We start from the raw sequence: 53,201 nt of genomic DNA, 5'->3' as shown, positions 1-53,201 counted from the left end.
GATGCGGCTGGAGCGCTCGACGCCGCCCAGCAGGACCAGGGCGGCGATGCGGTCGGAGTCGAGCGGGAAGTCGCCGCCGCGGACCTGCATGCTGCCGGTCTCCTCCTCGATCCACGAGCGGGCGCGCTCGACGCCCTTCCGGGAGATGCGCTCGGGCTGGCCGGCGACGACGAGCAGGCCCGTCTCCGCCTCGACGACGTTGGGGACGCTGGTGCCGGTCAGGAGGGCGTTGCGCGTCGTCGAGGTGATCGCGTTGACGTTCTCGCCGGCGTCCTCGCTGGCGGCGGCGCTGGCGTAGCCGAGCACCGCCATGCCGCCGGGGCGGAGGGTGTTGATGATCTCCGAGGAGTCGACGACGCTCTCGGCGACCTCGTCGACGGCGTCGATCTCGCCGGAGGCGAACAGCAAGCCCAGCCGCTGGGCGATGTTGTCGTTGATCTCGGCGAAGCCCTCTTCGAGGCTCTCGCCGGCGCTGCGCCAGGCGTCGTTGTCGATGAGGAGGAGCGAGTCGGCCTCGCGGGCGACGGTCTTGAGCGAGCGGCCGGCGTTGGCCTGGTAGATGGCGCCCTCGTCGCGCCCGGGGAGGATACCGACGACGTAGACGGGGATGTCGTGGATGCGCTTGAGCTCGCGGGCCAGCGCGGGCGCGCCGCCGGAGCCGGTGCCGCCGCCGAGGCCGGCGACGATGACGACGGCCTCCGCGTCGGTGGAGAGCTTCGCGTCGAGGCCGTCCATCACCTCCGTCGCCTCGTCCTGCATGATCTCCGCGCCGAGCTCGTTGTCGCCGCCGACCCCGTGGCCCTTGACGCGGTCGCGGCCGATAAGCATCGTATCGATGTCGAGATTCCGCAGGTCCGCTTCGGCGGTGTTGACCGCCATGGCGCCCTGGACGGCGCCGAACCCCATATCGTAGTCGTACTCGGCCAGCCGCTGGGTCACCTTGCCCCCGGCCTGACCGACACCAATCAGGACGACTTTCATACCAGCACCCTCGGCACAGTGGCTATTCAACGTTGGGTACGCCCGAGGGTTCAAGTGCGGTGACGGGACCACCCCCGTCCATGTCCGAGCGAGACCTCGACGCGCGAGTCGACGCCGTCGAACGCGCACTGACCGACGGCGACGCCGACCTGACCGACCTCCAGGACCGCAGCGGCGTCGTCGACGACCTCCAGTCCCTCGAGGACCGCCTCGACGCCGTCGAGTCGCGGCTGGACGAGCTCGAAGCCGGTCTCCAGGCCGTCCGCGGCTACGCGGGCAACGTCCGCGCCGTCAACCGCGAGGTCGAACGCCGCGCCAGCGCCGCGCTCGCGAAGGCCGAAACCGTCGAAGCCGCCGTCGACGGCGACGGGCCGGCGAGGGGCAGACCGGCGGACCCACCCCGCGACGGGTCCCCCGAGCGCACCGACGGCCACGACCGAACCGACCGGGTGAACGCCGACCGTGCCCCGACGAACCCCGGACGAACCGACTCCGCCGGTCCCCCGGAACGCGCCGACCGCACCGACCGCGGCGGCTCGCCGAACGGGTCGTCCCCGGGGCGAACGTCCGGACGGTCGCCCGCGGAACCCGTCACGACGGCGAGCGCGGACCGCGACCACCACCGGGAGGACGAGGCGGCTCACCCCGATACCGGGCGACGCCCCCACCGCGGCCGACCCGACGAACGCGACCCCAGTGGAGGCCGTCAGGGGAACAACCGGCAGGGGAGCGACCCCGCCGGTCGCGACGACGACCAGTCCCGGACGAGCGGGTCGGGGACCGCGGGCGGGAAATCGTCGTCGGCCAGCGGGACCGAGCAGTTCATCGAGCGGGTCCGCGACGCGCTGTAGGCCGTGGTCAGAGTCGCGTTCACCGTCGCGCTGCTGGTCGCCGTAGCCGGGGTCGCGGTGCCCGCCGTCGAGTACGCGGGCGTCCAGCGGAGCGACACCGCCGTCCGGGACGCGGTCGACCGGATCGTCGCCGAGGCGCGGGCGCTCGCGGCCGGCAACGACGCGCTCCCGCCCGGCGCCCGCCCCGCGCGACGGGCGGTCACGGTGGCCTTCCCGACAGAGGGGTTCGCGAGCGCCGGGGTCGAACGGTTCGGCGTCGCTCGACCGCCCCGAGCGGGGGACACGGACGCCGCCGTTCGGACGGACGAGCGCGCCGACCCGGCCGCCACCAGGTTCAGCTGGCGGGTCGCCGGCGGGACGGCACACGCGGTAGTCGCCGACGGCGTCCGCGTCCGGACCGTGCCGGCCGAGCGGCTCCGGGTCGACGGGGAGACGCGGCTCGTCCTCGAACTCGTCGCCGTGGACGGCCGTCCCGTGGTCCGGATCCGGTGACGCCCCGGTCAGCCCCGACTGACGCCGGCCCCGTCCCGAACGGCGGGTGACACTGGCCGGTCCCGAACGCCGGCCGGTCCCGTCCCGAACACCGACCGAGACCGAGTCCACTATGCCGCCGGAGGCCCGAGGCCGAGACATGGACAGACGGGCCTTCCTCGGGAGCCTGGGAAGCGTCGCCGTCGCGGTCGGGCTGGCCGGCTGCGGGCAGGGAAGCGCCGACGCCGGGGACTACGACGTGGGGATGACCACCCGGAAGTTCACCCCGGCGCAGGTCGAGGTCCCGCCGGGTACCACCGTCCGCTGGAAGAACACCAGCACACACGCCCACACTGTCACCGCTTACGAGGACAGTATTCCCGACGGCGCCGCGTTCTGGGCGACCGGCGACTTCGACTCGCAGGCCGCCGCCGAGGAGGGGTGGCTCGGCGGCAACGAGGGCGCGATCTACGAGGGCGAGACCTACGAGCACACGTTCGAGACCGTCGGGACGCACAGCTACTTCTGCATCCCCCACGAGGCCAGCGGGATGGTCGGCGCCGTCGTCGTCAGCGAGGACGCGACCGCCCCGGGGTCCGAGACGACCACGCCGACGGACGCGTAGCTCGCGGCGACCGGTCGTCGAAAGAAATCGAGCGGTCGAGCGGGAAACGCCTCAGTCGGCGGATTCGTCGACGGCGACCTCGTCCTCCTCGACGTCGACGGAGGTCTCCTCCTCGGCGGCGACTTCCTCGGGGCGGGCCTCGAGGGTCAGCTTCTGGATCTCCACGCGGCGCAGCGGGTAGATCGTCTTCGCCTCGTTGTAGATAGCCGAGGAGAGCCGTCCCTCGACGATGCTGTCGACGAGCTCGGCGTAGGTGCGCTCCCGGGCGCTCTCCTCGACGAGATCGATCATCTGGCGGCGGATGGCCTTCTCCTGGCTCTCGTCGGCGCTCTTGGTGGTGAGCGCGACGGGCTGGATCTGGACGCGGTAGTCGTCCTCGGTGAGAACGGTGATGTAGGCCTCGATCTTCGAGGAGCCGCGGCGCACGAGCGAGCGCAGGTAGTCCCGCGTCAGCTCGTGTTTGATGAACTCGGTGTACGCCGAGTCCGAGGCGACCTCGTCGACCTTGAAGGTCAGCTTGGTGTTGTTCTCGCTGGCCTCGTTGCGCAGCTCGCCCAGCGTTGTCTCGATGGTGCGTCCGAGCACCTTGTCCGGTTCGTCCGCGACGGTCTCACCCAGCTCCTCCCGGTCGAACTGCTCGGGAGCGATCAGGGTGTACCATCGCTTCTCCTGCTTGCGTCGTGAAACTGATCGTTCGCTCATGTGTTGGTGTCTGTGTCGGTGTCGTCTGTCCGCGCTGTACTGTCCTCGCTCTCGTGTGGCCCGTCCGTCCCGCCGAGCCGGTCCGCGACCCGGCAGTTGACGACGTAGTCGTCGACCGTCGACCGCAGGCCGCGCGTGCCCTCGCGGGCGACCGTCGTCACGACCGCCTCGCCCTCGGCCCGCGTCGCCATCTCGGCGGTGTTGTCGGGGGCGAGCGCGGCGGCGACGCGTTCGGCGGCGTCCGCATCGTCGTGGGTCGTCGTGATCGTCGCGCGTCTCATAGCGCCTCCCTGACCGCGGTGATAACGGCGCCGGTCTCCACGTCGAAGCGGGCGCGACCGGTCGTCCCGGTCGCCGCCGCAGTCCCGTCGACGCCCTCGGCGGCCGTCGACAGGACCGGTTCGAGGTCCCGGTCGTCGGCGACGAGCGCCGCCGCGCCCTCCGTGACGGCGAGCGTCACGGGCTCGGGCGAGCGGTAGTCGTGGACGAGCCGGGCGAGCGTGCCGACGGGCGCGTCGGCCGTCTCCGCGCGCGCGACGAACAGCCCGTCGTAGCGGCCGGTCGTCGCGTCGGCGACGGCGGCGTGTGCGCGACGGGCGTGCGAGCGCCACGCGTCGAGCGCGGCCTCGCCCACGTCGTGGCCGAGCGCGAGCGCGACGCCGGTACCGGGCCGCTCCCGGGCGACGGCGTCGAGCACGTCGGCGTAGCCGCCGACCGTCGCGAACGGCCCCCCGTCGAAAGGGCGCAGCGCCCGCTCGACGGCGTGCCCGCCCCGCGGCGGGCACGCGTCGTCGCCGACCGTCCGCAGCGCGACCAGCGAGGCGACTCGCCGGCGGGCCGACTCGTCGAGGCTCGTCGCGTCGACGACCGGGTCGGACCCGTCGGCCGGTCCGTCGGCGTCGATCCCCGCCCCGTCCAGCGCCGCGGCGACCGCGAGGCGGTCGCCCGAGAACGGCGCGTGGACGAGCGTCGAGTGGGCGAGCCCGTCGACCAGGTCGGTCGTCGGGACGGCCACGCCCGGTCGGCGTTCGAGCCCGCTCGCCTCGGCGGCCTCGGCGACCGATCCGCCGACGGCGCGTCCGTCGGCGACGGTCCCGGCGAGCGCGAGCGCAACGTCAGGATCCGCGTCGAGTTCGCGCGCGACCGCGAAGGCCGTCTCGCTGGCCGGCTCCGCGCCGGCGGCGATCGAGCAGTCGGCGACCGGGTCGGCGCGTCCGACGGCGACGGTCAGGTCGGCGTCGGTCGCCCGCTCGGTGTCGGCGGGCAGGTCGGCGACCGAGACCTGGAACGGTCGGTCGCAGTCGGCCAGCGCCCGCGCGAGGACGCCGCTGGCGGCCAGCGCGTCGCCGGTGGCAGCGCCGACCAGCCGGACGAAGCCGGCCTCGCGGAGCCGTCCGGCGACCTCGCCGGCAGCGGGGGCGTCCTCGGAGCGGGCGGTGGTCGACATCTATTCGAGGAGTTCTGCGACCTCGTCGTAGCTGTAGGTGAACTCCTCGTCGAGCTCGTCACCGCGGTAGTAGTCGACCAGGCGGCGGATCTTCGCCTCCGTGTTCTGGAGCGCGCGCTTGTTCTGGTGGTCGCCGGGGTTGTCGTCCATGTGTTCGTGCAGGCGGACGGCCCGCTCGAACAGGTTGCGCAGGTCCTCCGGCAGGTCCGGCTCGGCGTCGTGCTCCTCCAGGATCTCGGTGATCTTCTTGCCGGTCGCGAGGGAGACGTCCGGGACGGGGGTCCCGTTGACGCCCTCGTCGCGCAGCTTCAGGCCGATCTGGCTCGGGTCGTGGCCCTGCTCGGCGAGTTCGACGACGCGCTCCTCGATGGCGTCCTCGTCCACGTCACTCCACTCCGGGGGTTCGTCTGCCGCCGGCTTGTCCGAGCTGGACGAGCCGCGACGGCGGGTGTGCATTCGTGCCATAGTTGTGGTTGGAACGCGACTGACCGCTGGTCGCCGGTCGCGGCCCTGCGGCGGGTGCCGCGGGCGTCGACCGCGCGATGCGTGTGTGCGCCGCGCGTTTCGCGGGAGCGAAACGGACGGTTCGGCGCGAACACGGCCGCAATCCCGAGCTGTGCAACGGCACAGCGAGTCAGATTTGCGGTCGTGCGTTCCCACCGGTAGGTCCCGCCTGCGACACTAAACAGTTTCCATCGGCCCCGGCGAGCACGCGACCGTCTCGGACCGCTCCGCCGGGGAACGCCGAGTGTCCGCGCCCCTGCCCGCGCGGACGCTTCGGGACGCGGACGGTGATATAGTATCAATTACCGAACCGTATAGTTTTCATATCTGATATCCAGGTCCGCGCGCTTATTGAGGGCGGGGCGGAACGGGGGACAGATGCCGACGAGTCACGACAGACGGGGTGTGAGCAGCGTGCTGGGGATCGCGTTGCTGTTCGCGATCGTCGTCGGGGGGACGGCGGTCGTCGTCACGGTCGGGGCGACGGCGCTGGACGACACGCGCGAGCAGCTGGACACGAGCCGCGCGGAGAAGGCGCTGACGCAGTTCGACTCCCGGAGCGCGATGGTCGCGCTGGGCGGCACGAGCTCCCAGGGGGTCGGGCTGGCCACCGGCGAGGATTCGGGGTACTACGTCGACGGCGACCGGGGCTGGATGAACGTGTCCATCAGAAACCAGTCCGCGGGGACGACCGAGACGGTCGTCAACGTGACCATGGGCGCGGTCGCCTACGAGAACGACCGGACGACGATCGCCTACCAGGGCGGCGGCGTCTGGAAACGGACGGAGGGCGGCGTCTCGATGCTGTCGCCGCCGGAGTTCCACTTCCGCCAGCAGACGCTGACGCTCCCGATCATCCGCGTCGACGGCTCCCCGACGCTCGGGTCGGGGGCCAGAGTGACCAGGGACGGCCCCACGTCGATCAGGTACCCGAACACGACCGGGACCAACGACTTCGTCAACCCGCTGGACCGGGGCCGGGTCAACGTCACCGTCCACAGCGAGTTCTACCAGGCGTGGGGGCGGTACTTCGAACAGCGCACCGACGGGACCGTCTACTACGACCACGCCAACGAGACCGCCCGCACCGAACTGGTGGTCCCGTTTAACGAGGAGTTCAACGACATCCTCGCGACCACCGACCCCGCCGGGATCACTGGCAGCGGGCGGAGCGCACCCGAACCCTACGAGACCGGCGTCCAGTACCCGCTGGCGGACTCGAAGATCGAAGACCGGATCGAGGGCTGCGAGGGCGGGGGCTGTGACACCTCGACCCCGTTCGACAGCATCACCAGCCCGGGCACCTACTACTCCGACACCACGTTCGACGGAGCGCTGGACGTTGACACCTCCGACGGCAACGTGACCGTCGTCGTCGACGGGGCGTTCGAACCGAGCTCCGCGTCCATCACCGGCGACAACGCGACCACAGTCCTCGTCAGGGACGACTTCACCATCGGCTCCGACCTGAACGACGGCGGCGACCCGAGCGCGTTCCGCGTCGCCGTCCACTCCGACGGCGACGTGCACGTCACCGGCAACCGGGCGTTCACGGGATTCATCTACGCGCCGGGCTCGCACTGCCACCTCAGCGGGAAGGGGTACTTCGAGGGCGGCGCGAACTGCAAGAGCATCCACATCAGCGGCAAGCCCAACGACTTCCACTACGACGAGTCGATCGAAGATGTCGACCTCGACCTGACCGGCGACGTGACCAAGCTCACGTACCTCCACGTGACGGTCAACCCCGTCAACGTCACGAGCCCGTAGCCGACTCTCGGGCCCTCGATTCCGGCTCGGTCCCGTAGCCGAATCACTCGCCCCGTATCCCGGCCTCTGTCCTGTATCCGAGTCCCGGTCCTGTCTCCCGGCCTCAGCTCCCTATCCGGGCCACACCTCCCGACGGGCGGACCGCCACTCACTTCTCGAAGTCGACCGCGATCCGGTGTTCGACGACGTACAGGTCCTGCGGATCGACGGTGACCTCGCACTCGACCGTCTCCGGCCCGGCCGTCGAGCAGTCCATCGCGGGGTGGTCGTCGAGCATCCGGTGCCAGAGATCGCGCCGCGGCGACGTGACGTTGATCCAGATGTCGTCGTAGGCGCCCGTCTCGTCCGCGGCGACGACGACGCGCTGGTTGCCGTTGGCCCGCACCAGCACCGTCGAGCTCTCGATCAGCTGCAGGCCGTCGGTCGCCGAGCCCGTGTTGACGACCTGGACCATCATCCGGTCCGAGTCGACGACCGGCGACCACGGCTGGACGACCGTCCCGCCCTGTCGCTCGGCGCGGAAGATCGCACCCATCACGTACACCAGCTGCGTGTCCCCGTCGTCGTAGACGACCGGCCGGACGTTGAACGTCCGGGTCGCCAGGAACGACTCGTCGGGCGGTCCGGTCGGGTCGCGGACCTCGACCTGGATCGGGTCGGCGAGCGTGAGCGACGCGTCCGACAGGCTGATCTCGGTCGCGCGACTGGGCGCGCCCCGCTCGGTGATGTCGGCCACGTTGTCCGAGAGGACCTCCATCGCCAGCTCCGCGTTGTCCGTCTGCTGGGCGTCGCGCGCGTCCTCCAGCGAGCTCAGCCCCGCCAGCGACACGATCGAGACGACCGCCGCGATCAGCGAGAACACCAGCACGAAACCGACCAGGTCGCTGACGCCCCGCTCCGCCGATCCCCGTTCGCCCGGTCCGACCCGGCCCCAGCCGTCGTCGCTCCGCCGTTCGGCGGCCCCGGGCGGTCGACGCGGCGTCATCCGCGCACCTCCAGGCGGTCGGCACTCGCGTCGTAGACCACGGTGACCCGCCCGCCGGGGACGGTGTCCGGGTGGAGGGCCGTCTCCGTCTCCAGCCGGACCGTCACCGTGATGTCCGGATCCTGAGAGGTGAGGTTGAGCCACTGCCCGGTGGCCGTGTCGTCGACCGCGATGGTGTAGCTCGCCCCGGCGACCGTCTCCGGGAGCGACGCCTCGAGCGACAGCGAGTCGGTGTCGCTGGCCCGGACCAGCCGGTCGGCCGCGGCGACCTCGCCGGCCAGCTGCTCGCCGACGACGCCGAGTTCGGTCCGGACGACCCCCTCGCGCTGGTCGGTGACGAACTCGCCCGCCGCGAGGAACAGGCCGGTGATGACCAGCGACGCCACCGCGAGCGAGAGCGTGTACTCCAGCGCGGTCGACTGGCCGCGCAGCCCCGAGATCCCGGCCGCCCGCTCGCGACCGCCGTTCGCAGTCGCCGCCGGGGGACCGCGGGCGCGGCCGCGACGCCGCGGCGGCGGGTCACCCATCGGTCTCACCCGGGGCGACCCGGATCGTCGTCCGGTACTGCAGTTCCGGCGTCCGGTAGGTCAGGTCGACGGTCATCGCGTAGAGCACCTCGTCGTACTCGGCGGTCGTCAGCCCCGTTCCCGGGTCGCCGTCGACTATCACCGTGTAGTCCCCGTCGGCGACCGACCCGTTCCGTATCTTCAGGTCGTAGGACCCGCCCAGGTCGCCGAGGTTCAGCGCAGCGCACTCGTCGCCGCCGACCGTCCCCTCCGAGAAGTCGATCTCCACGTCACTGGCCCCCGTCGTCGTGCAGGCCGTGTAGGTCTCGGACTCGTTGACGCCGACCTCCCACTCGCTGCCGTCGTAGGAGACGTTCAGGTACCAGTCGTTCGCGTCGCCGGCGACGACCCACAGCTCGTCGTCCGGCCCGCCGTTCCAGTCCTCCACGTCGAGCCGGAACGACCGGGTCCCGGTCACGTCACTCGCGACCGTCCAGTCAGGGGCGCCGCCCGGGCTCTCGAACACCGTGTTCGTCTCCGTGATGTTCGCGCCCGCCGGCGTCGACGCGACCGTCACGTCGACGAGCTGTCCGCCCGTGGCCTGCTGGGTCCGGGTCACGTTGTGGTAGGCGTGCATCGCCTGCGTGACGTTCCGCTCGAGCGCCGCGTGGTCGCTGGGGTCGCTGGCGTTGACCTCGTGGGCGTAGCGGAACGCCTTCTCGGCGGCCGTCGTCGTCGCGCGCTCGAACGCGTGGGCGTCGGCGGTCCCCGCCGACTCGCTGCGGGTCGCCAGGTTCTCCGTGTAGATGGCCGCGTTCATCACCAGCGCCAGCGCGACGAAGATGACCGCCAGCGCGAACGCCCCGACGAGGATGAGCTGTGCGCGGTCGCGGCCGGGCCGACCGCCCGCGCCCGCGGGACCACTCCCGCCCCGTGCGCGCCCGGCTGGGCTCAGATCCGCCACACGACCACCTCCACGCGGACGACGTTGTACACCGCGCCGTCGGACGCCGGCGGCGCGAAGAACGTCGACTCCTCGCTGACCGCCGTCCCCGTCGGATCCCCGCTCGCGTCGCGAATCCGGTCGTTCTCGAACAGCGTCAGCGTCCACGTCGCCTGGACGGCGTTGTCGCTCGGCCGACCCTGGTAGGCGTACCGCCGGCTGTCGGGCGTCCCGTCGTCGTCCTGGTACCGCAGGTAGATGTTGTAGGCGACGCCCCGGCGGTTGAACGACCGGTCGAGCATGTCGCCGAAGTCGTTCGGCGGCGCGTCCGACGTGAAGTATCCCAGGTCGCTCGTCTCGTGGAACTGCTCGCTCGTCTCGTTCCACGACAGCACCGCCCGCTCCAGCGCGCCCGTCTCGGCCGCCGAGGCGAGCACGCCCCGTGCCGTCGCCTCCTGCTGGTTCTCGATGTGCTGGCTGGACGTGCTCGCCGACAGCGGCGTCACCGCCGTCATCTCCAGCGCGAACACCACCGCCGACAGCAGTATCAGACTCGCCACGACGCCCTCCAGCGTGTGAGCCTGCCCGCGGTCCCCCCTCCGTTCGGGGGTTCCCGCCCCCTCGCGACGCGGCGGCCGCTGCGGCGTCACCACATCACCACCTCCACGGTCACGTCCTCCCCGTCGAGCAGCGCGACCCGCCGCGCGCTGACGGTCTTCCCGCCGCTCCCGGCGGGGTTCGAACCCCCGGTCAACAGCGTCCCGCATCCCGGGTCGCCCCGCTCGGCCAGTTGCCCGCCCGGGACGCTCGTGTCCCAGCAGAGGATGTTGTCAGTACCCGAGTCGTCGAGGTCCCCCCGGATCGTCACGTTCACCGGCGTCCGCTCGAGGACTCCGACCCTGTCGGACAGCTCCGTCCCGTCGTACCGACACTGGGCCGGGACCCCGGCCGTGAACAGCTCGACGGTACACGTCCCGTCGAGGACGTACGGCGCGCTCGCGTTGCCCAGCGTCCCCTGGGTCAGCTCGTCGGCGACCCGGTTGACCGCCGGCGTCTCCGACTGGGCCCCACCGGCGAACGGCTCCAGCATCCCCGGGACGAACGCCACCACGAAGACGAGCGTCAGCAAAAAGAGACTCATCCCGATGGCGAAGTCCAGCGTCGTCTGCCCGCGCCGGCCGCACCGCTCGCTGCCCCCGATCCGACGTGCGTCCCCGGGCCGCGTCGCGGACCCGGCGCTATTCCCGAATGCTGACATCGTGTGTTTCCGACGGTCGCCGCGGGCGCCGCCGTCGTCCCCCGAACGACGCCCGGACCGAACCGTGCCTGTCGTGGGAGACGCGATTCCCGGTTATATCCGTTGGCCCTTCGTTTCAGAAGTTGATACTGTGACGTTCGGACGGCTGACACCAGTCGCGTGGTAGTCGCTGACGGAGCCTCCGCGCTTCGATGGGTTTATGAAACAGTCCCGGCTACCCTGATTTGCGTGCGGGCTCGTAGATCAGTGGTAGATCATCCCCCTGGCACGGGGAAGGCCCCGGGTTCAAATCCCGGCGAGTCCATGCCGCTTTTTCCGGCGAAACGTTCCCCGTGAGCCGGAGGATCGCTGCGTGAATCCGCCGTCGGATCCTCGCTATCGCGAAAATCCGGGAAAGGTCGACTACCGTCGGCCGCGCCGCTTCGCGCCGGCTCGCCGCCCGGAGCGGCGCGAGTCAGTTCCCGGCCAGCCAGTCCGGCGACTCCTCGTAGGTGTCGCTGGCGTCGGTCGCGGCGCGGTCGTCGGCGGCGTCGACGAGCGCCTCGATCTCGGCGGGCGTAGCCTCGGGTCGCTTGTGCAGGACCCACTCGACGAGCGCTTCGCGCGTCACGTCGTCGAGCAGCGCGTCCGAGACGCGCGTCGACCACAGCACGTAGCGGTCCGGTCCGCGCCTGTACACCCGCAGGTCGAGGTCGTCGGCCATGGCTCGGCGGTCCCAGGGACCGGACCGGCATGAGGGCTCGCATCTCGACGCCGAAGGCGTATTGTGCCCCAGGGCCCAAGCGGGAGTGATGCGACGGGGGGCCGCAGTCGTCGCGACGCTCGTCCTCGTGGCCGGGTGTAGCGCCGTCCCGTTCGGGAGCGGCGACCCCCGGCGCGGGCCGACCGACACCGTGACGCCCGTCCCGGTCACCGACGGTCCGACGCCGACACGGACGCTGCCCGACGACCTCCCGCCGGGCGTGCTGGCCAACGGGACCGTCGACGCCGACGCGCTCACCAGTGCTCACGCCGCCCATCTGGTCAACAGGACCTACACCTGGTCCGTCAGTTACGACACGGACGGGGCCGACGGGGACCGACTCGTCCGGCGACTCGTCGTCGGCCGGGAGACGTTCACCGTCTCGCAGACCCGGGGCGAGACCGGGCGCAACGTCTCGCTGTACGTCAACGCGACGGGCGGCTACCTGCGGGCGGTCGAGGCCGGGGAGACCAGATACGACCTGCTCCCGCTGCCGGGCCGGCCCGAGGACTACGACTTCGCGACCGTGCCGGTCCGGCAGATGTTCGACGACCGGCGGGTCTCGGTGTCGACGGTCGAGCGCGGGGACCGCACGTACTACCGGCTGTACGCGGCCGGCGACCCGCCGCCGGCCGTCGGCCCCGCGGAGGCGACGATCTCCCGGTTCAGCGCGACCGCCTACGTCACGCCGGAGGGGTTCGTCCGGTCGATGGCCGCCGAGTACGACCGGGTCGTCGACGGCGAACGCGCCCGGGTCACCATGCGCTACGACTACAGCCGCCTGGGCGAGTCGAACCCGACCCCGCCCGACTGGCTCGGCGAGGTCCCGCGGCTGTCGACGCCGGCGCCCGCCGACCCCGACGCGACGCCGGAGGGGACCGCGACGCCCGACACTGCAACGCCGAACGGGACCGGTACGGCGACGCCGGACGGTACCGCGACGCCGTCGCCGAACGGCACCGCCGCGCCGACACCGACGGACGAACTCGACGGGTCGCCCGCCGGGACTCCCGCGAGCGGCTGAACGGCGGACCGGCGGGAGGTCGAGCGAGTCGCCGGCGGCGGACCTCACGACCGGATCGTCAGCATCCCGTCGTTGACCGACAGATCGTCCACTTCGCCGGCGATCTCGAACTCGAACTGGCGGTCGCCGGCGACGACGATGGCGGTGTCGCCGAGGACGTCGAGCCGTGCGTCGACGCTCTCGCCGAAGTCGACCACGACGACGGTCCCGCCGTCGCGCTCGCGGCGGGTGATGGCGATGTCCTCGTCGTCGGCCGCCGCGGACCGGAGTTCGCTGGGTGCCTCCATGGGCGCGGTAGCTCGCTCGCGCACCTGAGCGTTGGGCCGGCCGCTGCAGGCGCGGGCGGAATCGAAAGCGGGCGACGCGTCGTCAGGATATCGGCGGGCGGTCGTCAGGACATCAGCGTGACGACGTACCAGACGACCAGCGCGATCGTGGGGAGGATGACCGCGAACTTGACGCCCGAGAGCAGGTTCACGTCGCGGATGTAGCCGGCGATGAACGACGACAGCAGCGCCTGGAGGACGACCGCGTGGAAAAAGAGGACCGAGAGCATCTGCGTGTTGACGCCGCTGAAGCTGCCGCCGCCGACGGCGCTGCTGGAACCGCTGGAGCCCGTCTGGGTCGCGAGGTCCGCCATGACCGTCAGGAACCGGACCTTCAGCAGCGCCATCACGCCCAGCAGCGTGAGGTAGGTCATGATGATGATGACCATCTGCATCCGGGTCCGGGACTTGCGTTCGAGGTCGATGTCGTCCTGGTTCTCGGAGGCCTGGGCGGCCGTCGAGAGCACGTCCTGGATCTGGCTGGAGGCCTCCTGGGCCTCGCTGATGAGCTTGACCGTCCGGGCGAGCCGCGGGATGTGGTAGCTGTTGTTGAACTCCCGGAGCGCGCTCTTGAGGCTGGTCCCGTAGTTGACCTTCGCGTGCATCGTCTCCAGCTCGTCGGCCATCCGCCCGGAGGAGGTGTCGGCGACGACCCGGATCGACTCCAGCAGCGTCATCCCGGTGTCGTTGGCGGAGGCGAGCTTGCGGAGGTTCTCCGAGAGGTTGCCGATGACGCTGCGGCGCGTCCGCAGGTTCCACTCGTAGAAGATCCCCAGCGGCAGGAGATTGAGATAGATCGGGACGTACACCCACATGAACGTCCCCGTGATGACCGGGTAGGTCCACCGTTTCGACGGGTCGTTGAGGCCCTCGGGCACGTCCCCGCCCTGGGGGACCACCAGTTCCGAGATGGTCATCGGCGCCATGTGGAAGATGACCACGACGGCGAAGAAGGCGATCGTGACCGGGATCGTCACGCCGAGGACGTACAGCGGGTTGTCGCGGAAGAAGATGTGGGGCTGCCTGAGGATCTGGGTCGCGCGGTAGGTCCCCTCGCGGCTCTTGATGCGGTCGAAAACGCCGTAGGTGCCGGTGTAGCTCTCGACGAGCCCGAGGTTGAGGAAGCCGGCGTCGGCCTCGGAGTAGGTCCGCTCGTCGCCGCGGTCCGGGCGGAGGTAGCCGTCGCCGATGGAGTCCTGGGTCACCGTCGAGGTGAGCACGAGGAACCCGACCCCGGTCAGCGGGATGAGCCCGTAGACGGTGCCGACCATCATGTCCATCTTCGACCCCGAGGACATCATCGACATGATGACGAGGATGATGATGAGCAGGAGCGGGAACAGCGAGAGGGTCATGTACATCTCGCCGAACAGCTCCAGGGTGTCCAGCATCTTCTTCTGCTCCTGCTTGGCCGTCCGCATGTGCTTGTCCTTCTGGTCCTCCAGGAACGAGGTCATGTCACCGCCGGAGTCGACGATCGACAGCATGTCCGTGAGGAACTGGCTCAGCTCCTCGCTGGGCGTCTCGATGGACTGGTTGCGGATCGCCGTCCGGTAGTCGGTGTCGAAATACTCCGTCTCGAGGACGATCGACTGGAACTCCTTGGCGACCTCGCCGTAGGTGTCGTCCGCCTGGGCCATCGCCTGGAGGATCTCGAGCTGGTTCAGCCCGCCCACCGAGAGGGCGTACATGAACGCCACGGAGTCCGAGAGGAGGACGTTGATCTCGCGTTTGCGCGCGTTCGAGCGGAAGTAGGGGATCGAGAGGAGCGACCCGAAGCCGACGCCGAAGCCGATAGCGCCGAACACGAGCCCCGAGAGGAACACGAGCGCGGGGACTTTCAGCGCCAGCACGATGGGTTCGATGGCGTCGGGGATGCGCAGTCCGAGCAGCGGCCCCTCCGCGAGGCCGAGCATCTGGACGAGCAGGAAGCCGAGCAGCATGCCGAGCAGCCAGAGCGTCAGCCCGGCGACGGTGCCGACCGCGAGCGCCCGCGAGATGTACATCTCGACGTTGTCGCCCATCCGGGCCTCGGCGAGCTTGTCCTCGATGCCGGAGACGAAGTCGCCCTCCTCGTCGAACAGCACCTGGTAGAGGGGGTAGAACGTGTCCCCGACGGTGTTGGAGCCGCCGAGCTGCTGCGATGACCGCCCGAGGCTCATGCCTCGTCAGCCTCCGCGCCGGCCGCCGGGACGAACTCGCTGAAGTCGATGTCCTCGTCGTCCTCGTCCTCGACGGGCGTGATGTCCGTCTCCTCCTCGTCGACGCCCGAGCCGGTCAGGGCGTCGACGATGTCGGAGGTCTCCTTCTCGCGGAACCGCTCGAACAGCGGCCCGGCGTTCTCGAGGATGTCCCCGGCCTCGTCCAGCATCTCCGCCGGCGGGTCCGGCCGCGGGACCATCTTCTCCTTCTCGGGGTCGATGTTGATCTTGACCGACTCCATCTCCCGCAGGTCCTCCAGCGACCGCTCCAGCTTGTCCTCGGCGATCAGCGCCATGATGGTGTCGGGGTCGTTGATAAAGGCCTGGACCGCCGCCGCGACCTCCGTGTAGGTGTTCAGCCCCTGCTCGATGAGGTAGGCGAGCACCACCTTCCGCATGAACAGCTCCTCGTCGAGCCGTTCCTGTTTCCAGCCGCGGTCGAACTTCAGCTCCTCCAGCGTGTTGGAGTTGCCCATCTGGAGGAACTCGTCGGTCTCGGCCTGCCACTCGTAGACGTCGCGGACGTTGATCTCGTCGTGCTCGGCGGAGTACTCGTTGATCTCGGTGAGGTTCTTGTTCCGGCGGACCTTGTTGCCGTCGACCCGCGTCTGGGTCTGGATCGACACCAGGTCCAGCGCCGTGAACAGTGTCTTCGAGACGTTGATCGGCTCGGTCGTGAACCGCTTGATGACCTCGCCGACGGTGTCGGCGTGGAACGTCGAGTAGGCGGTGTGCCCGGTCGACATGACCTGGAACAGGTCCCGACCCTCCTCACCGCGGACCTCGCCCATCACGATGTAGTCGGGGCGCTGTCGCAGTGCGGCCTCCAGCAGGTCGAACTCGTCCACGTCGCCCTTGTCGTCCTCGCCGAACGAGGGGCGGGTGACGGAGGCGACCCAGTTGCGCTGGGGCAGTTCGACCTCGCGCGTGTCCTCGATGGAGACGATCTTCGCGTTGGACGGGATAAACAGGGAGATGGCGTTCAGCGAGGTGGTCTTCCCCGACGCCGTCCCCCCGGCGAAGATCATCGACTTGTTGTTCTCGATACAGAGCCAGAGGAACGCCATCTCGTCGAGCGAGAAGGTGTTCCAGTTGATGAGGTCCACGGGGGTGAAGGGCACGTCCTTGAACTGGCGGATGGTGTAGTTGGTCCCGTGGTCCGACACTTCCTCGCCGAGGGTCAGCTGGGCGCGCGAGCCGTCGGGGAGCGTGGCGTCGACCTGCGGCTGGCGCTTGGAGATGCCCTTCCCGGAGCGCTGGGCGAGCTTGACGACGAAGTCGTCCAGCGACTGCTTGCCGTGCTCGACGTTCGTGATGATGTTCTCGTACTCGGTGTGGTAGACGAACACCCGGGAGTTGTACCCGTCACAGGAGATGTCCTCGACGTTGATGTCGTGTTTGACCGGGTCGATCCGCGCGTAGCCGATAAAGTCGCGTTTCAGGCGGTAGAGTAGCTTCTCGACCTGGTACTCGTTGAGCGTCTTCGGGTCGTCGTCGACGACCGCCGGCTCCGGCCGGGCCTCGATGCCGTCGAGGGCGGCCCCCTGGGTCTCGACCTCGATCTCCATGCCCAGTGCCCCCTTGAGCTGGTCCATCATCCCGAGATCGCCCTGCTGGCCGGGCGTGTAGAGGTCGTAGCGTTCGAGCAACCGCTCGGTCTCGCGCTGGATGACCCCCGCGCGGTCGGCGTCGCTCCCCTCGACGACGACCTCGTCCTCCGAGTACTTGATCGCCGATTTCAGCTTCCCGGAGAGGAACTCGACCAGCTGGGACTCGATGTCGTTCTCGTAGGGCTCGATCGCGTAGTACTTCTTCTCGTTTTCCTTGCGCGAGTGGAAGATGACCACGCAGGCGTACGGCTTGTTCACCCAGTAGCGCTCGACCTCGACGAAGTGGGCCTTCTTCTCCAGGGGCACCGCCTTCTCGAGGTCGTACCGGTTGACGACCGTCGTGTGCCCGTCGACGGTCGAGAAGAAGTCGTCCTCGTCGAGTTCGGGGTTGACGTCGACGGTCCGCTCGTCGACGACGTCGGCGAGCCGTTCGGCTGCCCCCCCGGCCTCGCTCAGTCGGTCCTCCGTCTCGTCGGGGTCGAACCCGAGGTACTCCTCGGGCTCGAACGGGACCTTCTCCCCGTCGCTGTCCCGCGGGATCTCGCCGTCCTCGTCGTAGTAGTACTCCTGTTTGAAGTGCTCCCAGGTGTAGCGGTCCTTGACGACGAACGACCGCTCGGCCTCGATGCGGTCGTCCCACACCTGTTCGAGCGTCTTCGCCGCGCTCGCGCCCGACTCCAGCCGGTCCTCGACGTCGAGCGGGTCGAACCCGAGGTACTGGCTGCGGTCGAAGCGTCCACCCGTGTGCACGTCCCTGCGGAGGTCGTTCCACGTGTATTCGCCGACGGTCGCACCGCCCCCCGAGAGCTGTTCGCCCCCCGACGCGACCTGGTCAGACTCGTTGCCCCCCGTGCCATCGATAGCCATTACAGGCTAACTGCTAGTAAGACGGAAAAAGCTTTACGCCCAAACGAAGGGGACCGATAATCGGCACCGACCGCCGATCACGGCCGGTACCGGGGCTGTAACCTGTATTCTTCGGAACGTGTAACAGCGTAATGCTATGCGATAAACTATTCGGTGCCGTTACGAGATGAACGATTCGATCCGGGCCATCGCCTCCTTGAGCTCGCCGAGGCTGGTGGCGTAGGAGACGCGGAGATGCCCCTCGCCGCCGGCGCCGAAGACGTTGCCCGGGACCACGGCGACGCGTTCCTCCTCGATGAGCGCCTCGGCGAACTCGTCGCTGTCCGCCCAGGGGCACTCGGGGAACGCGTAGAACGCGCCGGCGGCCGGGAAGCAGTCGATGCCCATCTCCTCGAACCGCGAGAGGACGAAGTTCCGGCGGCGGTCGTACTGGGCGCGCATCTCCTGGACCTCGTCGTCGCACGACTCGAGCGCCTCGACGGCCGCGTGCTGGGCTGTCGTCGGCGCCGACAGCATCGTGTACTGGTGGATGCGGTTCATCGCGTCGACGGCGTCGGCCGGCGCCAGCGCGTACCCCAGCCGCAGGCCGGTCATCGCGTAGGCCTTCGAGAAGCCGTTGAACACGACGGTCCGCTCGCGCATGCCCGGCAGCGTCGCGATGGAAGCGTGGTCGTGCTCGTAGGACAGTTCCGAGTAGATCTCGTCGGAGAAGACGAGCAGGTCGTGCTCGCGGGCGAACGCGGCGACCGGCGCCAGCTCCTCGCGGGTCATCGTCGCGCCGGTCGGGTTGTTCGGGTAGCACATGACGAGTGCGTCGGCCTCGGCCGCGCCCGAGGCTTCGAGGGCCTCGCGGGTGAGCTTGAACTCGTCGGCCGCGCGCGTGGGCACGTCGACCACGTCCGCACCGGCGAACTGCACGCCCGGCATGTAGGAGATGTAACACGGCTGGGCGACCGCTACGCTGTCGCCGGGGTCGAGGAAGGCTCTGAACGCCAGGTCGACCGCCTCGCTGGCGCCGGACGTGACGATGATCTCCTCGTCCGGGTCGTAGCGCAGGCCGTACTTCTCGTCGGCGTCGACGGCGATCCGCTCGCGCAGCTCGCGCATGCCGCGGTTGGCCGTGTAGGAGGTCTGGCCCCGCTCCAGCGAGGCGATGGCGGCGTCGCGGGCGGCCCACGGCGGCGCGAAGTCGGGCTCGCCGACGCCCAGCGAGATGATGTCGTCGTACTCCTCGGCGATCTCGAAGAAGCGGCGGATCCCCGACGGGGGCACGCCCGCGACCCGCTCGCTCGGCTCGAACGTCATGGCGAGATCGACAGGCGGTCGTCGTCGTGGCCGTCGCCGAACTCGACGCCCCGCTCCTTGTAGCTCTCCATGATGTAGTGAGTCACCGTCTGGGTGATCTCCGGGACGGGCGCGACCTGCTCGCTGATGAACCGCGACACCTCGCTCATCGAGTCGCCCTCGACCTCCATCGCGAAGTCGAAGTCGCCGGAGACCAGCCGCAGCCCCTGCACCTCTGGGAACTTCGCGAGGCGCTCGGCGATGTCGTCGTAGCCCGTCTCGCGGTCGAGCGTGACGTTCAGCTCGACGGCCGCGCGCACCCGCTCGGGCTCGACCTTGTCCCAGTCGACGACGGCCTGGTACCCCTTGATGACGCCGTCGGTCTCCAGCTCCTCGATGACGGCCTCGACCTCGTCGGGCGTGAGGTCGGTCTGTCGGGCCAGGTCCTCCGTCGAGTAGCGCGCGTTCTCGCGGAGCAGCGCCAGGATCTCCTCGCGGTCGCTCATACCTACTCTCCGGCCCACTGCGACCAAAAGGGTTTCTCCATCACGTCAGCCCGTCGCACACCGTCGGGCGACCCGCCCGGGTTCGCCGGCTCCCCACGGCCGGAACGGTCGGCGTCGCGGCCGCCGAGACGTGCGGTTTTATGCGGGCCTCCCCCATAGACGGCGCCATGCTCGACACGGACCCGTCGGACGGGTCGGACGGCTCGCCCGACGGCGGCTGGGCGTTCGTCGCCGACAGCGACGGCGCCGCGGACCTCCTCGGAACGCTCGTCGACTGCAACGACGAACGCGCCTACACCCGCTCGGACCTGGCCGAGCGGTCGGGCGTCCCGCTCAAGACGCTGTACCTGGACGGCCTGCTCGACGAGTTCGTCGCCCTCGGCGTGCTCGTCCGCGCGGACGACGAGAGCGACGAGGAGACCGAACCGCAGTACCGCGTCGCCGGCGACAGCGACCTGCTCGCGGCCGCCCGCGCGTTCGACGACGCCTACCCCGCAAGCTGACACACCCGCCGGGTAGACCGGGCGTGCCGGTCGTGGTCACACACGCATGCTCCCGGAAGCGTTCGAGCGGCGCCTCGGCCGCGACAGGTTGGGTCGGGCGACCAGCCTCCAGGCGACGATAATCCCGGCAGGACGACTGCGGCGCCGAAGGCGTAAGCCCGGATACGCTGGTACGGCTCCGCTCTCTCCGGGTCGCGTTTCCACGTCCGACCGGAGACGAACTCCGGATCCGTAGCGGGTTGGCGATCGCGGCCGCTCTGATCCCCGCCAGCACCAGCCCGGCGGCAACCAGCGTCACGTTCATGCGAACGGATAGACTCCGCGATACCTCTCGGCGGGTCAGACGGACTCGACAGGCTCGCCGCGGACCACGTCGAGGAACTCGGCGGGGTGTTCGACGTGGGGGAGCAGCGCGGAGTCGCCGATCGAGACCAGTTCCACGTCGGCGGCCTCGGCGAGTTCGCGGCCGGTCGACAGCGGCGGCATGTCCGTCTCGGTGCCCCAGACGAGCGTGACCGGGACGCCCAGGTCGCCCAGCACCTCGGCGAGGTCGATGTCGGGGTCGAGGTGGCCGCTGACGAAGGAGGCGGGCGCGAACCGCGCGCCGGGCTGGTGGGCGCTCTCCCACTCGTAGCGGACGGTCTCGTCGTTGAGGTTCGACATATCGTGGTAGCCGTGGTCGTCGTGGAAGTAGCGGATCGAGCGCTCGCTGGTGATGGCGTTGTGGATCGCCTGGCCGACGACGGGGGCGCGGATCAGCGACCGGAGCCAGACCCGCCGGCCCGGGACCGTGTCGGCGGTCGGACAGACCAGCACGAGCCGCGACACGTCGGCGTCGCGGGCGGCGTCGGCGGCGTAGGCGCCGGTCAGCGACGACGCGACGACGACGGCGTCGTCGCTCGTGTCGGTCAGGAAGTCGCGGACGAACGTGGTGTACAGCGACGCCGAGTAGGTCAGCGGCGGGCGGTCGGACCGGCCGAACCCCGGGAGGTCGGGCGCGACGACGTGGTAGTCCTCGGCGAGCCCCTCGAAGACGGCGCGCCACTCGTTGCTGGTCGCCGCGGCGTTGATGCCGTGGAGGAGGACCAGATCCTGGTCGTCGGGGTCGCCGGCCTCGGTGTAGGCCACGTCGAACCCGCGCCAGCGGTAGGTGCCGGCCTCGCCCGCGAGCGGCGGGCCGAGTTCGCCGGCCCGCCGGCCGAGCACCCGGTTGGTCGCGGCTGCCGCGCCGACTGCGCCGAGCGTCGCTCCGACGACTGTCCGCAGTTTCATACCGGTTGGTTGGGGCCTCGCCCGCTTATAAGTGATGCTCAGGGGACAGCCCGAGGGCGACCGCCTCTCCGGCGTCGGGCTACTCCCGGCGCTCGCGCCGCTCGGCCACGCAGTCGGCGAGCGGTTCGAGGAGCTCCTCGGCCACGGTGTAGGGGTCGGTCTCGCGGCGCAGGACCGCGTCGACGCGCTCGTCGAGGCCGCCACGGGCCTCGATCTCCTCTGCGAGCAGCTCCCGGACGTCCTCCCGGAGCAGCGTCCGGATCTCCTCGGCGTAGCGCGTCCGGGCCTTCGACTCCAGCTGGCCCGACGCGACGAGGTGGGCCCGGTGGTCGTCCATCGCCGCCACGAGGTCGTCGATCCCCTCGCCGCGGTTGGCGACCGTCTCGACGATCGGCGGGTCCCAGGGCTCCTGCGAGTGGGCGTCGGCATCGGCGTCCTCGGACCCGGGTGCGGTCGATTCCGAATCGTCCCCCTCACCCACGTCGACGGTCGTCTCCTCGAAGCCGTGGTGGCCGCCGACTTCGACCTGGCCGTCGCGCAGCTGGAGCATCTCCCGCAGCTCCTGGACGGTCCGGTCGGCGCCCTCCAGGTCGGCCTTGTTGACGACGAAGAGGTCGGCGATCTCCAGGATCCCGGCCTTGAGCATCTGCACGTCGTCGCCGCTCCCGGGCGGTACCAGCACGACGACCGTGTCGGCCGTCCGGACGATGTCGACCTCGTTTTGCCCCGCGCCGACGGTCTCGATGATGACCTTGTCCTTGCCGAACGCGTCCAGGGCCTTCACCGCGTCCGTCGTCGCCGTCGAGAGCCCGCCGAGGGTCCCGCGGGCCGACATCGACCGGAAGAACACGTCCATGTCGCCGACGTTCGAGGCCATGCGGATCCGGTCGCCGAGGACGGCACCCCCAGTAAAGGGCGAGGCCGGGTCGATGGCGATGACGCCGACGGTCAGCCCCGCGTCGCGATAGGTGGCCGCGAGCTTGTCGACCAGCGTCGACTTGCCGGCGCCGGGACTGCCGGTGATCCCGATCACGTCGGCGTCGCCGGTGTGGGCGTGTAGCTGGGAGACGAGGTCGCGATACCCCGGCGAGCGGTTCTCGATCTTCGTGATCGTCCGCGCCAGCGCGCGGTGTTGTCCGTCGAGGAGATCCGCGATGAGGGGGTCCAGATCCGGATCTGGGCTCGAGTCCGGATCCGGGTCCGGGCCCGAGGGGTCACTGTCCGCGTCGGTCCCCTCCTCCCCGCTCGTCATCGTCGCTCGGGCGCGTGCTCGCGGATGTAGTCGATCATCTCGTCCATCGACGCGCCGGGGCCGAAGATCTCGGCGACGCCTTCCTCGCGCAGACGCTCCTTGTCGTCGTCGGGGATGATCCCGCCGACCAGCACCAGCGTGTCCTCGCGGGCGCCGTACTCCTCGAGGCCGTCCATGATCTTCGGGACGAGCGTGTTGTGCGCCCCCGAGAGGATGGAGATGCCGAGCACGTCCACGTCCTCCTGGACCGCCGCCTGGACGACCTCGTCGGGCGAGCGGTGCAGACCGGAGTAGATGACCTCGAACCCCGCGTCCCGCAGCGCCCGCGCGATGACGTGTGCGCCCCGGTCGTGGCCGTCGAGCCCGACCTTGGCGACGAGACAGCGGATCTGCCGTTGGCCCTGCTCTGCGCTCATACCCCCTAGTTGGCCCGTTTGAGGTTTCACGTTTGCGGTGATTTTTGCGAGGGGCGGGAGGGACGCGCCGGCGGAGACCTGCCGCGGTGACCGTCGCGACCGGCCACCCGCGATTCCGAAGCGGGTATACCGGCGGCGTCCACAGATCCGGTATGGCAGTCGCCGACTCCCTGCAGTCGCGGGCGCGGGCGAACCCGCGCCGCGTCACCGCCGTCCTCTCGGCGATCGGGTACGTGCTCGTAATCGGCGCGTTCACCCCGTACGCGCCGTTCCCGACGATTAGCAACGACCTCGTCATCCTGCTGGGCGACGCTATCGCCGTCGTCAACTCGCTGGCGCTGGTCTCGATCCTCGTCGGGGTGCGCTACATCAAACGGGGCGAGGTGGCGAAGCACCGCCGAGCGATGCTGACGGCGTTCTCGCTCATCATGGTCTTCCTCGTGATGTACCTGCTGAAGGTCGGCGGCGGCTTCGAGAAGGCGATCCTCGCCGAGGGCGCCGTCTACTACGCCTACCTGGCGATGCTCGCGGTCCACATCGTCCTGTCGGCGGTGGCGGTGCCCGTCGTCCTCCACGCCGTCGTGCTCGGGCTGACCCACAGCCCCAGCGAGTTGCGCGATACGTCCCACGCCCGCGTCGGCCGGATCGCCGTCGCAGCGTGGTCGCTCAGCCTCTTCCTCGGCATCGTCACCTACGTCATGCTCAACCACGTCTACATGTGGGAACCGCGCGGCCACGGCGCAGCCCTGTTGCTCGCCGTCGGGCCGTCGCTGCGTGCGCTCCGGGGCGAAGCCAACAGCGACCGCGACGACGCCTGACTCGACGGACGCGACGAGCGGCGACCGGCTGCCGGACCGCCCAGCGCGCACACGGCCCGCAGCGTTTTCCGCGCTCGCGTGTTACCGATCCGCATGGCAGAGCAACCCGACGCACCGGCGGGGAGTCCGGCGAACGGCGCGACACCGACAGGGGCGACCGGACCGCACGGCGGATCGGGCGAGGGGTCGGGCGGCAACGGCCGCTGTGACTACTGTCGGCTCCCGGTCCCGGGCGAGCCGGTCGTCGCCGAGCGCGACGGCCACCGGTACACGTACTGCTGTGTGTCCTGTCGGGAAGCCGCCGGCGAGGGCGACAGGGTGTTCACCCAGTTCCACGGCTGTCGCCGGGTGCCGACCGGGGTCGACCCGCTGGACGAGAGCCTTCCGCAGGGGATCCCCCGCAACTCGTTCGTCCTCCTGACCGACCTGGCGGGCACCCGGACGGAATCGATCCAGGCCGAACTGGTGTGGCGCGCACTCCAGCGGGGCGAACCCGCCGTCTTCGTCTCCTTCCTCGAACCGCCGATGTCGGTCGTCCAGGAGTTCGTCACGCTGGACTGGAACGTCCTCCCGTACCTGGAATCCGGGCAACTGCAGATCCTCGACTGTTTCACCTACCGCCTCGAGAACCGCGAGCGGATGTACGACCGGCTCAACGACTGGAACGCCTTCCTCTCGGAGACGGCCGCCGACGCGACCACGCAGGTCCGCGACCCCACCGAACTCGGAGAGCTCCACAACCGCATCGACGACGTGCTCGAAGAGCAGGAGATGGAGGACCGAGGGGTCGTCGTCGTCGACTCGCTGACGGAGTTCGGCTCGCTCGTCCAGCCGGTGCAGGCCTACGACTTCCTCAAGGACGTGCGCGCCGAGGTGTGCAAGAGCCGGTTCGTCCCCATCTACGCCGGCGCGACGGTCACCGGCGAGGACCAGCAGTTCCCCCACGACCTGAACTACATGGTCGACGGCATCGTCGAACTCAACCTCGACGAGGAGCTGGTCGAGGGCTCGCTGATGAAGCAGATCCGCGTCCGGAAGATGAGCGGCGTCCTCACGCTGCCGAAGTGGACGCTCTACGAGTACACCGCCGGCGAGGGGATCGTCACCATCGAACTCCACGAGGGACCGCCCGGCGAGGGCGACGGCGAACAGGGCGGTCCGGCCGATCAGCAGGTGAACGGACAGTCGTCGGGCGGATCCGGCGAGGGGTCTGCGGGCGGTGACCTCGGCCAGGGACCGCCCGCGGGCCAGTCGGCAGCGGGCGGGCCAGTCGACGATTCGCCGGCCGGCGGGAGCGACGGGAGCCAGGCGGGGAACGACGGCGACCCGGACGGGGAGTGACCGGACGGGAACCGTCAGTCCGTCCGCGGGAGCGCGACGGCGCCGGCGGCGACGGAGACGGCGGCGAGCGCGACGAGCGCGAGCAGGTAGCCGAGTTCGGGCGCGAGCGGACCGGTCGCGGGGACGGCGCCGCCGTCGGTCGTCGCGCGGACGCCGCGGGCGAAGTAGGTCAGCGGCGAGAGCATCGTCGCCGGCTCGAACCACCCCGGAAGCAGATCCAGCGGGACGAACGTCTCCGAGAGGAACAGCAGGGGGAGCGCGATGGTGTTGCTCGTCGCGATGACGCCGTCCTGGGAGTCGGCGGTCGCGCCGATGACCGCGCCGATCCCGCAGAACAGCGCGACGCCGACGACGACGTAGGCCACGAGCAGGAGCGCGACGGCCGGCGAGAGCGGGATCGCCGCGCCGGTCAGCGCGACGACCAGCGCCAGTAGCATCAGCGCGGCGAGGCCGATGACGACGACGTTGACGAGCGTCTGGGCGAGCAGCCACTCACCGCGGGTGAGCGGCGTCGTCGCGAGCTTCTCGAAGCGGTTGCCCTCGCGGTGGCGCGCGACCTCGCTGCCGACCCGCGACAGCGGCGTAAAGAGTACGACCACGGCGAGATACCCCGGGACGTAGTAGACCGCCGGCTCGGTGAACAGCCCGCCTCCCGTGGGCTGGGTCTGGACCAGCGCGCCGAAGATGACGACAATCAGGAGGGGGAACAGGAACGTGAAGAAGACGGCCGTCCGCCGGCGGAGAAAGGAGCGCCAGCCCGCGCGGACCGACGCGGTCACGCGGCCGACCCGGGTCATCGCTCGCCCTCCCGAGCCGAGTCGCCGTCGGCCCCGCCCGCAACCGCCGCACGCTCGCGGCGGCGGCCGTCGTAGGTCCTGCCCTCGCCGGCGAGTTCGAGGTACACGTCCTCCAGGTCGGGTTCCGACCAGGTGAGCGCGTCGTAGCTGGCGCCGGCCGCGGCCAGCGCGTCGACCACGTCGCCGATGGCCTCCGGCGGCACGTCGGAGACGACCAGGGAGTCGCCGGCCCGCTCGGCCGGGTACGAGAGGTTCAGATCAGCGGGGTCGCCGTCGGTCTCGACGACGAGGCGGCTTTCGCCGCCGTACTCCGCGACCAGCGCGTCGGGGTCGTCCGCGGCGACGAGCCGGCCGTCGGCGAGGAGGCCGACGCGGTCGGCCAGCCGGTGAGCCTCGGCCATGTCGTGGGTCGTGAGGACGATGGTCGTCCCGCCGTCGGCCAGCGATTCGAGGAGGTCCCACAGCGCCCGGCGGCCGGCGGGGTCGATGCCGGTCGTCGGCTCGTCGAGGAAGAGCAGATCGGGGTCGTTGACCAGCGCCGAGCCGACGCAGGTCCGCCGTTGCTGGCCGCCCGAGAGGTTCTCGTACCAGGTGTCGGCGTCGTCGGCCAGACCCACGTCCGACAGGACCGCGTCGACCGACCGGGCCTCGTCGTAGAGGCCGGCGTAGTAGGCGAGCAGTTCGCGGGCGGTGAGCCGCGCGGGCGGGTCGAATGCCTGCGGGAGCAGGCCGACGCGCTCGCGGTCCACCTCCCGCGGGTCGGCGCCGAACAGTTCGACCGACCCGCCGGCGTCGGTCGTCCCCGTCAGCGCGCGGACGAGCGTCGTCTTGCCCGCGCCGTTCGGGCCGACGAGGGCGAACACCTCGCCCGCGTCGACCGAGAGGGAGACGCCGTCGAGCGCGACCGTCTCGCCGTAGGACCGGCGTACGTCCTCGGCGACGAGCGTCGCTGTCATGGGCGAATCGACGGCAGCGCGGCGCAAAGGCGGTTCGGTTCGGGAGCGTCCCGCGACCGGGTCTGACGAACGGAGAGCGTGGACGGATTCGGAGGGAAGGGCGGCGTCAGCGGGGGGAAGGCGACACAGCAGCGGCGTGGTGTGGAGGGCCGAACGGCAGCGGGACGGATGGAGGGCCGAACGGCAGCGGGACGGATGGAGGGCCGAACGGCAGCGGAGAGGGACGGCGACGGGGGCGGGTGGCGGGGTGCGTCAGCGGGGACCGGTAGAGGGGAACCGGTGAGGTGGAGGGGAACCGTCAGCGGGGAACCGGTGAGGTGGAGGGGGAATCCTCAGACCGTGCCCGGAGCGGGGTCGGGCGGCGGCGTCTCGGTGACCCCGTCGCCGCCGTCGCGGCGGCGGGCGGCGATGGTGAGCGCGCCGGCGCCGAGGCCGAGCAGGGCGACGCCGAACGTCAGCAGGTCGCCGAAGAGGGGGATCCGCGCCAGCAGTTCGATACCGACGACGCCGACGACGAGCGCGGCCCAGCGGTTCTCGACGCCGGCCTCGGCGAGCGCGCGCCGCCCGACGAGATACTCGCCGTAGACCAGCGCGACCCAGGCCGCCAGCGCGAAGACGGCGCCGCCGGCGAACGCCAGCGGGAGTCCGACGATAGTCAGCGCCACCGCGACCAGGGTGGCGGGGACCGCGATCATCGTCGCCAGACCGGCGGCGACCGAGCGACCGGGCTGGTCGGTCACCGTCTCGACCATCTCCCCCGAGAAGTCGGGGAAGACCACGAGCAACAGGGCGCCGACGACCAGGGCCCCGACGACGGTGACGAGGCCGACGACCGGCGAGGGCAGGAACGCCAGTTCGTCGAGCGCTTCGAGCTCGTCGACGGTGACGCCCCACTGGAGGCTGTCGAGGCTCAGGCTCTCGTCGTGGGTCACCGTCCCGTCGACGGTGGCCCCCTCGGCGCGGTCGAGGCGCTCGCCGTAGGCCACGTCGCCGTGAACGGTCGCACCGTCCGCCAGGCGGACGGTCTCGGAGCCGGTCACGTCGCCGTCGACCGTTCCGGCGACGGTGACTGTCCCGGCCGCGGCCTCCACGTCGCCGCCGACCGTGGCGTCGGGGCCGACCTCGACCGAGCCGGCGGCCGCCTCGACGGTGCCGCCGACGCGGCCCTCGACGGTGACCGAGCCGGCGGCGGCCTCCACGTTCTCGGTCACCTCGCCGGTGACCCGGACGGAGCCCGCGGCGGCCTCCACGTCTCCCTCGACGGTCCCGTGGACGACCACGTCGCCGCTCACGACCTCCAGGTCCGAGACCGTCTCGTCGGGGCCGACGACCACGTCGCTGCCGACGGTCTGGTCGGCGGTCGACCCGGTAGCGCCCATCGCGGGTGCCGCGGCGTCGTCGTTGTCGAACGGTACTGCGGCCGCCGCGCCGGGGACCAGCGCGGCGGCGACGGCGAGCGCACACAGGAGCGCGACGAACCGCGTCGCGCCGGCGGGGGACTCAGTCCGGCTCATGCAGTTCGACGTAGCGCCCGCTACACCCTGTATAAGGGAGGAGAGTTTCCGACCCGGTAGTCCGGGGAAAGATTCAAGTAGGCGTTCAGAGCGCGGCGCGCACGTCGCGGACGATGGCGTCGATGTCGAAGGTATCCCGCTCCTTGTCGTAGACGATCTCGTCGCCGACCTCGACGCGGAAGACGCCGTGGTCGCCCATCACCAGTTCGAAGCGGTCGATCTCCCCCTCGAGGCTCGTGAGGATCGCCTCCTGGGTGTCGAGCGCCCGCTCGCGGAACCCGCAGGGGACGCAGTACTCCAGCGTGACTGTCGTCATGCCCGTCCGTACGTCCCGCCCGGCGATAAAGGTGTACGCCCCTCGTTCGGGAGAGTCGAGTACGACAGGATCCTTTGCCGCTCACATCGCTCCTGGGGGCCAGTACCGACCCCCTTCCACACCGACCCCCAGGGGCTTACGTCCGGGGTACAATGTCGGGGTATGCGACGCGTCATCGTCGACACGGACACGGCCGGCGACGACACCCAGGCGCTGGCGCTGTCGGTCCTGACCGACCGGCTGTCCGTCGAGGCCGTCACCGTCGTCGCTGGCAACGTCGACTTCGACCGCCAGGTCGAGAACGCGAAGTACACCCTCTCGCTGGTCGATGCGACCGATATCCCCGTCTACGAAGGCGCCCGCTCGCCGCTGGTCAAGTCCCACGAACACGCCACCGAGATCCACGGCGAGGGCGGGCTCGGCGGCGACCTCTTTCCCGACACCGACATCGACTCCGCGGAGGGGTTCGCGCCCGACGAGATCGTCGCCCGCTGTCGCGAGTCGCCGGGCGAGGTCACCCTGCTCTGTATCGGGCCGCTGACCAACATCGCGCTCGCGCACGCCCGCGAGGAATCACTCCCGGAACTCGTCGACGAGGTGTGGGTCATGGGCGGCGCCGTCGAGTGCCGGGGCAACGTCACCCCCGCCGCCGAGTTCAACGTCTGGGCCGACCCCGACGCCGCGAGGCGGGTCGTCGACGCCTTCGACGTGACGCTCGTCGACTGGGGGCTCTGCCTGCGGACCGCGCTCGGCCCCGACACCCTCGAGGAGATCGACGCGATCGACACCGACCTGGCGGACTTCTTCCGCGAAGTCACCAGGGTCGTCCGCGACCGGGGGGAAGCCGCCGGACTCGACGGTATCACCCAGCCGGACGGCCTCGCCGCGGCGCTGCTGGCCTACCCCGAGCTCCGCGAGCGCGTCGAGTCGTACCCCGTGACGGTGGACGACCGCGAGGGCCTGACCCGGGGGTACACGAGCGTCGATTTCGAGGGCGTAACCGACGAGCCTGCGGACACCCGCGTCGTCGAAGCCGCCGACTCGGAAGGGTTCGCCGACGTGATCCTGGCGATGTTGCGGGAACGGGACCCCGACGCCGTCTTCGAGTAACCGCTCCGTCCGACGACCGCGTCGCTCGCGAATTTGCTCCGGTAGAAGTGGGTTGGGGCGGATTTGAACCGCCGGCCTCCTCCATGTCAAGGAGGTGTCATAACCAACCTAGACCACCAACCCTCGCGTGCTTGCCTGCTGCATCTACGCGTTGACGGCAGGGATAATTGAAGGTTTCGAAGACGGCCCGCCGGTCGGGGGTCGATCCGCGGGACAGCGCCCTATTCAGTTCGACCGCTGTCGGGACGCGGCCGGGTGGGGCCCCGGCGGGGGACACCGCTCAGAACGAGAAGTCGTCGTCCTCCTCGCGCATTCCGGGGTCCTCGGCGGTGTCCCACATGTCGTCGGCGAACTCGTCGGCCATGTCGGTCTCGGTGACCTCCTCGCCGGTGTCGCGGGTGTAGGCGTCCAGTCCCATCGAGAGCAGTTCCTCGACCGCGGCCTCGCGGCTGACGAACTCCTCCTCGGTCATGCGTTCGAGCTTCGTGAACACGTCCTCCGGAAGTGATACTTCGACTGTGGGCATGGGTTGTCGGTTTACACTCGGGAGTCAAGTGTTTTGAGTATTTGGGCTGTGAGCGTTCCCCCGTCCACCCGGGCGGCCGATGTGACCGGTTACTGGGCGGCGGTGATCGACAGCTCGACGGTCGCCGTCGCGCCGCTCGACCCGCCCGAGGAGTCGGTCGACTCCGACCCCCCGTCCATCGACTCGGTTCCCTCCGCGTCCGTCGCAGTCGACTCCACGGTCGCGGTCTCGTCCGCCGAATCGGTCGGCTCCGGCGTCGCGGTCGGCGTCGGTTCCGGCGTCGGCGGCTGTGCACGCCCCATCTCGGAGTTGTCGAAGGTCAGGTAGTACGACCCCTCGCTGATGTCCGCCGACGAGGACCCCTCCATGTTGTCCTGGACGGTGTGCGCGGAGTTGTAGTTGACCTGGTACCCCTGCTCGAAGTAGTTGAACTCGCCCTCGCGGATCATCAGCACGTCGATGGCCGGCCCGCTCGTGACGGTGAACTCGTATTTGAGCGCGCCGCCGTCCGGGAAGGAGAACTGGTACGCCTTGTGCTCCCCGGCGGGGATCTCGATCGTCTCGTCGATCTCCTCGAAGATATCGGTCACGTCGGTGTGTTCGGGGAACGGTCCCGAGTTGCCGCCGCCCCCGCCACCGCCGCCGCCACCGCCGCCACCGCCACCACCGCCACCGCCGCCACCACCGCCACCGCCGCCTGCGGAGCCACCGTTTCCACACCCCGCAAGCGCCGAGAGACTTGCTGCACCCATCGCCAGGACTGCACGACGTGTTCGAGCCATGGGGCCAGATACCGTCTTCCATTACAAATATGTGTCGACCACTAACACACGCGTTAGCGGGGACGAACGGTGTGTCTTCCGCCGGGGTAGGGTCACGCTACCGACGACCGGACCCCCCTCCCGCCCGTTCGCGACCGGCCGTCGGACAGTCCCGTTACATTCGAGCCGGACGACTGCCTGTCGCCCATGATCGGTGTCGCCCGGCAGAACGGGGCGTAAACCGCCGGGTCGGTCGTGTCGGTGGGTTTCCGCGGCGTTCTCGGGATCAGTAACTACCCTTCAGCGCCGGCTTGAACCGCGAAACCACCGGTTGAACCGGGGATCCGGGGGAAACGCAACCCCGGGTTTATGTAGGTAACCGAGAAGCGTGTGGGTACCACCGCGCAACCGCGCGGGGCTATCCATGCACATCAACGGGCTACGTTCGGACGACGACGCGGTGTCGCCGGTCATCGGCGTCGTGCTGATGGTCGCGATCACGGTCATCCTCGCGGCCGTCATCGCGTCGCTCGTCCTCGGGTACGGGAACCAGACGGGACCGCAGACGCCGACCACGACTTTCGAGGACGAGTACACCCCGGTCCCCGGCCACGCGGGGTCGGGCTACGCGACGATCGCACACGGCGGCGGCGACTCGGTCGCGTTCGACACGCTGTACGTCCGCGGGTCGGGGTTCAACACCTCGGACACCGCCCACGGGAACGTGCAGTCGTCGGACTCGCTGGACGTGCAGGACGAGTTCTACGAGGACGGGACGGAGGTCCGGCTCCACGTCAACGAGACCGGGTTCTGGCCCGCCGACCGCACCTCCGACGAGGACAGCCGGATCGTCGTCGAGGACTCGATCAACGTCCCCGTCGACCGCGACTACGAACTGACACTGGTGTACCGCTCGCCCCAGGACGAGACCTCGTCTATCGTCTACACCGCCGAAGGCCCCGGCGCCTGACCGGGACCGTTCTCTCCCGTGGACGGGTCGTCCGTCGAATGCTCCGCCCGCAGCCGTGACGCTCGTCGGCTGACGAGCGTGCAGAAAGCTCGAAGCCGTTACGCTCCTCGGCTAACGACCGTGCAGAAACTGAGTGGGCCAACGCGGATTTGAACCGCGGACCTCCCGGTTATCAGCCGAGCGCTCAACCTAACTGAGCTATTGGCCCGTGCTCGGCGCATCCATACCTTCCCGATGGGGGACTTTAACAGTTACCCTTCGGCCTCGATAGCCGCGCCGTGTGGCGGTTCTGTGGTACCGTCCCACAGGGTCGCCGTCGCGCCGTGGCGGTGTCGGTCGCTTCGTCGAAGCCGCGGCGGCTGTTCAGTCGAAGCCGCGGCGGTCGTCGGAGTCGTCGTCCTCGAAGTCGATGTCGTAGGCCTCCTCGTCGAGGTCGTAGGCGTCGCCGTCGGAGGGCCCGGCGGGGCCGGGGCCCTGACCGCCGACGTTGGGGCCACCGTCCCCGCCGAAGGGGAAGCCGCCGATGTAGACGTTGCCGGTGGCGAACCCGCCGCTCTTCTTGTCCATGTAGGGGACGAGTATCTTCTCCCTGACCACCCAGCGGATGGGTGCGCGGGTCACCGGAACGACCAGCAGGATGCCGATGGCGTCGGTCACGAGGCCGGGCGTGAGCGTCAGCGCACCGGCCACGAGCAGGAAGGCTCCGTCGATCAGCTCGTCGGTCGGGAGCTCGCCGGCGGCGAGTTTCTGCTGTATCTTCCTGACGGTGTGGCGCCCCTCCGCGCGGACGAGCAACATCCCGAGGAGACCGGTCAACACGACGACGAGCACCATCAGCGGGGCGCTGATCTGGGTCTGAGTCACCAGAAAGAGCAGGAGCAGCGAGTCCAAAAGCGGCACCAGCAACAGCAACCCCAGATACCGGAGCATACCCCGACTTGTCACCGACGCCCCAAACACTTTTCGAGGCGCTCGATCCGGCCTTCGAGGTCCGGTCTCGCCGTGTTCTCCTGTCTCAGTGGTGGTTACCGCACTCGCCGGTGAGCGCTGAAAGCCCTCGGCGCGCTCGCGGTCGCTGAGGCGGGATATCCGCGCTCTCGGCACCGCCCGCGCGGGTAGTGCCCGCTCAGGCGACTACACGAGCGCGAGCGCGCCTCGCCCGTTCAGTCCGCCGGGAGAGCAAGCTCTCCCGAGCCCGCGCTCACACGTTCGCGCGGACGCCAGGGACCGCGACCGCACGACGCCGTGACCGCTCCGCACAGCACCGCAGACAGCCACGAGCCTCCCCAGCCGATTGCGCTCCGCGCGCCTGCGGCGTGCGGTGCTCATCCCTCGCGCGATTCCGTCGCGGCACGGAGGCCGCGACAGCGCGCGCCACGGCAGAGGGATGGACCCCGGCGTGTTCCCCGCGGGGGTGTCCCATCCCGTTTCGACGGGACACTCGGTCCCGGGCTACCGCTCGCGGAGAGTCACTTCGAGCGGTTCCTGTGGCTGGAGGGTGATCTGCATCGAGAGGTCCAGCGGCGGTTCGGTGACCGCGTCGAACGCAAACCGGGCAGTGAGCGTCGCGAGCACGAGCTTGGCCTCCATGAGGGCGAAGCGCATCCCGATGCAGTGGCGCGGGCCGCCGCCGAAGGGGTAGTAGGCGTACTCCGGCAGGGACTCGCGGAACGCGTCGGTCCACCGCTCCGGCCGGAAGGCGTCGGGGTCGTCGTACCACCGCTCGTCGCGGTGGACGACCCACTGGGGCATCGAGATGGTCGACCCCTCGGGGATCCGGTAGCCGCCGAGTTCCACGTCCCGCGTGGGCTCGCGGAAGACGGTGTAGGCCGGCGGGTAGAGCCGCAGCGCCTCGTCGACGACCCGGTCGAGGTAGTCCAGCTCGAACAGGTCGGCCGCACCCGGCCGCTCGGCGTCGGCGGCGCTGCCCTCGCTCCCGTCGCCCAGGGCCGAATCGAGTTCCCCGTGGAGGCGGGCCTGCCGCTCGGGGTCGTTCGCGAGCAGCGTAATGGCGTACGAGAGCGTGAGCGCGGTGGTCTCGTGGCCGGCGAACAGGAAGGTAAAGAGGTGGTCGCGGATCTGCTGCTCGGAGAGTCCGCTCCCGTCGGCGGGCTCGCCGGTCCCGTCGTCGGGGTCGATGGACAGCAGGATGGAGAGGAGGTCGTCGAACTCGTCGTCGCTGGCGCGGCGCTCGGCGACGATGTCGGCGATGGCGTCGTCGAACTCGGAGACGGCGCGGCGACACCGACGGTTAGCGGGCGTGGGGACCCACAGCGGGAGCAGCGCGGAGAGCGAGCCGGCGTCGAACCGGTCGGAGATGGCCGCGGCGGCGTCGCGGATGGCCGACTCCCGGCCGCGGATGTCCACGTCGAGCAGCGTCTTCGCGAGGATTTCGAGGGTGAGCGTCCGCATCTCCTCGCTGACGGCCAGCGGGCCCGCGTCGGCGTCGCGGTCGGCCCACGCGTCGGCGCGCTCGTCGGCGAAGCGGGCCATCATGTCGGCGTAGGACTCGACGCGGTCGCGGTAGAAGGAGGGCTGGAGGGCACTGCGGTGGGCCTGCCAGGCCTCGCCCTCCATGAGAAAGAGGCCGCCGTCGGCGATCTGGCCGAGCGAGTCGCGGATGATCGACGCGCGGCGGTAGTCGGCGTCGTCGGTGACGAGCACCCGCTCGATGTCGGCGGGGTGTTTGAGCATGTAGCCGTCGCTCGTGGCGACGCGGTAGGCGACCACGTCGTCCTCGTAGGCGGCGCAGCGGGCGTAGAACGCCAGCGGGTCCCGGAGGAACTGGAGGGTGTTCCCGACCACGGGGACCCCGTCGGGGCCGGGCGGCCGGTCGCCGACCGTGGACTCCCGGAGCGCTTCTGCGTCCGTCCCTCCGGTCCCGTCGGCCGCGTCGTGGGTTGCCATCGAGTGACGGTAGGCGCTCCAGCGGTATCGTCCTTCGGCCGGGTACGCTCGACTGTTTATATGGCGGCGACGCCGGGCGGGGGCGCTCACGGGACGGACAACGCAGTCCTTATGCGGGCCGTTCCAGTACATCCGGCGATGACAGTCATCGGGATCGTCGGGCTGCCCGGCAGCGGGAAGAGCGAGGCCGCCGCGGTCGCGCGCGAGGCGGGCGTCCCCGTCGTCACGATGGGCGACGTGATCCGCCAGGCCTGCCGCGACCGCGGGTTCGACCCCGCGACCCACCACGGCGAGATGGCCAAGACCCTCCGGGAGGAGAACGGCCCCGACGCCATCGCCCGGGAGTCGCTCCCGCTCATCGAGGACCACCTCGAAGACGCGGACACCGTCGTCGTCGACGGCATCCGCTCGGACGTGGAGGTCGAGCGGTTCGTCGAGGCGTTCGGCGACGAGTTCACCCTCGTGGAGGTCCACGCGCCCGCCGAGCTGCGCGCCGAGCGCCTCGACCTGCGCGGCCGCGACGCCTCCGCCGAAGAGGGCGGCGAGTCCCTCGAAGAGCGCGACGAGCGCGAGCTCGGCTTCGGCATGGGCGAGGCCATGGCGATGGCCGACGTGACCGTCGAGAACGACGGGAGTCTCGCGGAGTTCCAGGCGGCCGTCGAGCGCCTGCTCGCCGACGGTCCCGGGGCGGTCGCGGACGACGCGAACGAGGACGACACCGACGAATGACCACACGGGAGACACAGCCATGAGCACCGTCTACTCCGTCGACGTACAGATCACCGCGCCGGTCAACGACACCGAGGTGACCGACAGGGTCGCCGACGCGGTCACGAACCTCTTCCCCGGCGCCGAGGTCGAGCACAGCCACGGGGAGATCGTCGCCACCGCCCACGAGATGGAGACGCTCTCGGAGTCGCTACACCGCCAGGAGATCCTCGACACCGCCCGCGGCGCCTTCTTCGAGGACCTGCGCGGCGACACATTCTCGTTCGACCTGAAGAAACAGGCCGCCTTCCAGGGCGTCGTCAACTTCGCCGTCGGCGACCCGAGCGAACTCGGCGACATCCACGTCCGGGTGCGCGTCGACGAGCCCGACGCCGAGTCGTACATCGACCACATCGCCCCGCCGACGAAAGAGGGCAAACCGGTCGACCCCGACGGGTAGCGCCCGATGGCGGCAGTCTTCTTCGACGTCGACGGGACGCTCGTCCGCTGGCGCGGCGACTACGCGGACGTGCTCGCCGACGCCTTCGAGCGGGCCGCGGGCGACTCCCGCGACGCGTGGCTCGACGGCTACGACGAGCGGTTCTTCCACCACTTCGGCGCGTTCGCCGACGACCCCTACCGCCGCGCGTTCGCGGACGTGTGCGACGACCACGAGGTCGACGCCGACCCCGAAGCCCTCGCCGAGGCGCTCGTCGCCGCGGAGTTCGACGCGGTCGAACCCGCCCCGGGCGTCGAGTCGGCGGTCGCGGCGCTCGCCGACCGGCACACGCTCGGACTCCTGACCAACGGCCTCCCGGACGTGCAGTTCGGCAAGGTCGCGGAGATCGGCCTGCTGGAGCACTTCGACGTTCGCGTCGCCTCCCACGACCCCGAAGTCGAGGCGACCAAGCCCGACCGGGACATCTACGAGGCGGCGAAGGCCCGGGTCGACGCCGAGCGGTACGTGATGGTCGGCGACGACCGCGAACCGGATATCGACGGCGCGCGCGAACACGGCTTCGAGACCGTCCACGTCGACGCGACCGCCGCCGACCTGTCGGCGCCCGATTTCCGGACGCTGGCCACGCTGCTCTGACTCGTCCGTTCTCTCCCCCCGCCGTCGCAGTCAGTCGTCGTACCAGCTGACGAAGACGGCGATCCACTCGCCGAGCTCGCGCCGGCGGGTCACGCGGACCGACTCGACCCACTTGACCCACTGGAAGCCGCGGCGCCCGGGCGCGACCAGCCGCAGCGGCGCGCCGTGGCCGTGGCTGAGTCGCTCGCCGTCGACGTGGGTCGCCAGCAAGGCGTCGCCGGCCTCCGAGAGCGGCAGGCTCCAGCGGTAGCCGGTCACCGACCGGAACTGCACCCAGGCCGCCCCATCCCCGGGGTCGGCGGCGTCGAGAAGGTCGCCGACGCGGACGCCTCGCCAGTCGTGTTCGGAGTACCAGCCGCTCGTGCAGTCGAGGAGGGCGCGCCGCTCCGCGGGGTCGACTCCGGCTGCGTCGACTCCGGCCGCGCCGTCTTCGGGCGCCTCGTCCCCACCCCCGGTCACGTCCCGGTAGGACAGTTCCAGCGACTCGCGCACCCGCCCGTCGACGGTCAGCGACCACGCCTCGCGGTCGACGGGGTCGGGGTCGTCGGCGACCCACGAGGTGACGGGGAAGCCGTTGCCGGCGTCGCTGCCCCGCTCGCGCGAGCCGGTGAACCGCCGCTCGGCCCCCGCGGTGTCGAAGACCCGATTGGCCACCTCCTGCGCCTGCCACGCGACGGCGCCCGACCCGACCAGCGCGGCGTACCGCAGCGCGTTGCGCCGGTCGGCGACGGACTCGCGCGTCGGCAGCGCGAGCCGCTGGCGCAGGTGGACGAGCAACAGCAGCGGGACGAGCAGTCCCAGTCCGATGTGGAGGTTCAGCAGCCCCCACGGACCCAGGTCCAGTCGCCCGCCGAACACCCACCAGATACCGGTCGCCAGCGCCGCCGCCGCGACAACGCCCAGCAGCGCCGACAGCAGCCGCGTCGCGTCGAGGGCGCCCGGCCGGAGCCGGTGGCGCACCCGCCGGAGTTTCCAGGCCAGCAGGACCACCGTCGCGAGCCCCGCCACCGCGTGGGCGTCGAACACCCAGGCGCCCGCCGGCCGGCCGGAGACGAGACTCACCGCGCCGGTCGCGAGCAACAGGACCACCGCCGCGAGCAGGGAGGCGTCGACGACGCGCGGCGGCGGTTCGATCCGCGGCAACCGTCCCATCGGTCGCCGTTAGGACTCGACCGGCTTGACTGGCGGGGTCGGCCCGCCCGGTCGCCGGTCAGTGTGTCCGTACTCGGCGGGCGCATCTCGTGTCACCGTGACAGCGGGCGGCCCGAACGGGTCCCGGAAAGCGCGCCCGTCACGGTTCGGTTTGCACCTCTTTCCGCCCGGTCATCCGCGTCGGGTCCAGGCGGAAGTCTCTGAACGTGACGTCCTCCCGCGGGCGGTCGAAGATGTCGACTCGCGGGATATCTACCGCCCACATCCCCTGTACGGCGAGCGTTTCGTTCGGTAGGTCCGTCACCTCTTCGAGCGTCCCCGCCGCGACGACGCTTCGCCACCCGTCGCCGGTCCGGGCATACGACGCGAACGAGACCGGACTGTCGATGGCCGTCTCTTTCCCACTGTCGGGTGGGAAGGCGAGCTTGAAATAGAACTGTTCCAGTTCCCCGTCGTACCCGTACGAAACCGGTAGCAGGAACGGCGGTTCCTCGACTCCCGTGGAGAACGAAATGACACCCGTGCCACCCTGCCCGAGGAACTCGTCGCGTTCGGCCTCGCTCATCTGAATCCATCGAAGGCCTTGCATACGGACTCGTTGGCGTCCAGCCGCAAAAGAAGTTGCGTGGTTGATAAGTGTCTGTCGTGGACTGGGTACCACGCGGTGCGAGACCCTTCGTAGACGGGTTGGAAGTGGGACGTACCCGACCGCGGTCGCCGTCTCGGATGTGCCGCGCTAGCGTCTCGTAGTACCCCCATTCTCAAGGGTAGGCCGGTCGAACGGCCGACGCGATGCTTCGCCCGCCCGCAGTCACGGAACTGATGGAGGACGCGGAGACGGCGCCGCCCGACGAGTCCGCGCTGGCGGTCGCGCGGCGGCTCGACGAACCCGGCGTCGAGGCGGTCGTGGTCGTCGACGCCGGCGAGGTCGTCGGCATCGTCACCGAGGCGGACGTGGTCGCGCTGGTCGTCGAGGACCGGAACCCCGGGGAGCTGACGGCCGCGGACGTGCTGTCGAGCCCGGTCCACACCGCCGCGCCCGACGAGTCGGTCGTCGACGCCGCCGAGCGCCTCCGGACCCACGGGATCGAGGCGCTGCCGGTCGTCGACGGCGGCGAACTCCGCGGCGTTGTCACGACGACGCGCTGTTCGCAGTACCTCCCGCACGTTCGCCGGGCCGCGCCGGAAGCCGGGGACGACGGCGACCGCGTCCGCGAGACCGAGCGCGCCGACACCGCCTACGAGAGGGCCGACTGGTCGTTCGAGTACGTCGGCCACCCCGACAGCATCGAGGTGGGCGACGTGGTCCGGTTCTCGAAACCCCTCGACGAGGCGGAGGTCGAGGCGTTCGCCGACGCCAGCGGCGACACGAACCGCCTGCACCTCGACGACGAGTACGCCCGCGGCACCCGCTTCGGCCGGCGCATCGTCCACGGGACGCTCGTCGCCGGGGTCGTCAGCGCCGCGCTCGCCCGGCTCCCGGGCCTGGTCGTCTACCTCTCCCAGGAGGTCAGCTACCTCGGCCCGGTCGACATCGGCGACCGGGTCACCGCCGCCTGCGAGGTGGTCGAGGCGGTCGGCGAGGACCGCTACCGGCTCACGACGACCGTCACCGACGGCGACGACGAGACGGTCGTCGACGGGGAAGCGGTCGTCCTCGCCGACCCGATCCCCGAGACCGCCTGACCTGGGCAGGGGCGGGGCGGCGCGACCGCGGGGTCACTCATTGGTCCGCGGCGCCGAGCGCGTGGACGGTCCCCGTCCCGTCGCCGACGTAGACGCGGCCGTCGACGACCGCCGGGGAACTCGTCACGCGACCGCCGAGCGCGGCCCGCCAGCGTTCGCTCCCGTCGCCGGCGTCGAGCGCCAGCACCGACCCGCCGTCGGTGCCGACGTAGACGCGCCCGTCGACCACGGCGGGCGAGGACTTGACGGCCCCGTCGGTCTCGTGGCGCCAGCGCTCGGTCCCGTCGGCGGTGTCGAGCGCCAGCACGGCGCCCGCGTCGGTCCCGACGTAGAGGGTGTCGTCGGCGACCGCGGGCGAGGAGAAGACCGGGCCGTCGGTCTCGCGGCGCCACCACTCGGTGCCGTCGAGCGCGTCGACGGCGGCGACGCCCCCCGGACTGGCCCCCGCGTAGACGACGCCGTCCGCGACCGTGGGACCGGACCACGTCCGGACCCCGCCCGGGCCGACGTAGCGCCACTCCTCCCGCCCGGTGTCGGCGTCGACGGCGTAGACGCGGCCGGCGTAGCTCCCGGCGAACACCCGCCCGTCGGCGAGCGCGACGGGGGAAGCGACGCCGAGGAACCCGCCCGCGTCGAACCGCCACCGCTCCGACCCGTCGGCGGCGTCGACGGCGTAGACGCGCCCGTCCGTCGCGCCGAACCGGACCGTCCCATCCGCGACGACCGGCCCGCCCCGCACCGCCGACGGCCCGACGCGGTCGCCCGCGACCGCGAACGACCACCGCTCGCGACCGTCGGCCGCGTCCAGCGCCGTCAGCGTCCCGCCCTCGTCGCCGCAGTAGACGACCCCGCCCGCGACCGTCGGCGTCGCGCGCACCGCCGCGCCCGTCTCGCGGGTCCAGCGCTCGTCTCCGGACGTGTCGTCGGACGCCGCGGGAGTGCCGGCCCCCGACGCTCCGGTGCCCGACGCGGCCAGCGCGGTGACCGTCCCGGCCCCGCTCCCGACGTAGGCGGTCCCGCCGGCCACCGCGACCGACCCGCCGACCGCCCCGCCGAGATCGGCCGACCACGCTGGTTCGACCGCCGACCCCGAACCGGCGACGGGTCCCGTACTCCCGGGCCGCCACCCCGTGTGGGCGTCGTCGCCCTGGACCACCGGCCACCCGTCCGGCGGCGCGGGTGTCGCCGTCCGCCCGTCGCTCCCTCCCTCCCCGGATGTCGCCGTCTCCCCACCGGCCTGTCCGCTACCGGGTACAGCGCTGTCCGCCCGCGGGTCGCCCTCGTCGGTCGCCGCGCTCTCGACCGGCGCGGGCGTGACGGTCGACCCGTCGGGAGCGTCGAACAGCGAGCAGCCGCTCAGCGCGCCGGCGCCGAGCGCCAGCCCCCGCCGGAGCAACCGCCGTCGCGACCACGCCGGGTCGTCCGCGTCCTCGTCCGCACCCCGAACCATGTGAGCCCTCTCGCGGGCCGTCGGCAAAAAGTCGCGGGGCGCGTGCGAGCGCACCCGACCGCGACCGCCGCCATCGACCAGGTTCGACCGGAGCGGCGGCCACCCGGTCGACCGGAGCCGCGGCTACGCGGTCCGAGGCGAGCGCCGCTACACGGCTGGAGCCGCGGCTACGCGGCGTCGAAAATCGCAGAAGAACCGGTCGCAGTTACAGCAGCCCCGTCTTCTGGAGCTTCATCAGGTCCTCGGTGTCGAGGGTCTCGCCTTCCTTGAACTTCTGGTAGATCTCCTCGGCCTCCTCGCGGGCGGCCTCTTCTTTCTCCTGGCGGGCCTCGCGCTCCTCTTCCTCTTCCTTCTTGTCGAGCTCGCGCAGGCGCTTCTGGACGCGCACGAAGTCCTCGTGGTGCTGGTCGGCGGCCTCCTGGGCCTCCACGAACTTCTCGTGCATCTCGTCGGCCTCGTCGCGGATGTCGTCGGCCTCGCGGTAGGCCTCGATCATCTGGTTGTGGTGCTCCTGGGCCTCGTCCGCGAGTTCGGTGACCTTCTGGTGGTGCTTGGAGGCCTCCGAGCGGATCTCCTCGGCTTCCTCCTTGAGCTGTTCGAGGTCGCCGCCCTGGTTGAGCTTCTCCTTCTTCTCGGCGAGCTTCTCGCGCTTCTCCTCGATCTTCTCGATGAGCTCGCGCTCGTCCTCGGCGGAGAGAACCTCCGTCTGCTGTTTGAACTCCAGGTCCTCGATCTCCTCTTCGAGCTGCTCGATGTCCTTGCCCTCGTCGAGCTCGAGGTCGTCGCGCTTCTGCTCGACCTCGTCGAACAGCTCGTTGGCCTCGGCGTTGAGCTCGTTGCGCTTCTCCTTGTGCTCCTGGACCTGCTGGTTGAGCTCGTCGCGCTTCTCGCGGTGCTCCTGGGCCTCGTCGACCTTCTCGCGGGTCTTCGCGTTCAGGTCGTCGCGCTTGGAGGCCCGCTCGGAGGCCATCTGGTTGAGTTCGTTTCGTCGATCCCGGAGCTGTCCCGCGAGCTTGATGAGCTCGCCCTTGGACTTGTTCTCGAGATCGTCGTCTGTGACCGATACGTTCTTGGATTCGTCTATCGAGTCTGCCATAATTGTACCTCTATGCCATACCCGCTCCGGCGACCGACAGGGCCACCGCTACGAAGTGGCTGACGCCGACAACAAGGGTGTCCTGTCATGCTGGTCGGAGTGCGATACAGCCTGAACGCCGGAGACGTTCTGGTATCTGGACATTGCGCCTCCCCCTGTTTAAATATTCCGGTGGCCTATGTGGCTGTTTCACACCCCGACGCGCCCGAGAACGGCGCGTCAGGTCTTACCACACGGTAGAGGTGGCTTATAAACGGTAGACGTTCTCGACGCCGGCGTCGCCGACCCGAACGGAGAGTTCGACCGACGAGGCCGACTCCGGGACGGAGACCGTCCCGACGACCGCCCGGGCGCCGGCCTCGACCGTCGCATCGACCTCGCCGGACTCGTCGCCGGCCGTCCAGCGGACCGTCCCCGAGATCGCCTCGGGCGCGTCGTTGGCGACGACCACGTCGCACTCGCCGGGGGAGGCGCCCACGAGGAACGCCTGGACCGGCTCGAACGCCGCCGCGAGGCTGTCGGCCGCCGTCTTCTTCGACCCGTCGCGGGCGTAGACGCCCATCCCCGCGTCGCCGGCGTCCCGGAGCGCGTTCGCGACGACGACCGGCGCGCCGTCGGTCCGCAGCCGCTCGGCGACCCCGCGGACGAGTTCGGCCTGGTAGGCCTGGGAGGCCTCGGGGTCGTCGCTGCCCACGACCGCGTCGTGTTTCGCACGGTCGAACCCAGCGAGGTCGGGACCGTCCTCCTCGTCGCCCTCGGCCGGGTCGACGCCCTCGGGCAGCGACCCCGCGCCGAACTCCCCGACGGCACCGTCCAGATCGTAGCGCTCGCGGACCCACTCCAGGTCGTCGACGCCGCCGTAGTCCCAGCCCGGGTACAGCGCCGCCGCGTCGGGGTCCGTCCCGGGCTCGCCGACGACGGGGTACACCGCGACGCCGTCGGGGACGGCCTCCGCGACTTCCTCGGCGGCGCCGCGGTCGTAGTCGGCCCGCCACACCCGGTAGCGGAAGCGGAGCCGGTCGAGCAGTCCCGACCCGACCCGCCCGGCGAACGTGTCGGTCGGCTCGTCGTGGACACCGACCGCCGCGAGGCTCGGGTGGTGGGCGTACGTCCCGACGAGCCGTTCGGCCAGGTCCGCCCCGCGCGCGATGTCGAACACGCCGGGACCGGTCAGCGGCAGGTCCTGCCAGACGAGCAGCCCGGCCTCGTCACAGGCGTTGTACACCGCCTCCGGGAGTGCGTGCGCGTGCGCTCGCACGAGGTTCGCGTTCACCTCGACCGCCCGGTCGACGTCCGCGACGGTCGCGTCCTGCAGCGCGACGCCGCGGACGGGCACGTCCTCGCCGTTGACGCGCAGGCCGCCCGCGTCGGTCGCCTCGACGGTCGCGATCCCGGTCGTGCTCGTCCGCGCGGCGTCGCCGAGCTTCGCCCGCACCTCGTAGCGACCCTGGCGGCCCATCCCGCGGGGCCACCACAGCGACGGGTCCCGGACCTCGATGGACTTCTCGACGACCGCCCGTTCGCCGGCCGCCGCCGAGACGCTCGCCCGGTCCATCATGCCGCGGCCGCGGCGCTCGCCCGCCGGCTTGGTGGTGAGCGTCAGCCGGTCGTCGAGCGACTCGCCGGCGTACACCTCGACGGCGGCGTCGATGGCCGCCCCCTCGTCGGTCGCGCGCGACCGCAGGTCCACGTCCACGACGAACGGGTCGGGGTGGGTCGTCACGTCGACGCCCCACCAGATCCCCGGGACCGACCGGTCGGCGGGGACCCGGTCGGTGTCGTGGATCCCGCCGAACCGGTCCTCGGGCGCCCGGCACTCGACGACGAGTTCGTTCTCCGCCTCGGGCTCGAAGGGCACCCGCACGGGCTCGAAGACGGCGTCGGGCTCGGCGACCAGCTCGTCGTTGAGCCAGACCTCGGCGGCGGCGTAACAGCCGCGCAGTTCCAGCAGCGCGAGGTCGTCGTCGGGGTCGCGCGGGTCGTCGAAGACGGTCCGGTAGGCGACCCGGTCCTCGCCGGCGAACGCGGCCGGCCGGCCGGGGACCTCGACCGGCCGCCACTCGCCGGGCGTCGGCTTGCCGCCGCCGGGGTCGACCGCCGCACCGCTCCACTTGCTCGGCATACCAACGTCCGCGTCCCCCGGTGGTATATCAGTTACGTCGGACGGTCGGCGAGCCACACCACCCCGACACACTCTGTCCCGACTCCTCCCGGCCCCGTCCCGACCGCCACTCTCTCGCCCCCCTTCACCCCGTTTCACTTTCGCTCGCCGGACCGCCGTACGGGGACGGGTACCCCAGCGCTGTCGTGCGATTACACTTTCACCGAGGGTACGGCTCGGGTTGATATGTCCCCGGGTCGAACCTCGAGGTATGTTGAGCGAGATAGCCTGCCGGTGCGAGGCGGCGAACTGTTCGCGGAAGCTCACCGACGGCGACTGCATGCTCGTCTTCCGGACCGACGGCGGGGAGCGCCGCGCCTACGAGTGCGAGTGCGGGCACGTCACGGTCACCGTCGCCGCCACCGGCGAGTGAGCCGTCGGTCGGCGGGCCCGCGCCGCGAGTCGGCCCCTCGCGACCGGCCGCCGGTCCGCGTCCGTCGCGGGTCGACTTCGACTCCCTGAAGTAGCGGCGTCCGAACCCTCCCACATGACCGACGACGCCGCCGACGCCACCGACGCCGCCGCATCGACCGGTGGGTCTGCCGACGAGAGGGACGCGGACGCCGACCTCGTCGAGGTTGTCCGCGCCCAGGGCCACGAGAACGTCACCGCCGAGCACGTCAGCACGCTGGAGTTCACGAGCGACGACTTCCTCACGCCGGCGGGCGACTGCATCCTCGCGGTCGAGGCCGACCGCGTCCCCGCCGACTTCGACGAGGCGTTCGTCGACGCCTGCCGGTCGCACGAGGCGACGATCACGGCGACCATCGAGGCCGGGGGCCACACCCACGAGGTGACCGGTCGCGGCCACCCCGACCTGTCCTTCGAGAACGAGCGCAGCCACGTGGTCCGGACGAGCGACTACGTCGACGACCGGACCGTGCTCGTGGGCGCCGACGGCGCGGCCGCCGACGTGGACCGCGACCTCGTGGCGGCGCTGGCCGACGGCGCAACGGCGACGCTCCGACTGCGTGTCGACTCGGCCTGATCGGCGTCGCCGCACCCACCGCTGGCGCGCCCCACCATCGTGCCCGCCGTCACCGCGCCGACCGCCACCGCCTCCCCGGCCCTACTCGTGTAACCTTCGTTATCACCTCTCGAACTTCGGGAAGAACCCTTATATTCGTTTGCAGACACGCGTCGCCATGGCCGACTCGACTGGTCAAGCCAGGGGGCGCGGTACCGTGAGCGTCCTGCAACACTGGGCTGCGGAGAACTCGGCGGCGCTGGACCACGTCATCGAGGCGTTCGGGCGCCGGAGCGACGGGATCCGGGTCGACGACGACGCGGCGCACATCTCGACGCTCCGGCTGCACGTCAAGAGCCGGATCCTCAGAGAGAACCCACCGGACGTGTGGTCGGACTGGCCGGGGTTGAACCTCTCGCCGGTCGTCGAGGCCGGGGCGGTCGCCGACGTGACCGACCTCTGGCGGGAGAGCGACATGGAGTCCGCCTACGGCGAGGGGCCCAGGGAGGCCGCGCGGTTCGACGGTCGCTATCGGTGCGTCCCGCTGGACATCTACCGGATCAACAACCTCTACTACAACACGGACCACCTCGCCCGCGCCGGCGTCGATATCGACGCGCTCGCCGGTCCCGACGACTTCCTCGGGCTGCTGGACCGGCTCGACGACGCGCTGGAGGTGCCGCCGATGCTGATCGGTGCGAAGGACCCGTTCGGACCGCTGCAGCTCTGGGAGACGTTCCTCGTCGCCTACGGGGGGCCCGCGACCTACGAGGCGCTGCTCGACGGCGAGGCCCGGGCCAACCGCGAGACGGTCCGCGAGGCCGTCGCGGGGCTGGAGGCGGTGCTCGAACGTGTCCCCGAGGACACGAAGTTCCTCGCCTCCGAGGAGGCCGACGCTCGCTTCGCCGCCGGCGACGCCGCGCTCTTCCACAACGGTACCTGGGCCATCGGTCGCGTCGGCGCGACCGAGGGGTTCGACTTCGGCGAGTCGTGGGAGCATCGCCCGTTCCCGGGCACCGGCGACCAGTTCCTGATGAATATGAACGCGCTGGTCCCCGCGGCCGCCGCCGACGACCCCGACGCGGTCACGGAGTTCCTGCGGTTCGCCGGCTCCCGGGAGGGGCTGGAGATCTTCAACGCCGAGGTCGGCGCCGTCCCGCCGCGCGACGACGTGCCGCTCGACAGCCTCCACCCGCTGACACAGCGCCTCGCCCGGGAGCGCGAACGGACCCGCACCCTCCAGTCGCTGACCCACGGCCTGGGCGTCGCGCCCGACCGCCTCGTCGAATGCAAGGAGATCGCCGCCTCCCACCTCGCCGACCGTGACGTAGCCGAGACGACCGACCGGTTCGTCGACGCCCTCGCCGCGATCGGCGAGTGACCGACCGCCCGGTCGCGGGAACTCAGGCCCGGGTCGCCTGCAGGAGTTCGCTCCCCGGGTCCCGCCGCAGGCCCGTCCGCTCGACGTCCTCGAAGCCGGCCGCGCGGAGCCAGCCGGCGACCGCGTCGGCGTCGTGGACGCCACGGCCGAGCGTCGCGCGGTAGGTCAGCGAGACCAGCGCGACCGCCGCGCGCCCGACGTTCATCCGGCCGCCGCCCTCGAACTGGTCGAGGACGACGATCTGTCCGCCCGGCGCCAGTGCCCCGTGGACGCGCTCGAACAGCGCGCGCACCTCGGCCGGGTCGTGGCCGTGCAGGACGTTGAACAGCAGGACCGCGTCGTACCCGCCCCCGATGTCGTCTGTGCGGTAGTCGCCGCCGCGGGTCGTCAGCCGGTCGGTCAGGCCGCGCTCGCGGGCCTCCGCCTCGGCCACGTCCAGCGCCGCCGGGTTGTCGAAGACGGTCGCAGATAGCCCGGGGTTGCGCTCGCACAGTTCCGCCGCATAGAAGCCGTGGCCGCCGCCAAGGTCCAGCAGCGTCGTCGCGCCGCCGGGGAGGTCGAGTTCGTCTGCGACCGGATCGACCAGCAGCGTCGCGGCCGCGCGGAACCCCCGCTGGGCGGTCGGCCACAGCTCGGGCTCGTCGTCGAGCCACTCGTAGAGCGTCAGCGGCGGGCCGCCCTCCCGGACCGCCGTCTTTGGGCGTCCCAGAAAGGGAACACCACGTCCCGCCAGAAGACGAACCACGGCGCGAGGTTCGCCTCGCCGTCGTCGGTGAGCCAGCGCGCGGTCGAGGCGGTCCGGACGAACGCCTCGCCGTCGCGCTCGACGTAGCCGTTCGCCGCGAGGGCGCCGAGCAGGTCGCCAAGCGCCGCGGGGTCGGCGTCGATCCGGTCGGCGAGCGCCGCCGGCGTGTGCGGTTCGGCCAGCGCGTCGAACACACCGAGGTCGTGGGCCAGCGCGAGCGCACGGAAACTCCCGGCGCCGAGCAGGTCCAGCATCGCGGGGGGCGCGCGGTCGAGGCGGAACAGCGCAAGCCGTTCGAGGGCGTTCGGGCGGACGGGCATCCCCTCGAACTGGGGTCCGGCCGCGGATAGCCGTTCGGGTGCGCGGTCTGTACCGTTAAGGCGATGCGGGACCCGGTTCCGGGTATGACCGACGACCCGGAACCCCAGGAGAACATCAGCGGGGGCGCGGCCGGCGGCGGCGAGGCCGCGGCCTTCGAGCCCGGCGACGCCGAGACCCGCGCGGAGGCCGTCGTCGACCGCCTCGGTGACATGTACTGGCAGAAGGCCTACGGCGGCCGGGACGGCTTCGAGTGTCTCGTCCGCACGATCCTGAGCCAGAACACCTCCGACGTGGCGAGCCAGCCCGCCCACGACGCCCTGATGGACCGCTACGGACCGGACGGCGAGGCCGGCGGCGGAGACCTCGCCGAGTCGCTGGCGGAAGCGGACCAGCAACGGCTCGCCGAGACCATCTCCTCGGCCGGGCTGTACAACCAGAAGCCCTCAGTAAAGTAAAGAAACATTATTTACGCCAGCGCATCAGCTTTCCGCCGCAGCGATGGCGGAAACAACCCAAGTGAACGTCAAAGTCCCAGTCTCGATGAAACAGGACTGGGAGAAGTACATCGAGGAACACGAGGAAGCCACATCGCTATCCCACCTGATCCGACTGTCGGTGCAGCGCGAGGTCAGTGGCGAGCGCGGGTCGAACGTCGACATCGACCCCGAGGACGTTGAACTCGACGTCGACGTTGATTTCACGCAGTTGGAATCGAAGATCGATAACATCGACTCGAAGTTGGACGAGCTGCGGAGCGCGGTACACTCCCTTGAGGCCGCCGAGTTGACCGACACGGAAGATGTGCAGGAGATTGCGGACAAGATATACGACACGATGCCGCGTCGGTCGGCGGAGACGGAGAGCAGAGAGCGCGACCTTTCGCCGCGCGAAATTGCGAGAATGAAGATTATCGATGACGTTGAGATGCGGATGGATCGCGGACAGTCCCTGAAGGACTTCGCGGAGCAAGAGAACTTCTACGGGCTGGTTGAGGCGTACAAATTGTACTTCGAGACAGACGACTACACGATGCAACGCGCCTTGGAACGCGTGCAGGAATACAGCAGCCGCGTTCACGTCGTGGACGATCTCGAATACACGGTTGTCTTCGAACAGGAGTGATCCACCTATGAAGAACGTCACACGGGACAAGTTCGATCACAAGATCAACTACGAGTTCTGCGTCGCGCACCGAAACAAGGTCGAAGAGGGCACCCTGACGGGGTATCGATGGACGGTCAAGAGCTTCCTTGAGCACATCGAGGGGGAGGGAGTTGACCTTGAAAACATCGACTGGACGGACATCGACTCGTTCATCGATTCGATGGTCGAGGAGTACTCGCAGTCCACAACGAAGACGAGGTACAACCACCTCAGGTCGTTCATCAAGTGGCTGCGTGCCCGGAAGGGGTACTACACCGACTCCGAGCAGCTACCCATCGACTCACGCCATCTCGAAATCAAGGAGTACATCGACAGAGGGGAGACAAAAAAGGGGAACGAGGCATCATCAAAGGAAGGAGTCGTCTTCGTTGAGGCGGGCGAGTACGAGTTGCTGAAGGAAAACGTGCCGGCGCCGAAATTCAGAAACGAGTTGATTCTGAAAATGCTGTGGCATCTCGGCCTTCGGCGGATGGAAGTGACCGAGATGCAGATCACGCCGGAGATGCCGCACAAGGACGAGTACGGCAACATCGACTTCGGTGACAACGAGATCACCGTCCCGGATGTCAAGGGTGGCGGACGTGAGCTTTGGTTCCGTGACTCGCTGGCCGCGCCGCTGCGGCGGTGGATCGAGTCGGAGCGTCAGGCCGTCTACTACGCCGACGAATCCCAGTACCTGTTCCCATCGCGGAACAGCGAGCAACTCACCCCAAAGCGGGTCACGTCGATGGTCGATCAGGCCGCGCAGAACGCTGGAATACAGTCCACGGTCTATGTCGATGCCAACGGCAACGAGCGACGGCGGATCACACCACACGCTCTCCGACACGGATATGGCGTCAGACACGTGCGGAACGGTACTGACGTGCGGACTCTCCAGCAGCTAATGGGGCATCACGACATCAGCGTCACGCAACACTACCTACAGTTTAAAACAGAGGCGAGAAAGCGAGCACAGCACCGGAACGCACCCGAAGTGTAGTCATTAGTCGTTTGTCTAATCGGTGTACGTCTACGCCTGCGACCTTGACAAGTTTATACCCGCTCAAGCCAGTCCGCCGCGCCCTGCATCTGATAGTCCCCACCGTCTGGCGTCGCGGTTAGACTCGCTTCCTCAACCACGTCCTCGTAATACCTCTCCGTCACGCTGAGATGCTCGAATCCATCCACATCGACGTGGATGTTGAGCGTCCCCATATCACCATCATCCGAGCTGATGTGGGTCTTCGTCTCCACCTCACCACGAACCTCACGCCGAACCTCACTATCATTCGATGCCGCATCCACGTCACCGAGCAGACCAGTCACAACCCCGCGCACCAGCACCTCGTCGCCTTCCTCAACGTCCTGCAGCACCTCGTACACGTCCTCGGGATTCCAAACCGTCGATCGCACGTCCACGTCCGCAACCCTGCCGATCACGTCCCCATCATCCTCGACTCGATGACCGCCGAACACGCTTCGCAGCGTGATGAGCTTTTCACTGCGGAACGGCACGTCCAGCGCCATCATTCCATCTTCGGGGAACACGTCACGGATCACTCCCGAGAACTCGCTGCCGTCTTCCAGTTCGATGTCCGTGACATCTCCGCGGTCGGCACTCCCAAGTTCAGAGACGTTCACCGACATACACGGTGGATTATAGAGCCTTCCCAGTTAAAAGTGAATCAACCGACAACGAGGGAGCGCAGCCACCCCAAAGCGCCGCCGAAGCGGCCCGGGGCGAATCTACGCGGTCACGGGACTGGCCCGCTTCTCCTCGTCCTCTACAGGTTCCCACTCGTCCACCTCGACAACCCCCCGTTCCACGTACATCACCTTGCAGATGCAGCTGAGAACAACCTCACCGTCCACCTCACCGCGGACGACGCGCCCGTGACAGTCGGTACACCGCATATCTGTCTCCATCTTACCTAACAGTACGCTGTCAAATCGTTTAAAACAATCGACAGAAGGAGTGACGGTTCAGTCGAGACTCTTCTCCAACTTCCGAACCATCTCCTCAACCCGCTCCGCATCCTCTCCATCCAGATACGGTATCACACGCTCACCTTTCTCGATCTTATTCCGAAGCGCAACAGAAGACGCATCAACGAGAATCATCTCCTCAACATCCTCTACGTAGCCGTCAACACTCCACCCGTCACGCCGAATCGGAACGATGTTGTCGGGAGGATCAATCGGATCGTTCGAGTACCGATCATCAGCCATCGACTTGTACTTCTTTCTCGTCCTGCTATCGAGCGATCCGAACGCTGTCATTGCACTATCCCAGAACCCCTTCCGCTCCGATGTCCAGCTTCCACACGTCTCGTCGCTTCGATTGAACACATCCCACCGCTGAACAGCCGCAAGCACGTTCACCTTGAAGTTCACGCTCTTGCCGCTGAACTCCTCGTACTCGACGTGCTCCGGGGCGATGGCGGGCTTATCGTACTTCTCCATTACCTTCTCCAACATCGGCTTACGAAGAACGAAGTCGTCCTCGTAGTCGTGAGGATCATACAGCTCTTCCTCGTAGCCGTCATCCTCGCTGTCATCACCGGTGAGCGACAGTTCACGGCGCTGGAACTCGTTCTCGATGATGTCCTCGACGGTGGCCGTGATCTTGCCGTGTCCGTCGTGTGGACTGTCCTCGACGATCTTCCTCAGCTTGGCTTCAGTCTCGTCGTCAAGGTCTGCACGCAGGCTGTAAGTCACTCCACCCGATGTTTTACCACCCTAACACTTATACTTTGTTCAAAACAAAGTGTATGTGTGCGGTGTGGATTGAATCTCCGGGGACTATTCCAACCATCTTGTTCAAAAACAAAAGAAAAGAACGCGTCTGGTAATACCTTGTCTGACACTTAGCCTATGTCGCTCGCACACGTTGCCGCTGGATTGACGGTTGCTTCGCGTTGTCGGAGTCAGACCGTTGCATCGGACGCACATCTGAAGCGACGTTTTCGACGTGCCTGCTCTGACGGGCGTTGCTCGTGGTGGCCAGAGAGGCTCGGTGGGGACGGCAGCCTAGGCCAACCATCTCATCCTAAACTTTCCCATAATACACACTTTAAATTACTTTTACTAGAAAGAGTATAGTAGGTAGGTAAGGCTGGTGGTGGTTTGTTCAAAGGGACAACAATAATGCTCACGTCCCCCGACTCATCTTCACGACGACTGACTCAGACTCCCACCCCCACTCCTCACGTTACACACATATACTTTGTTTTGAACAAAGTCTGGAAGACGTGAGGAACAGTCAACGACTCTCTCCACGACTGTCGCTCCGGACTGCTGGCCGTCGCGCTCGTGTCCGTCGTTTCTGACGCTTCCGCCGTTCCGCACGTTTCTCTCGTTCCGCACGTTTGAAACGTCGATCTCGTCTCCAACGTCAACTCGCGGCCGACGCTAACGCGCACAGGCACGTGCAGACGCGCATAGGCGCACCTGTTCGACTCTTTCCACTCCGCGCCCTATCCGTCGCGTCGGAGATTGATTCGAAATTCGGCCTTCTATGACCCTCTCTGAGAGTCGCGTGCTTGTAGTGATGTTCACGAGGGAACAGTATCACTTCGGATCGGGGCCCACGGCAATTTGACATTCTGAACTTTCTAATACCGGAAGGTGGTCAGACGACGGGGTTTTCCGCGGGACGGCCGTACACACGTGTGCAGATGAGCAGTGTAGGCAGGAGGGAGCGTCCGTCGCTCCCCGACTGCATCTCAGCGGTAGAGCAGGATCAGATGGTAGTCGTCGAAACCGATGCGGGAATCGAGTTTCAGGTGTACGTGACCGTGATGGATTGGAATCCCGATCCGTTCGCGTTCCGCGATGGAGTGAGGGAGTGGCGGTTGGATGTTGGCATCGAGGTATATGACGAGGAATGTGATCTGGGAGCGGTTGAGCACCCTGTTGGTGATATCAGGACGACGTGGCACCATCGGGATGGATGGTCTGATGCCGTGGTGTCGGTTGCCGAGTTGCCTGATGAGTTGGATATCGATGATTTCGAGGATTACGGCGAGTATGAGAGCGAGATGGTTTACGAGGAAGTCGGTGAAGTCGTTGACGTGCGTCGGAGTTGAAGCCAGCGCGGTTTTCCTTTTTACGCTCTTCTGTAGAGGATTGTTGGTGAGTTGGAGCAGTAGCTGGAAGTCACAGCGGGCAAGGGTGGCGCGGCCGCGCCACCCGACGAACAATGTTCCCATTGCAAACGTTCGTTTCGGA

Annotated in this window: 57 protein-coding genes, 3 tRNA genes and 1 pseudogene (1 of these 61 running past the window's edge); 21 read left to right on the top strand and 40 right to left on the bottom strand. The window is 69.4% G+C overall.

The genetic code is table 11. The features are described from left to right. Positions 1-981: the 5' portion of a tubulin/FtsZ family protein gene (locus ACMGFG_RS21135; protein ID WP_436932280.1), read on the bottom strand. Its footprint begins 105 nt before the window's first position; only the first 981 of its 1,086 coding nucleotides appear in the window; its start codon is at positions 979-981; its stop codon lies beyond the left edge, outside the window. An 80-nt stretch (positions 982-1,061) separates the two neighbouring features. On the opposite strand from ACMGFG_RS21135, the gene ACMGFG_RS21130 reads away from it, so the two are divergent. The 3 genes from ACMGFG_RS21130 (at position 1,062) to ACMGFG_RS21120 (ending at position 2,928) form a co-directional block, all read left to right on the top strand. Beyond that, positions 1,062-1,832, top strand: a complete 771-nt coding sequence (locus tag ACMGFG_RS21130; protein ID WP_436932279.1) for a DUF7310 family coiled-coil domain-containing protein — start codon at positions 1,062-1,064, stop codon at positions 1,830-1,832. A gap of 3 nt (positions 1,833-1,835) precedes the next feature. After that, positions 1,836-2,324, top strand: a complete 489-nt coding sequence (locus tag ACMGFG_RS21125) for a DUF7311 family protein (RefSeq protein ID WP_436932278.1) — start codon at positions 1,836-1,838, stop codon at positions 2,322-2,324. 139 nt (positions 2,325-2,463) lie between these two features. Next, the gene (locus ACMGFG_RS21120; protein ID WP_436932277.1) at positions 2,464-2,928 is read left to right on the top strand and encodes a plastocyanin/azurin family copper-binding protein; all 465 of its coding nucleotides are present in this window, start codon (positions 2,464-2,466) and stop codon (positions 2,926-2,928) included. A gap of 51 nt (positions 2,929-2,979) precedes the next feature. On the opposite strand, the gene ACMGFG_RS21115 is transcribed toward ACMGFG_RS21120, so the two are convergent. Genes ACMGFG_RS21115 through ACMGFG_RS21100 form a run of 4 tightly spaced genes read right to left on the bottom strand, consistent with a single transcriptional unit; the run spans position 2,980 to position 5,542 of the window. Further along, complete coding sequence (locus tag ACMGFG_RS21115) at positions 2,980-3,630, bottom strand: 30S ribosomal protein S3ae (RefSeq protein WP_436932276.1); 651 nt, start codon at positions 3,628-3,630, stop codon at positions 2,980-2,982. After that, positions 3,627-3,911 carry a KEOPS complex subunit Pcc1 gene (locus ACMGFG_RS21110; RefSeq protein ID WP_436932275.1) on the bottom strand — a complete coding sequence of 95 codons (285 nt, stop codon included), beginning with the start codon at positions 3,909-3,911 and terminating at the stop codon, positions 3,627-3,629. Before ACMGFG_RS21110 ends, ACMGFG_RS21115 begins: the two co-directional genes overlap by 4 nt. After that, the gene (locus tag ACMGFG_RS21105; protein WP_436932274.1) at positions 3,908-5,077 is read right to left on the bottom strand and encodes a hypothetical protein; all 1,170 of its coding nucleotides are present in this window, start codon (positions 5,075-5,077) and stop codon (positions 3,908-3,910) included. The genes ACMGFG_RS21110 and ACMGFG_RS21105 overlap by 4 nt, the downstream gene beginning before the upstream one ends. Continuing rightward, positions 5,078-5,542 carry a 30S ribosomal protein S15 gene (locus ACMGFG_RS21100; protein ID WP_436932273.1) on the bottom strand — a complete coding sequence of 155 codons (465 nt, stop codon included), beginning with the start codon at positions 5,540-5,542 and terminating at the stop codon, positions 5,078-5,080. 444 nt (positions 5,543-5,986) lie between these two features. Here ACMGFG_RS21100 and ACMGFG_RS21095 point away from each other — a divergent pair, with 444 nt between their 5' ends. Continuing rightward, complete coding sequence (locus ACMGFG_RS21095) at positions 5,987-7,351, top strand: DUF7289 family protein (RefSeq protein ID WP_436932272.1); 1,365 nt, start codon at positions 5,987-5,989, stop codon at positions 7,349-7,351. Between the two features lie 148 nt (positions 7,352-7,499). On the opposite strand, the gene ACMGFG_RS21090 is transcribed toward ACMGFG_RS21095, so the two are convergent. Genes ACMGFG_RS21090 through ACMGFG_RS21070 form a run of 5 tightly spaced genes read right to left on the bottom strand, consistent with a single transcriptional unit; the run spans position 7,500 to position 11,043 of the window. After that, positions 7,500-8,336, bottom strand: a complete 837-nt coding sequence (locus tag ACMGFG_RS21090) for a DUF7289 family protein (protein WP_436932271.1) — start codon at positions 8,334-8,336, stop codon at positions 7,500-7,502. After that, positions 8,333-8,863: a DUF7266 family protein gene (locus tag ACMGFG_RS21085; RefSeq protein WP_436932270.1), complete on the bottom strand. Its 531-nt coding sequence runs from the start codon at positions 8,861-8,863 to the stop codon at positions 8,333-8,335. Before ACMGFG_RS21085 ends, ACMGFG_RS21090 begins: the two co-directional genes overlap by 4 nt. After that, complete coding sequence (locus ACMGFG_RS21080; RefSeq protein WP_436932269.1) at positions 8,856-9,806, bottom strand: DUF7261 family protein; 951 nt, start codon at positions 9,804-9,806, stop codon at positions 8,856-8,858. The genes ACMGFG_RS21085 and ACMGFG_RS21080 overlap by 8 nt, the downstream gene beginning before the upstream one ends. Next, positions 9,794-10,435 (bottom strand): DUF7288 family protein, encoded by a 642-nt coding sequence (locus tag ACMGFG_RS21075; protein WP_436932309.1) that lies wholly within the window; start codon positions 10,433-10,435, stop codon positions 9,794-9,796. Before ACMGFG_RS21075 ends, ACMGFG_RS21080 begins: the two co-directional genes overlap by 13 nt. Continuing rightward, the gene (locus ACMGFG_RS21070) at positions 10,432-11,043 is read right to left on the bottom strand and encodes a DUF7287 family protein (protein WP_436932268.1); all 612 of its coding nucleotides are present in this window, start codon (positions 11,041-11,043) and stop codon (positions 10,432-10,434) included. The genes ACMGFG_RS21075 and ACMGFG_RS21070 overlap by 4 nt, the downstream gene beginning before the upstream one ends. Positions 11,044-11,275: 232 nt before the next feature. Between ACMGFG_RS21070 and ACMGFG_RS21065 the strand changes: the two genes are divergently transcribed. Further along, positions 11,276-11,347, top strand: a tRNA-Ala gene (locus ACMGFG_RS21065). A 150-nt stretch (positions 11,348-11,497) separates the two neighbouring features. Here the strand turns inward: ACMGFG_RS21065 and ACMGFG_RS21060 are convergent. Further along, complete coding sequence (locus ACMGFG_RS21060; RefSeq protein ID WP_436932267.1) at positions 11,498-11,746, bottom strand: hypothetical protein; 249 nt, start codon at positions 11,744-11,746, stop codon at positions 11,498-11,500. An 88-nt stretch (positions 11,747-11,834) separates the two neighbouring features. Here ACMGFG_RS21060 and ACMGFG_RS21055 point away from each other — a divergent pair, with 88 nt between their 5' ends. After that, positions 11,835-12,809, top strand: a complete 975-nt coding sequence (locus ACMGFG_RS21055) for a hypothetical protein (RefSeq protein ID WP_436932266.1) — start codon at positions 11,835-11,837, stop codon at positions 12,807-12,809. 44 nt (positions 12,810-12,853) lie between these two features. On the opposite strand, the gene ACMGFG_RS21050 is transcribed toward ACMGFG_RS21055, so the two are convergent. The 5 genes from ACMGFG_RS21050 to ACMGFG_RS21030 form a co-directional block, all read right to left on the bottom strand. Then, positions 12,854-13,096 carry a DUF7127 family protein gene (locus ACMGFG_RS21050; protein ID WP_436932265.1) on the bottom strand — a complete coding sequence of 81 codons (243 nt, stop codon included), beginning with the start codon at positions 13,094-13,096 and terminating at the stop codon, positions 12,854-12,856. A 104-nt stretch (positions 13,097-13,200) separates the two neighbouring features. Then, positions 13,201-15,297 carry a type II secretion system F family protein gene (locus ACMGFG_RS21045; RefSeq protein ID WP_436932264.1) on the bottom strand — a complete coding sequence of 699 codons (2,097 nt, stop codon included), beginning with the start codon at positions 15,295-15,297 and terminating at the stop codon, positions 13,201-13,203. Further along, on the bottom strand, positions 15,294-17,813 hold the full coding sequence (locus ACMGFG_RS21040) for a type II/IV secretion system ATPase subunit (RefSeq protein WP_436932263.1): 2,520 nt from the start codon (positions 17,811-17,813) through the stop codon (positions 15,294-15,296). Before ACMGFG_RS21040 ends, ACMGFG_RS21045 begins: the two co-directional genes overlap by 4 nt. 159 nt (positions 17,814-17,972) lie before the next feature. Beyond that, on the bottom strand, positions 17,973-19,118 hold the full coding sequence (locus ACMGFG_RS21035; protein WP_436932262.1) for a pyridoxal phosphate-dependent aminotransferase: 1,146 nt from the start codon (positions 19,116-19,118) through the stop codon (positions 17,973-17,975). Next, positions 19,115-19,603: an Lrp/AsnC family transcriptional regulator gene (locus tag ACMGFG_RS21030; protein WP_436932261.1), complete on the bottom strand. Its 489-nt coding sequence runs from the start codon at positions 19,601-19,603 to the stop codon at positions 19,115-19,117. Before ACMGFG_RS21030 ends, ACMGFG_RS21035 begins: the two co-directional genes overlap by 4 nt. Before the next feature lie 167 nt (positions 19,604-19,770). Here ACMGFG_RS21030 and ACMGFG_RS21025 point away from each other — a divergent pair, with 167 nt between their 5' ends. Then, positions 19,771-20,106: a hypothetical protein gene (locus ACMGFG_RS21025; RefSeq protein WP_436932260.1), complete on the top strand. Its 336-nt coding sequence runs from the start codon at positions 19,771-19,773 to the stop codon at positions 20,104-20,106. Positions 20,107-20,445: 339 nt separating this feature from the next. Here ACMGFG_RS21025 and ACMGFG_RS21020 read toward each other — a convergent pair whose 3' ends face one another. The 3 genes from ACMGFG_RS21020 to ACMGFG_RS21010 form a co-directional block, all read right to left on the bottom strand. Further along, the gene (locus tag ACMGFG_RS21020; RefSeq protein WP_436932259.1) at positions 20,446-21,378 is read right to left on the bottom strand and encodes an alpha/beta fold hydrolase; all 933 of its coding nucleotides are present in this window, start codon (positions 21,376-21,378) and stop codon (positions 20,446-20,448) included. Between the two features lie 79 nt (positions 21,379-21,457). Continuing rightward, positions 21,458-22,546: a methylmalonyl Co-A mutase-associated GTPase MeaB gene (meaB, locus tag ACMGFG_RS21015; RefSeq protein ID WP_436932308.1), complete on the bottom strand. Its 1,089-nt coding sequence runs from the start codon at positions 22,544-22,546 to the stop codon at positions 21,458-21,460. 80 nt (positions 22,547-22,626) lie between these two features. After that, positions 22,627-23,046 carry a cobalamin B12-binding domain-containing protein gene (locus ACMGFG_RS21010; protein ID WP_135364415.1) on the bottom strand — a complete coding sequence of 140 codons (420 nt, stop codon included), beginning with the start codon at positions 23,044-23,046 and terminating at the stop codon, positions 22,627-22,629. Between the two features lie 152 nt (positions 23,047-23,198). Between ACMGFG_RS21010 and ACMGFG_RS21005 the strand changes: the two genes are divergently transcribed. After that, positions 23,199-23,864, top strand: a complete 666-nt coding sequence (locus ACMGFG_RS21005; RefSeq protein ID WP_436932258.1) for a DUF420 domain-containing protein — start codon at positions 23,199-23,201, stop codon at positions 23,862-23,864. A gap of 93 nt (positions 23,865-23,957) precedes the next feature. After that, positions 23,958-25,205, top strand: coding sequence for an ATPase domain-containing protein (locus ACMGFG_RS21000; RefSeq protein WP_436932257.1), 1,248 nt, complete (start codon positions 23,958-23,960; stop codon positions 25,203-25,205). A gap of 14 nt (positions 25,206-25,219) precedes the next feature. Here the strand turns inward: ACMGFG_RS21000 and ACMGFG_RS20995 are convergent, their stop codons facing one another. From ACMGFG_RS20995 to ACMGFG_RS20980, 4 genes are all read right to left on the bottom strand, one after another. Then, positions 25,220-26,002, bottom strand: coding sequence for an ABC transporter permease (locus tag ACMGFG_RS20995; protein WP_436932256.1), 783 nt, complete (start codon positions 26,000-26,002; stop codon positions 25,220-25,222). After that, positions 25,999-26,958, bottom strand: coding sequence for an ABC transporter ATP-binding protein (locus ACMGFG_RS20990; protein ID WP_436932255.1), 960 nt, complete (start codon positions 26,956-26,958; stop codon positions 25,999-26,001). Before ACMGFG_RS20990 ends, ACMGFG_RS20995 begins: the two co-directional genes overlap by 4 nt. A 332-nt stretch (positions 26,959-27,290) precedes the next feature. Further along, complete coding sequence (locus ACMGFG_RS20985) at positions 27,291-28,472, bottom strand: bactofilin family protein (protein ID WP_436932254.1); 1,182 nt, start codon at positions 28,470-28,472, stop codon at positions 27,291-27,293. Positions 28,473-28,557: 85 nt separating this feature from the next. After that, positions 28,558-28,788, bottom strand: a complete 231-nt coding sequence (locus ACMGFG_RS20980) for a SelT/SelW/SelH family protein (RefSeq protein ID WP_436932253.1) — start codon at positions 28,786-28,788, stop codon at positions 28,558-28,560. 162 nt (positions 28,789-28,950) lie between these two features. Between ACMGFG_RS20980 and ACMGFG_RS20975 the strand changes: the two genes are divergently transcribed. After that, on the top strand, positions 28,951-29,898 hold the full coding sequence (locus ACMGFG_RS20975; protein WP_436932252.1) for a nucleoside hydrolase: 948 nt from the start codon (positions 28,951-28,953) through the stop codon (positions 29,896-29,898). Between the two features lie 48 nt (positions 29,899-29,946). Here ACMGFG_RS20975 and ACMGFG_RS20970 read toward each other — a convergent pair. From ACMGFG_RS20970 to ACMGFG_RS20960, 3 genes are all read right to left on the bottom strand, one after another. Beyond that, positions 29,947-30,021 (bottom strand) — tRNA-Val (locus tag ACMGFG_RS20970). Between the two features lie 157 nt (positions 30,022-30,178). Then, positions 30,179-30,424: a DUF7120 family protein gene (locus ACMGFG_RS20965; RefSeq protein WP_436932251.1), complete on the bottom strand. Its 246-nt coding sequence runs from the start codon at positions 30,422-30,424 to the stop codon at positions 30,179-30,181. Between the two features lie 89 nt (positions 30,425-30,513). Then, the gene (locus ACMGFG_RS20960; RefSeq protein ID WP_436932250.1) at positions 30,514-31,206 is read right to left on the bottom strand and encodes a hypothetical protein; all 693 of its coding nucleotides are present in this window, start codon (positions 31,204-31,206) and stop codon (positions 30,514-30,516) included. A 403-nt stretch (positions 31,207-31,609) separates the two neighbouring features. Here ACMGFG_RS20960 and ACMGFG_RS20955 point away from each other — a divergent pair, with 403 nt between their 5' ends. Beyond that, the gene (locus ACMGFG_RS20955) at positions 31,610-32,155 is read left to right on the top strand and encodes a type IV pilin domain-containing protein (protein ID WP_436932249.1); all 546 of its coding nucleotides are present in this window, start codon (positions 31,610-31,612) and stop codon (positions 32,153-32,155) included. A gap of 134 nt (positions 32,156-32,289) precedes the next feature. Here the strand turns inward: ACMGFG_RS20955 and ACMGFG_RS20950 are convergent. The 3 genes from ACMGFG_RS20950 to ACMGFG_RS20940 form a co-directional block, all read right to left on the bottom strand. After that, positions 32,290-32,363: transfer RNA gene (locus tag ACMGFG_RS20950), tRNA-Ile, on the bottom strand. A gap of 155 nt (positions 32,364-32,518) precedes the next feature. Further along, entirely contained in the window at positions 32,519-33,085 is a 567-nt protein-coding gene (locus ACMGFG_RS20945; RefSeq protein WP_436932248.1) for an FxsA family protein, read from the bottom strand. 522 nt (positions 33,086-33,607) lie between these two features. Further along, complete coding sequence (locus ACMGFG_RS20940; RefSeq protein ID WP_436932247.1) at positions 33,608-35,062, bottom strand: cytochrome P450; 1,455 nt, start codon at positions 35,060-35,062, stop codon at positions 33,608-33,610. Positions 35,063-35,200: 138 nt separating this feature from the next. Between ACMGFG_RS20940 and ACMGFG_RS20935 the strand changes: the two genes are divergently transcribed. From ACMGFG_RS20935 to ACMGFG_RS20925, 3 genes are read left to right on the top strand one after another with little or no spacing between them, the layout of a single operon-like run. After that, positions 35,201-35,791 (top strand): AAA family ATPase, encoded by a 591-nt coding sequence (locus ACMGFG_RS20935; RefSeq protein WP_436932246.1) that lies wholly within the window; start codon positions 35,201-35,203, stop codon positions 35,789-35,791. A 19-nt stretch (positions 35,792-35,810) separates the two neighbouring features. Then, positions 35,811-36,230, top strand: coding sequence for an RNA-binding domain-containing protein (locus ACMGFG_RS20930; RefSeq protein WP_436932245.1), 420 nt, complete (start codon positions 35,811-35,813; stop codon positions 36,228-36,230). A 6-nt stretch (positions 36,231-36,236) separates the two neighbouring features. Further along, positions 36,237-36,866, top strand: coding sequence for an HAD family hydrolase (locus ACMGFG_RS20925; RefSeq protein WP_436932244.1), 630 nt, complete (start codon positions 36,237-36,239; stop codon positions 36,864-36,866). A 30-nt stretch (positions 36,867-36,896) separates the two neighbouring features. Here the strand turns inward: ACMGFG_RS20925 and ACMGFG_RS20920 are convergent, their stop codons facing one another. Then, a complete protein-coding gene (locus tag ACMGFG_RS20920) occupies positions 36,897-38,018 on the bottom strand; it encodes a molybdopterin-dependent oxidoreductase (RefSeq protein ID WP_436932243.1) in 1,122 nt (373 codons plus the stop codon). 139 nt (positions 38,019-38,157) lie between these two features. Then, positions 38,158-38,607 (bottom strand): pyridoxamine 5'-phosphate oxidase family protein, encoded by a 450-nt coding sequence (locus tag ACMGFG_RS20915; RefSeq protein ID WP_436932242.1) that lies wholly within the window; start codon positions 38,605-38,607, stop codon positions 38,158-38,160. Positions 38,608-38,810: 203 nt separating this feature from the next. Here ACMGFG_RS20915 and ACMGFG_RS20910 point away from each other — a divergent pair, with 203 nt between their 5' ends. Further along, positions 38,811-39,704, top strand: a complete 894-nt coding sequence (locus ACMGFG_RS20910) for a MaoC/PaaZ C-terminal domain-containing protein (protein ID WP_436932241.1) — start codon at positions 38,811-38,813, stop codon at positions 39,702-39,704. 37 nt (positions 39,705-39,741) lie between these two features. Here ACMGFG_RS20910 and ACMGFG_RS20905 read toward each other — a convergent pair whose 3' ends face one another. The 3 genes from ACMGFG_RS20905 to ACMGFG_RS20895 form a co-directional block, all read right to left on the bottom strand. Next, positions 39,742-41,154 (bottom strand): outer membrane protein assembly factor BamB family protein, encoded by a 1,413-nt coding sequence (locus ACMGFG_RS20905; protein ID WP_436932240.1) that lies wholly within the window; start codon positions 41,152-41,154, stop codon positions 39,742-39,744. Between the two features lie 205 nt (positions 41,155-41,359). Next, positions 41,360-42,250, bottom strand: a complete 891-nt coding sequence (locus ACMGFG_RS20900) for a coiled-coil protein (RefSeq protein ID WP_436932239.1) — start codon at positions 42,248-42,250, stop codon at positions 41,360-41,362. Positions 42,251-42,497: 247 nt separating this feature from the next. Further along, positions 42,498-44,372 carry a glycoside hydrolase family 2 protein gene (locus ACMGFG_RS20895; protein ID WP_436932238.1) on the bottom strand — a complete coding sequence of 625 codons (1,875 nt, stop codon included), beginning with the start codon at positions 44,370-44,372 and terminating at the stop codon, positions 42,498-42,500. 250 nt (positions 44,373-44,622) lie between these two features. Between ACMGFG_RS20895 and ACMGFG_RS20890 the strand changes: the two genes are divergently transcribed. The 3 genes from ACMGFG_RS20890 (at position 44,623) to ACMGFG_RS20880 (ending at position 46,759) form a co-directional block, all read left to right on the top strand. Then, on the top strand, positions 44,623-44,784 hold the full coding sequence (locus ACMGFG_RS20890; protein WP_436932237.1) for a hypothetical protein: 162 nt from the start codon (positions 44,623-44,625) through the stop codon (positions 44,782-44,784). 114 nt (positions 44,785-44,898) lie between these two features. Beyond that, a complete protein-coding gene (locus ACMGFG_RS20885) occupies positions 44,899-45,399 on the top strand; it encodes a DUF371 domain-containing protein (RefSeq protein WP_436932236.1) in 501 nt (166 codons plus the stop codon). A 157-nt stretch (positions 45,400-45,556) separates the two neighbouring features. Then, positions 45,557-46,759 carry an ABC transporter substrate-binding protein gene (locus tag ACMGFG_RS20880; protein ID WP_436932235.1) on the top strand — a complete coding sequence of 401 codons (1,203 nt, stop codon included), beginning with the start codon at positions 45,557-45,559 and terminating at the stop codon, positions 46,757-46,759. 22 nt (positions 46,760-46,781) lie between these two features. Here the strand turns inward: ACMGFG_RS20880 and ACMGFG_RS20875 are convergent, their stop codons facing one another. Beyond that, entirely contained in the window at positions 46,782-47,504 is a 723-nt protein-coding gene (locus tag ACMGFG_RS20875) for an SAM-dependent methyltransferase (RefSeq protein ID WP_436932234.1), read from the bottom strand. Next, entirely contained in the window at positions 47,423-47,824 is a 402-nt protein-coding gene (locus ACMGFG_RS20870) for a methyltransferase family protein (protein ID WP_436932233.1), read from the bottom strand. The genes ACMGFG_RS20875 and ACMGFG_RS20870 overlap by 82 nt, the downstream gene beginning before the upstream one ends. Before the next feature lie 84 nt (positions 47,825-47,908). Between ACMGFG_RS20870 and ACMGFG_RS20865 the strand changes: the two are divergent. The 3 genes and pseudogenes from ACMGFG_RS20865 to ACMGFG_RS20855 all read left to right on the top strand — a co-directional run. Then, positions 47,909-48,265, top strand: a pseudogene (locus tag ACMGFG_RS20865) (endonuclease III domain-containing protein); the annotation flags it as partial. A 58-nt stretch (positions 48,266-48,323) separates the two neighbouring features. Beyond that, the gene (locus ACMGFG_RS20860; protein WP_097008558.1) at positions 48,324-48,947 is read left to right on the top strand and encodes a hypothetical protein; all 624 of its coding nucleotides are present in this window, start codon (positions 48,324-48,326) and stop codon (positions 48,945-48,947) included. 7 nt (positions 48,948-48,954) lie between these two features. Continuing rightward, complete coding sequence (locus ACMGFG_RS20855) at positions 48,955-49,971, top strand: tyrosine-type recombinase/integrase (RefSeq protein WP_097008559.1); 1,017 nt, start codon at positions 48,955-48,957, stop codon at positions 49,969-49,971. A 53-nt stretch (positions 49,972-50,024) separates the two neighbouring features. Here the strand turns inward: ACMGFG_RS20855 and ACMGFG_RS20850 are convergent, their stop codons facing one another. The 4 genes from ACMGFG_RS20850 to ACMGFG_RS20835 all read right to left on the bottom strand — a co-directional run. Beyond that, on the bottom strand, positions 50,025-50,618 hold the full coding sequence (locus ACMGFG_RS20850; protein ID WP_097008560.1) for a hypothetical protein: 594 nt from the start codon (positions 50,616-50,618) through the stop codon (positions 50,025-50,027). Positions 50,619-50,717: 99 nt separating this feature from the next. Next, entirely contained in the window at positions 50,718-50,897 is a 180-nt protein-coding gene (locus tag ACMGFG_RS20845) for a hypothetical protein (protein WP_436932232.1), read from the bottom strand. A gap of 57 nt (positions 50,898-50,954) precedes the next feature. Then, positions 50,955-51,689 (bottom strand): hypothetical protein, encoded by a 735-nt coding sequence (locus ACMGFG_RS20840; protein WP_436932231.1) that lies wholly within the window; start codon positions 51,687-51,689, stop codon positions 50,955-50,957. A gap of 1,007 nt (positions 51,690-52,696) precedes the next feature. Continuing rightward, a partial coding sequence (locus tag ACMGFG_RS20835) for a hypothetical protein (RefSeq protein ID WP_436932230.1) occupies positions 52,697-53,201 on the bottom strand: 505 nt, incomplete at its 5' end.

This window comes from Halosimplex halobium (assembly GCF_051414055.1).
GTDB lineage: Archaea > Halobacteriota > Halobacteria > Halobacteriales > Haloarculaceae > Halosimplex > Halosimplex halobium.
Note: the sequence above shows the minus strand (reverse complement) of the source record. Positions and strands in the feature narration are given on the sequence as shown.

What these genes read in the sequence shown, in the direction of transcription:
- ACMGFG_RS21130 (WP_436932279.1), top strand. Translation starts at nt 1,062, where the DNA reads ATGTCCGAGCGAGACCTCGACGCGCGAGTCGACGCCGTCGAACGCGCA.
- ACMGFG_RS21120 (WP_436932277.1), top strand. Translation starts at nt 2,464, where the DNA reads ATGGACAGACGGGCCTTCCTCGGGAGCCTGGGAAGCGTCGCCGTCGCG.
- ACMGFG_RS21115 (WP_436932276.1), bottom strand. Translation starts at nt 3,630, where the DNA reads ATGAGCGAACGATCAGTTTCACGACGCAAGCAGGAGAAGCGATGGTAC.
- ACMGFG_RS21110 (WP_436932275.1), bottom strand. Translation starts at nt 3,911, where the DNA reads ATGAGACGCGCGACGATCACGACGACCCACGACGATGCGGACGCCGCC.
- ACMGFG_RS21105 (WP_436932274.1), bottom strand. Translation starts at nt 5,077, where the DNA reads ATGTCGACCACCGCCCGCTCCGAGGACGCCCCCGCTGCCGGCGAGGTC.
- ACMGFG_RS21100 (WP_436932273.1), bottom strand. Translation starts at nt 5,542, where the DNA reads ATGGCACGAATGCACACCCGCCGTCGCGGCTCGTCCAGCTCGGACAAG.
- ACMGFG_RS21090 (WP_436932271.1), bottom strand. Translation starts at nt 8,336, where the DNA reads ATGACGCCGCGTCGACCGCCCGGGGCCGCCGAACGGCGGAGCGACGAC.
- ACMGFG_RS21085 (WP_436932270.1), bottom strand. Translation starts at nt 8,863, where the DNA reads ATGGGTGACCCGCCGCCGCGGCGTCGCGGCCGCGCCCGCGGTCCCCCG.
- ACMGFG_RS21070 (WP_436932268.1), bottom strand. Translation starts at nt 11,043, where the DNA reads ATGTCAGCATTCGGGAATAGCGCCGGGTCCGCGACGCGGCCCGGGGAC.
- ACMGFG_RS21060 (WP_436932267.1), bottom strand. Translation starts at nt 11,746, where the DNA reads ATGGCCGACGACCTCGACCTGCGGGTGTACAGGCGCGGACCGGACCGC.
- ACMGFG_RS21055 (WP_436932266.1), top strand. Translation starts at nt 11,835, where the DNA reads ATGCGACGGGGGGCCGCAGTCGTCGCGACGCTCGTCCTCGTGGCCGGG.
- ACMGFG_RS21050 (WP_436932265.1), bottom strand. Translation starts at nt 13,096, where the DNA reads ATGGAGGCACCCAGCGAACTCCGGTCCGCGGCGGCCGACGACGAGGAC.
- ACMGFG_RS21045 (WP_436932264.1), bottom strand. Translation starts at nt 15,297, where the DNA reads ATGAGCCTCGGGCGGTCATCGCAGCAGCTCGGCGGCTCCAACACCGTC.
- ACMGFG_RS21040 (WP_436932263.1), bottom strand. Translation starts at nt 17,813, where the DNA reads ATGGCTATCGATGGCACGGGGGGCAACGAGTCTGACCAGGTCGCGTCG.
- ACMGFG_RS21035 (WP_436932262.1), bottom strand. Translation starts at nt 19,118, where the DNA reads ATGACGTTCGAGCCGAGCGAGCGGGTCGCGGGCGTGCCCCCGTCGGGG.
- ACMGFG_RS21030 (WP_436932261.1), bottom strand. Translation starts at nt 19,603, where the DNA reads ATGAGCGACCGCGAGGAGATCCTGGCGCTGCTCCGCGAGAACGCGCGC.
- ACMGFG_RS21025 (WP_436932260.1), top strand. Translation starts at nt 19,771, where the DNA reads ATGCTCGACACGGACCCGTCGGACGGGTCGGACGGCTCGCCCGACGGC.
- ACMGFG_RS21020 (WP_436932259.1), bottom strand. Translation starts at nt 21,378, where the DNA reads ATGAAACTGCGGACAGTCGTCGGAGCGACGCTCGGCGCAGTCGGCGCG.
- ACMGFG_RS21010 (WP_135364415.1), bottom strand. Translation starts at nt 23,046, where the DNA reads ATGAGCGCAGAGCAGGGCCAACGGCAGATCCGCTGTCTCGTCGCCAAG.
- ACMGFG_RS21005 (WP_436932258.1), top strand. Translation starts at nt 23,199, where the DNA reads ATGGCAGTCGCCGACTCCCTGCAGTCGCGGGCGCGGGCGAACCCGCGC.
- ACMGFG_RS21000 (WP_436932257.1), top strand. Translation starts at nt 23,958, where the DNA reads ATGGCAGAGCAACCCGACGCACCGGCGGGGAGTCCGGCGAACGGCGCG.
- ACMGFG_RS20995 (WP_436932256.1), bottom strand. Translation starts at nt 26,002, where the DNA reads ATGACCCGGGTCGGCCGCGTGACCGCGTCGGTCCGCGCGGGCTGGCGC.
- ACMGFG_RS20990 (WP_436932255.1), bottom strand. Translation starts at nt 26,958, where the DNA reads ATGACAGCGACGCTCGTCGCCGAGGACGTACGCCGGTCCTACGGCGAG.
- ACMGFG_RS20985 (WP_436932254.1), bottom strand. Translation starts at nt 28,472, where the DNA reads ATGAGCCGGACTGAGTCCCCCGCCGGCGCGACGCGGTTCGTCGCGCTC.
- ACMGFG_RS20980 (WP_436932253.1), bottom strand. Translation starts at nt 28,788, where the DNA reads ATGACGACAGTCACGCTGGAGTACTGCGTCCCCTGCGGGTTCCGCGAG.
- ACMGFG_RS20975 (WP_436932252.1), top strand. Translation starts at nt 28,951, where the DNA reads ATGCGACGCGTCATCGTCGACACGGACACGGCCGGCGACGACACCCAG.
- ACMGFG_RS20965 (WP_436932251.1), bottom strand. Translation starts at nt 30,424, where the DNA reads ATGCCCACAGTCGAAGTATCACTTCCGGAGGACGTGTTCACGAAGCTC.
- ACMGFG_RS20960 (WP_436932250.1), bottom strand. Translation starts at nt 31,206, where the DNA reads ATGGCTCGAACACGTCGTGCAGTCCTGGCGATGGGTGCAGCAAGTCTC.
- ACMGFG_RS20955 (WP_436932249.1), top strand. Translation starts at nt 31,610, where the DNA reads ATGCACATCAACGGGCTACGTTCGGACGACGACGCGGTGTCGCCGGTC.
- ACMGFG_RS20945 (WP_436932248.1), bottom strand. Translation starts at nt 33,085, where the DNA reads ATGCTCCGGTATCTGGGGTTGCTGTTGCTGGTGCCGCTTTTGGACTCG.
- ACMGFG_RS20940 (WP_436932247.1), bottom strand. Translation starts at nt 35,062, where the DNA reads ATGGCAACCCACGACGCGGCCGACGGGACCGGAGGGACGGACGCAGAA.
- ACMGFG_RS20935 (WP_436932246.1), top strand. Translation starts at nt 35,201, where the DNA reads ATGACAGTCATCGGGATCGTCGGGCTGCCCGGCAGCGGGAAGAGCGAG.
- ACMGFG_RS20930 (WP_436932245.1), top strand. Translation starts at nt 35,811, where the DNA reads ATGAGCACCGTCTACTCCGTCGACGTACAGATCACCGCGCCGGTCAAC.
- ACMGFG_RS20925 (WP_436932244.1), top strand. Translation starts at nt 36,237, where the DNA reads ATGGCGGCAGTCTTCTTCGACGTCGACGGGACGCTCGTCCGCTGGCGC.
- ACMGFG_RS20920 (WP_436932243.1), bottom strand. Translation starts at nt 38,018, where the DNA reads ATGGGACGGTTGCCGCGGATCGAACCGCCGCCGCGCGTCGTCGACGCC.
- ACMGFG_RS20915 (WP_436932242.1), bottom strand. Translation starts at nt 38,607, where the DNA reads ATGCAAGGCCTTCGATGGATTCAGATGAGCGAGGCCGAACGCGACGAG.
- ACMGFG_RS20910 (WP_436932241.1), top strand. Translation starts at nt 38,811, where the DNA reads ATGCTTCGCCCGCCCGCAGTCACGGAACTGATGGAGGACGCGGAGACG.
- ACMGFG_RS20905 (WP_436932240.1), bottom strand. Translation starts at nt 41,154, where the DNA reads ATGGTTCGGGGTGCGGACGAGGACGCGGACGACCCGGCGTGGTCGCGA.
- ACMGFG_RS20900 (WP_436932239.1), bottom strand. Translation starts at nt 42,250, where the DNA reads ATGGCAGACTCGATAGACGAATCCAAGAACGTATCGGTCACAGACGAC.
- ACMGFG_RS20895 (WP_436932238.1), bottom strand. Translation starts at nt 44,372, where the DNA reads ATGCCGAGCAAGTGGAGCGGTGCGGCGGTCGACCCCGGCGGCGGCAAG.
- ACMGFG_RS20890 (WP_436932237.1), top strand. Translation starts at nt 44,623, where the DNA reads ATGTTGAGCGAGATAGCCTGCCGGTGCGAGGCGGCGAACTGTTCGCGG.
- ACMGFG_RS20885 (WP_436932236.1), top strand. Translation starts at nt 44,899, where the DNA reads ATGACCGACGACGCCGCCGACGCCACCGACGCCGCCGCATCGACCGGT.
- ACMGFG_RS20880 (WP_436932235.1), top strand. Translation starts at nt 45,557, where the DNA reads ATGGCCGACTCGACTGGTCAAGCCAGGGGGCGCGGTACCGTGAGCGTC.
- ACMGFG_RS20870 (WP_436932233.1), bottom strand. Translation starts at nt 47,824, where the DNA reads ATGCCCGTCCGCCCGAACGCCCTCGAACGGCTTGCGCTGTTCCGCCTC.
- ACMGFG_RS20860 (WP_097008558.1), top strand. Translation starts at nt 48,324, where the DNA reads ATGGCGGAAACAACCCAAGTGAACGTCAAAGTCCCAGTCTCGATGAAA.
- ACMGFG_RS20855 (WP_097008559.1), top strand. Translation starts at nt 48,955, where the DNA reads ATGAAGAACGTCACACGGGACAAGTTCGATCACAAGATCAACTACGAG.
- ACMGFG_RS20850 (WP_097008560.1), bottom strand. Translation starts at nt 50,618, where the DNA reads ATGTCGGTGAACGTCTCTGAACTTGGGAGTGCCGACCGCGGAGATGTC.
- ACMGFG_RS20845 (WP_436932232.1), bottom strand. Translation starts at nt 50,897, where the DNA reads ATGGAGACAGATATGCGGTGTACCGACTGTCACGGGCGCGTCGTCCGC.